The following is a 55,662-nucleotide window of genomic DNA, read 5'->3' as shown; positions in this document are numbered from 1 at the left end:
ACGCGAACATCCTGCGCGGGCGCGGCATCCCGACCGTCCGCGTCGGCATGCCGAAGGTGGCCGAGGCGCCCTTCGACATCGACTTCGCGCGCGGCATGAACACCGTCTCCGTGAAGGAGATGCAGAAGCTGACCCGCCACCTGATCCGTACGGCGGTCGACACCGTCACCCGTTCCCGCGGGGAGTGCGAGCCCGCCGCGGAGCCGGAAGGAGCAACGGCATGAGCGAGATCGTGCTAGGCGTGGGGGCCTCCCACAGCACGCTGATGAACACGCACTGGGAGGAGACCCTCCACAAAGACCGTGCCGAACGGTTCCGTGACGCGCTCGGCGCGGCCCGTGACGAACTGGCCCGGACCCGGCCCGACACCGTCGTCCTGATCGGCTCGAACCACTTCCGCGGGTTCTGGCTCGACCTGATCCCGCCGTTCACGCTCGGCGTCGGGGAGTGCATCGCGAGCGGTGAGTCCGGGACGCCGAAGGGCCCGCAGCCGGTGGACGTGCCGCTCGCGCAGCACATCGCCGACTCGCTGGTGGAGAGCGGCCGGTTCGACCCGGCGTTCTCCGCGCGACTCCAGATCGACCACGGGCAGTCGCACGCCATCCAGTACCTGCTCGACGGCCTCGGCGTCGAGATCGTGCCGCTGGTGGTGAACGTCTTCGCCCATCCGCTGCCGACCCTCGCCCGCTGCGAGGAGTTGGGGCGCGGCATCCGTGAGGCGGTGCTCGCCTTTCCCGGCGAGCGGCGGGTCGCGGTCGTCGGTTCGGGCGGCCTTTCACACCGGCTGCCGTGGCCGGACTGGCGCGAACCGCACGGCGACGACGAGGAGTTCATGGTCGGCGCCTGGCTCGACGGCCGCAACAACTGGCAGGACTACGACGCCCGCCGCCGCGAGATCATCCGGGCCGCCGAGGCGTCCCTCACCCCGGAGTTCGACAATGAGTTCCTGGGACTCCTCGAACGCGGCGAAGCACACCATCTCACCTCGTATACGAGCGAGGAGTTGGAGGAGGCCGCCGGCAACGGCGCGCAGGAGCTGCGGACTTGGTTGATGATGGCCGCCGCCTTGGATCACGCCCCCGCCCGGCGCCTCGCCTACGAGCCGATGCCCGAGTGGCTCACCGGGATGGGCGTCGCGGTCATCGACCCGGCCGCCGTGGACGTGGGGCAGTCGGCATGAAGGCGCCGGCCGACGCCACGGCGCCGCACGGGTTCGTGCTTTCCGCTCGCGGCGCCGAGCCGGAACCGGATGTCGGCTCCGACCCCATGAACTCCGTTTTGGGGAAAGTCCGTCCGATCCTGGAGGCCTTCACCTCCGACGACGCCGCCCTCTCCCTCGCGGAGCTGGTGCGGCGGTCGGGGGCGGCCAAGGCAACGGTGCACCGGCTGGCCCAAGAGCTCGTCACCTGGGGGCTGTTGGAGCGGGAGGGCTGTGACTACCGGCTCGGCCTGCGCCTGTTCGAGCTGGGGCAGCGGGTGCACCGGCAGCGGATCCTGCGCGAGGCCGTGCAGCCGTACATGGAGGATCTGCTCCTGATCACCCGGGAGACGATCCACTTCGCCATCCACGACAGCCTGGACGTCGTCTACCTCGACAAGATCTTCCCGCACCGCGGGCTGAACGCCGAGTCCCGGATCGCGGGCCGGCTTCCCCTGTACTGCACGGGCACCGGCAAGGCGATCCTCGCGCACTCCCCGCCGTCGCTCTTCGTCGACGTGGTCCGCGGCGGCCTCAAGCCGCTGACCCGGCACACCGTGGTCTCACCCGGACGGCTCCGCGCCCAGCTCGACCGGATCCGGGAGGAGGGCATCGCCCTGGAGTCCGAGGAGATCAGGCTGGGTTACGCGAGTCTGGCCGTCCCGGTGTTCACCGGGGGCACCACGCTCGTGGGCGCGCTGTCCATCACGGCGCCCACGTACCGGATGGACGCAGCAGGGCACGCGACGGCGCTGCGGACGGCGGCGCTGGGGATCGGGCGGTCACTGGCTTGAGCCGGTACGCACGCGCATACGAAGGGGTCCACCGGTCGGTGGGCCCCTCGCCGCGTTCAGGTCCGCGCATCCTCCGCGCCCCGTCCCGGTCACCGGAACGACTCCGTAGGGAGAACCGCCCCCGCGTTCCTACGCTCACGAGCATGAGCCAACTCACCGACGAAACGGGCGCCTTGAGCACCGACGACACCGGGATCCTGACCACCGACGTCCTGCTCATCGGCGCCGGTCCGGCGGGCCTCTACGGCGCGTACTACGCCGGGTTCCGCGGCCTGGGCGTCACCGTGATGGACGTCCTGCCGCAGCTCGGGGGGCAGATCAGCGCGATGTACCCCGAGAAGCCGATCTTCGACATCGCCGGGTTCCTGTCCGTGCGCGGCCGCGACCTGGTCGACGGTCTCGTCGCGCAGGCCGAGCCGTACTCCCCGTGCTACCTCCTGGGCCACCGGGCCGCCCAACTGTCGTACGACGAGGCAGGGCTGCCCGTCGTCCGCAGCGACCAGGGCGCGACGGTGCGGGCCAGGGCCGTCGTCATCACGGGCGGCGTGGGGACGTTCACGCCGCGCCCGCTGCCCGCCGGGGAGGAGTTCCTCGGGCGGGGCCTGGAGTACTTCGTGCCGGACCCTTCCGTGCACGAGGGCCGGGACGTGGTCGTGGTCGGCGGCGGTGACAGCGCCTTCGACTGGGCGGCGCTGCTCGCCCCCATCGCCCGCTCGGTCACCCTCGTCCACCGCACGGCCCGCTTCCGAGCCCACACGGCGTCCGTCGAGAAGGTCCGCACGCTCGGCGTGGAGATCGTCACCGACAGCGAGGTGAGCCGGCTCATCGGCGCCGACCGTGTGGAGCAGGCCGAACTCCGGCACCGTACGACGAAGGAGACCCGGGTCATCCCCGCTGGAACCGTCGTCGCCGCGCTCGGCTTCCTCGCCGACCTCGGCCCGCTCAAGCACTGGGGGCTGGACCTCCAGGCCCGGAAGATCACCGTCGATACCCACATGGCGACGAACCTGCCCCGGGTGTTCGCCGCGGGCGACATCACCGACTACCCCGGCAAGGTCCGCCTCATCTCGGTCGGCTTCGGTGAGGCCGCCACCGCCGTGAACAACGCGGCCACCGTCATCGACCCGGAGGCGGCCCTGTTCCCCGGGCACTCCACCGAGAAGGAGCACTGATCCCACCATGGCGTACGTCATCGGCGCGTCCTGCGTCGACATCATGGACCGGTCCTGCATGGAGGAGTGCCCGGTCGACTGCATCTACGAGGGCGAGCGCAAGCTCTACATCAACCCGATGGAGTGCATCGACTGCGGCGCCTGCGAAGTCGCGTGCCCGGAACAGGCGATCACCGTCGACCGCAAGGCGGACCCCGACTTCCGCAAGGACAACCGGCGCTTCTTCACGGAGGTCCTGCCCGGCCGCGACGCCGCGCTCGGCTCCCCCGGCGGGGCGACACCGCTCGGCCCGGTCGGCGTCGACACGGAGCTGGTGAGCGCCCGATGAGCGCCGCCGATGTCACGAAGGCGGCGGACGTACTCCTGGCCGCCGAGCGCGCGGGTGAGCCCTGCCCTTCCGTACGCTCCCTGCTCCCGGAGGGCGACCTCGACGCCGCGTACGCCGTCCAGCGCGTCAACGTAGAACGCGGACTGGCCGCCGGACGCCGTATCGCCGGACGCAAGATCGGCCTCACCTCCCCCGCCGTACAGGCCCAACTCGGTGTCAGTCAGCCGGACTTCGGCACACTCTTCGCCGACATGGCCGTCCCCGACGGCGGCACCGTGCCGGCCGGGCGGCTCATCCAGCCGAAGGTCGAGGCGGAGGTCGCGCTCGTCCTCGGCGCGGATCTGCCGCACCGCGAGTGCACCGTCGCCGACGTGATCCGGGCGAGTAACTTCGCGCTCGCCGCGCTGGAGATCGTGGACAGCCGCAACGCCGACTGGGACATCACCATCGTCGACACCGTCGCCGACAACGCCTCCAGCGGCATGTACGTCCTCGGCGGCACGCCCGTACCGCTCTCGGGCCTCGACCTACGCGCCGTACGGATGACGATGACGCGCGACGGCTCGGCCGACCCGGTGTCCGAGGGCACGGGCGCCGACTGTCTCGGCGGGCCGCTCAACGCCGCCGCCTGGCTCGCCTCCACGCTCGCCGCTGCGGGGGATCCGCTGCGCGCCGGGGACGTCGTGCTCACCGGGGCGCTCGGGCCCATGGCGGTCGCCGCACCCGGCGACCGCTTCGAGGCCCGCATCAGTCAACTGGGCCGTATCAGCGTGCAGTTCGCGCCACAGGAGGGACACACCGCATGAGTACGACACGCACCAAGGTCGCCGTCATCGGCTCCGGCAACATCGGCACCGACCTGATGATCAAGATCCTCCGGCTGTCCGAATCGCTGGAGACCGCCGTCATGGCCGGCATCGACCCGGACTCCGACGGCCTGGCCCGCGCCCGCCGTCTGAAGGTCGCCACGACCCACGAGGGCGTCGAAGGGCTCGTGCAAATGGCGGAGTTCGAGGACGTCGAGATCGTCTTCGACGCGACGTCGGCCGGTGCCCACCGCCACCACGAGGACGTCCTGCGTCCCCTCGGCCGCACCCTGATCGACCTGACCCCGGCGGCCGTCGGCCCGTACGTCGTCCCGCCGGTGAACGGCGACGCCCACCTCGCCGCCCCGAACGTCAACATGGTCACCTGCGGCGGCCAGGCCACCATTCCGATCGTCGCGGCGGTCTGCGCGGTCACCCCAGTCCACTACGGCGAGATCGTCGCCTCCATCTCCTCGCGCTCGGCGGGCCCCGGCACTCGCGCCAACATCGACGAGTTCACCGAGACGACCTCCGCCGCCATCGAGCAGGTCGGTGGCGCCGCGCGCGGCAAGGCGATCATCGTCCTCAACCCGGCCGAACCCCCGCTGATCATGCGGGACACCGTGCACTGCGTCGTCTCCGGCAGCGACGAGCAGGCGATCACCGCCTCCGTCGAGGAGATGGTCGGCCGCGTCCAGGCGTACGTGCCCGGATACCGCCTCAAGCAGAAGGTGCAGTACGAGACGGTCCGCCCCGGCGACCCACTGCACGCGCTCACCCCTTCCGGGACGGGCGAGGCGCTCAAGGTCTCCGTCTTTCTCGAAGTCGAGGGAGCCGCCCACTACTTGCCTGCCTACGCCGGGAACCTCGACATCATGACGTCGGCCGCGCTGCGCACCGCCGAGCGCATGGCCGCCCACCACGCGACTGCTTCAAAGGAGGCGGCCAAGTGACGAGCCTGTACGTCCAGGACGTGACCCTGCGGGACGGCATGCACGCCGTCCGCCACCGCTACACCACCGGCCAGGCCCGCTCCATCGCCGCCGCCCTCGACGCCGCCGGAGTCGCGGCCATCGAGATCGCGCACGGCGACGGACTCGCGGGCTCCAGCGTCAACTACGGCGTCGGCGCACACACCGACTGGGAGTGGATCGAGGCCGTCGTCGACGCCACGACCACGGCCATCCCCACCACGCTCCTGCTCCCCGGCATCGGCACCCTCCACGACCTCAAGCAGGCGCACGCGCTCGGCATCCGCTCGGTACGCATCGCCACACACTGCACCGAGGCCGACATCGCCGCTCAACACATCGCCGCTGCGCGGGAGTTGGGCGTGGACGTCGCCGGGTTCCTGATGATGTCCCACATGGCCGAGCCCGCCGAACTCGCCCGTCAGGCCAAGCTGATGGAGTCCTACGGCGCGCACTGCGTCTACGTCACCGACTCCGGCGGCCGCCTCACCATGGACGGCGTACGGAGTCGGTTCCGTGCCTACCGTGACGTCCTCGACCCCGCCACCGAACTGGGCATCCACGCCCACCACAACCTCGCGCTCGGCGTCGCCAACACGGTCGTGGCCGTCGAGGAGGGCGTCACCCGCGTCGACGCCTCACTGGCAGGACAGGGCGCGGGCGCGGGCAACTGCCCCCTCGAAGCGTTCGTCGCCGTCGCCGACCTGATGGGCTGGAATCACAACTGCGACCTGTTCCCGCTGATGGACGCCGCCGACGATCTCGTACGACCGCTCCAGGACCGCGAGGTGCGGGTCGACCGGGAGACGCTCAGCCTCGGGTACGCGGGGGTGTACTCCAGCTTCCTGCGCCACGCGGAGGCGGCAGCCGACCGCTACGGTCTGGACACCCGCACCATCCTCGTCGAGGTCGGGCGGCGCGGCATGGTCGGCGGCCAGGAGGACATGATCACGGACATCGCCCTCGACCTGGCGGGACGAGGTACCGCGTGACCCCGACCGAGACGGCCACCCCCCGCAAGGGCTATGTACCCAGCCGCTTCGGCCAGTTGCACTACGTGGAGGCCGGCGACGGCGAACCCGTGCTCCTCCTCCACCAGACGCCCCGCTCCTGGACCGAATACCTGGACGTCCTCCCCCTCGTCGGATCCCGGTACCGGGCGATCGCCATGGACACCCTCGGCTACGGCGCCTCCGCGAAGCCCGAGGGGCCGCACACCGTCGAGCGGTTCGCGGACGGCGTCGGCGACCTGGTCGATGCGCTCGGCCTCGACCGCTTCCATCTCGTCGGACACCACACCGGCGGGGTGATCGCCGTCGAGGTAGCGGCCCGTCACCAAAACCGGGTGGCGAGCCTGCTCCTGTCGGCGACGGCGTTCGTCGACGACGCGAAACGCGGCGGAGTCGGCGGTCACGGCCGCGTGGACCACGTAGAGCCGCGGCCCGACGGCTCGCACCTGCGCGAGCTGTGGGACAGACGGCGCGGTTTCTACCAGCCGGGCGAGGAGGCGGCCCTGACCCGGTACGTCATCGACGCGCTGACCGTCCTCGACCGCGTCGAGGAGGGCCACGAGTCGCTGCGCCGCTACGCCATGGAACCCCGCCTGCCGCACATCACCGCGCGCACGCTCGCCGTCTGCGCACCGGACGACCACTTCTCGCTCCCCTCCCTGGCGAAGTTCGCGGCCGCGCTCGGTTGCGAGACCAGAGTGCTGTCCCATGGGCATGTGGCGGCGCCGGAGCAGGTGCCGGAGGAGTTCGCACGTACGGTCCTCGCCTGGGTGGGGGACTCCTCCTCGGCCCAGGGTCATTTCGATGCCGATGCCCACGCCGAACACGGCTGAGATCGCCACAGGCAGCCAAGTCTCGGAGGCCACCGTCTGGAAGACCACCGCACGCTGAGATTGGCCCCGGGTGGGGACGTTCATACCGTGCCGTTTGTGTTCCCCGGAGTGGTACGGGGTGTCGACGGCGCTCAGGTCGTTCGGCAGGAGGGTGCCGTGCAGGACCACGAAGGTCTTCTTCCTGACGGTGTGGACCGTCGCGATGCCGATCCCGAACCCGGCGGCGGGCCGGGCGCAGGTGTCACCGCACCGCAGATGAGCCAGGGCGAACAGAGCCTGGCGTCCGGATGGCAGGCGTCGCCATCGAGTACCGATCTCGCCGCGCCGCGCGCCCAGTTGCCCGGTCACGTGGCACAAGGCGGGATGGTTCGGCCGTCGGGAGCGTCGGTGGCTCCGCGCCATGAACAACAAAAGACGCGTCCGCCTGGCCACGGCATCTCCGACGTCCGACGCACCAGCCGAGCAGACGACCCTCTGGCGAGCAGCCCTCGACAGGCATCCGAGACCGGCCGAATGCGGCAGGACTCGCCTCGCCGGACGTCGCGCGGCGAGGCCCGTCGCAGCGCCGACGATGAGGCGCCAAAAGCACCCCCGAGTCACAGGAAAGTCCGGCCCCGTTCGCAGATTTCACCTGGCGCCATGCACGGTCACTACTGGCCGCGCGGGGAGCGGACACCACCGACGAGGACGCCATTGCGGCGGCGGTCGAGGACCTGCTGACCCGGGCCGGTGCAGGCCCGGGTCAGCAGGATCGCCGCCCATACGTGCGAGTTCGTGAGATCGATGACGACGAAGGGCAACGGCTGCTGTGCATCGTTCCCGGGGGCACCGGGTCGGTGGTGGCCTGGCGGCGGGCGCAGATGGTGCTGCTGTCCGCGCAGGGCATGCCGGTGGAGAGGATCGCCGAGGTGTCGTTCACCAGCGCTGACGGGTCCCACACGTGATCCACAACTTCAACACCGACGGTTTCGGCTCGCAGTATCCGAAGTACTCCGGCGGCCGCCCCGGGACGTTCACGCTGCCCGGGCTCCGTGAGATCAAGAAGATCGCGAAGTTCAAACCGGCCGAGCACGACCTGCCGTTTTCCACCTGGAGTCTGACCAAGCCTGCGGACTTCCTGGTCTCGGAGGGGGTGGTCGACGGCATCAGCCACGAGGGCCTGCGCATCCTGCTCCGCGCGGAAGGCGTCTCCTTTCAACGGCTGAAGACCTGGAAGACCTCCCGCGATCCGGACTTCGACGACAGCATCGACGGCCCCGGCAGACGCCCCGAGCGCCTCCACAAGATCAAAGAAGCGGTCAGCGGCGGACTCCGCGACATCAACGGCTGCGTCCGGCTGCGCATCGAAATCGGCGCCGACTACGTGCGGATGGCGCCGTGAGAAGCCCCAGCTGACTCGGCATGCCGCTCAGCCCCATCCAGCTCTCAGCGCTCCGTCTGGCCGCGTCCGGCCACAGCACGACATCGACCTGCCGCCCGCCGAGGAGCCCGCCGCCTGACGCCTGTCATGACCGCCGTCGTCTGGGCGGCCCGGGCGTGGGCGGCTGCCGCCGTCACCGCCGCAGCCATCGCCATCCGCGGCATCCGCCGCGACCGCAAGGAGCCGTCATGACCGCCACCGTTCTGTGCTCATCCCGGTCCGACGAGGGCCTGGAGTGCATGCGCTCCGCCCGCCACAAATCGCCGCAGACAGCGGTGCGGCCGTCATCAACATCCGTACCGGGACAACGGCGCCCCATCCGCCCGGTCACGCAACCGGCCGCCCGCCCGCCCGGCCGGGCGGTATGGTCCTAGTGTCAACCTGGAATCACGACCCGTGATTTTTCCGACCGGGAGGACGGCATGACCGACCAGCCGTGGACCATCGACGCCATCGCGCACACCATTCCAAATGCGGACACCCGGCAGAACTTCCTGCGCGCGGTGAACCTCACCCCGCTGCCCGACCTGCCGAACGTGCTCGCCCGCTGGCAGCGCTTCGTCGAACAGTGGCGCGACGACGTGGTTCCCGACCTGGAAGCCGTCCTGGAGTACGCCAGGAAACACGACGGTCAGCTACCGGCCGAGTACGCCGATGACGGCGGCACCGGAGACTTCCTCAACCAGCTGCGCGCCAACGTGCAGGAGCGGCAGACTAACGCGGCGTGACCTACGAGCTCATCGTCCCGCCCAGCATCCGGCGCCAGATCACCGACCTGTCGCTGAGCGACCAGGCCGAGCTCATAGCCCTCTTTGACCGGCTCCCTGCCGAGGCCGAACAGGTCACTGATCCCTACGGTCTCGAAGTCCCGGACAGCCCGGTCCGCATGCGGACCGCCGGACTCGCCCGCCTCATCGTCGTGATCACCCTGAATGCCACCGAGGTCACCGTCACCGTCGTACGGATCTACGACCCACTCTGCGAGTGACACACAGTAAAGCCCCCGCCCGGAACGCTCCGGAGCGGGCGCTTTCGCGTGTGCGGACGTCGGCCGTGGCCCACTCCACCCCTACGGCTCCTCGCCAAGCAGCCACCGCCGGATGAATGCCGCGCACGAAGCAGTCCCCATGCCGGACACCATGGCTCCATGCGCCCCCTCATGCACCGCGCCCCGCGCATATGCCCCGCTGTCCGCCACTGAAAGGGGAAGGGGCGGAATACCCCCGCGTCCGTGGGGGTATTCCGTTCGGTGAGTGGGTCGAGCTGTGGAAGATGGCGTCCTCCCAACCAGCGTGGGGGTGTTCCGTAGCCGTCTCCGAACGCCACCTTTGCGTGAGCGTCCACCTCATCGAAGCCGCCGGAGTCATCCCGCCACAAGACTCCGTCGACGACCTGCTGGGGCCAGACGAAGAGGTTTCGACACGCGAACAGCAGCGCCGGGCACTGGCGGTCATCGGCGTCAGTTCGGGCTGTCCCTCCCGCAGACCATCGAGAGCGGGCGCCCTTCTGCCGTGGTGACCCGCACCTCGCCGCCGTCCTCGTGGTAGCAAACGTACTCCGCAAGCAGCCACGCGTCCGGAAGGGAGTGCCCGCCCCAGCGTTCCATGGCGGCACCGTGGAGGATGAGCTCTGGCCGCGATACGTACGATCCTGGCGCCCGTCCAGCCCCGACGTCCGCCCCTCGCCGAGAACTGCATCCTGATCGACGAGAGCAGTCTGGGCTTGGAAGCCGGTAGGGTTCGTCGGCAGGCGGGGCCGAGCGCGCCGGCGCAGGCGCGGGAGAGCGGCTCGCCCTCCACCACTTCGTACAGCATCACCCCGCCCGCGCACAGGTCGGCTGCGGCATCCGGCTCGGCGGGGCCCCTGGGACCGCCCGCAAGGGTCGAAGGCCCGTGCCACAGCCCCCAGGCCGCGCACAAAGGGCATGATGTCCCCTCCAATACAATCCCTGGGGGGACCATGAACCACCGCACCGCGGCCGCGCTACTCATCGCGGCCGCGCTGGCGCTCACTGCCTGCTCGGCCAGTGACGGAGACGCCGACAGCAAGCCGGAGGCCAAGCCGAGCAGTACTGCCTCGGAACCGACACAGAAGCAGAAGGAAGCGGCCGCACAATCGGCCGGCCTTCCTCCTGAGCCCGCGGCCGCCGAGCGCGCCAAGCTTTTGCGGGCCCTGGCAGCCGCGGCGCCGGACGTGGTCCGCCATGAGGACAAGGCCGTCGATGCCGCGCGTAACCAATGCGGGGCGATCAACGGCAAGGCGAAGCGTCTGGACTGGACGGCGGCGCAGCGCTTCACCTACAAGGATGTGACGACGACCGAGGCCCAAGGCGCAAAGATCAACGAGGCGTTGACGGCGTCAGGATTCTGCAAGGTCTGACCCTCCCCACCAGCGTGGGGGTATTCCGCACCCCAGGGATGTGCGGCCGGATGTTTCACTCAAACGCTGTCCAGCGCGCGCACATCAACGGCCGTACAGTGGTCGCCCGTCAGCGCAGGCTGGCGTGAAGGACACGCACGGTCGCTACGCGAACTTATGGCGGGGCAACGGGCAAAAACAGGCTGCTCCGTTGACGCGGATCAACTGGCCGATGCCCGCAGCACTCCGGTCCGCCGCTCCGCTGCCCGTGCCGCGCAGCGGAGCGGGCGCCTGGATCTGCCTACAGGAACCGTGCCGCGAGGCATTTCCTCGCCACCGGCACCAGTCTCGGGATGTTTTCAACCCGAAGGTCAGGCAGTCCCCGGTGGCCGTACTGCTCCGCGTGCAGCACCTTGAACCTGTGAATGGCGTTGGCCCGGTTGCGCAGGTGCAGGGTCGTTTGACTGATCGGCTGTCGACTCCCCTGGTCCGCGTGTTCTGACAGGCTCCCTGTCATGGATGCAGGACTTGCCGCCGTGCTCGGTGCCGTGGTCGGAGCAGCAGGAACGGGCGCTGCGGGCTTCGTCACCGGCTGGTGGAACGCCCGCACCGTGCAGCGGCAGTCCCAGGTCCAGGAAGAGCAGGCTCGTCGGCAGCTCCGTTTCGAGCACACGCGAGAGCTCCGGGAGCCGCGGCGCCGTGTGTACACGGCCTTCATCGCCCAGACGCGGCTCGTGGACCGGGAACTCGGCCGGTACAGCATCAGCGATGCGTACGACCTGAACGCGCTGCACACAGAGGTCGAGCGGCTCGATCACATCGGCATCGAAGTCATGCTCGAAGGACCCGACAGCATCGTCGCCCCAGCCCGGGAAGTCATTGACCTCGCGCACAAGAGCATCCGCCCGCTGCGACTCGCCGCCCGTGCGCAGGACGGCAACGACACCGAGGCAGTGGCCGCAGCGCGCGACAACCTCGCTTCCGTAGGCCTGGCGTTCGCCCATTCCGTGCGATCTTTCACCCACGAAGCGCGGTCGATCTTGTCCGACGACGGCCGGAATCCTGCCCCCTGCGCGGGGAGCAGCTGACGCTGCGGATGCCGTCCTTTCCGTCGATGGGCCCGCCCCGCATGAGCGGACAGGGCTGCCGGGCCGACGATTTCGACCTGGCCGGGCCGTGCGGCGGCTGCGTCGACCCGCGCCGCGCCGCATCTGACGCGGCCGGACGACGGCGCCGCACAGCGATCCAAGCGACCGGCCGCCGGACACCGCGCCACCCGGGCCGGGTCTCGTACCCGCACCCCCCGGATCACGCCCAGCACGCCCCCGGACGACGCGTGAGCGAGCGCCTCACCGCAGCCCCAACAGGGATACGACAGCCAGCAGGCCCAGGGCTACGGCCGGCCGTCCACCGCCGGCCAGTGGTCGGCCCGCAGATACAGCGACCAGCCCTCGTTCCAGACCACTCGCCGCCACCGGACGCGGGGCCGTCCACGCGCGTAAGGCCGTACTCACCGTCACCACCATGAAAACGGCGTCACGCCGGCTGCACTTCCGGGCGCCGGTGAACACCGACAACCGCCTGATGACGCCCAGGAGCCCCGCCCCGTAACTGGTCTCCCGGCTCTGTCCCTGTCGCAGATCTCTGTGCGGTGCCCGCAATGGCGCGCCGCGGCCGGTGACCCGTGCACCTCGCACAGCGGTACCAGCCCGCGCCGACCCGACGTGCGCCGCGCCGTACAGCCGCCTACGCGCAGCGATGACCACCTCACGACGGGAGCGACCCGTCATCACCGCCGCCGGCCGCCCCGCTGGTCGTGCCCGGAAGCGGACCCGCGAAGGGCCTCGCCGCATCTCACCTGCGGCGGGGCCCTTTTGACGCTTTACGCCGCTGCCACCAGCAGCGCAGGCAGCACGGCAGCGAGGCAGACCAGCAGGGCGGCGTACTGACGTTCGTTCAGATGCTCAGCAGTTGCGAGCACGACCAGGACGATGACAACGATCACTCCGCACTTCGTCGCCCCACGCCGACGGGGAGTCCGGGGTGTTTTGCATCGGGACATGCCGACCAACCTCCAAGTGCTGTGCACATCAGTGGACTTCACGCAGCAGGTCGGCCAACCGTTTTGCTATTCAGGCCGCACGGCCTGTCGTCAGAACTACAACTACACGACGCGCCCGCGCTCGTAGCTCAAACCGACGGAATTGCCCCTCCATTCTTCACAGGGAATAGAAGGTAACGAATCGCCCTATAGAGACTCCCATCTGCCTCATGCGTCGCTTGCGCATCCTGAGTCCATAGTGGGGGGGTATTGTTCCGCCCTCCCCCATTACCAATACGGATCGCCGCGAGGTCAGATCGCTGCACGCTGCGGGCCAGTCACGAAATGCCGTCGCCCGTGCCGTCAATCGCAGCCCTTCGACTGTCGCGAAGATCGCCGAACCGTTCGACCCGCCCCGATCGTGTGACCGCGCCCCGCAGGTCGACGCCGCCACCCGCGCCCGTACCGCCGACCTCGCATCCCGCCGCGCCGCCCTCGCCCTCGCCCTACAGGGCGACGCCGAGCGCCTACGCACCCAGCTATGGGCCCCCACCACTCACAGCGAGTTCGCCGACCGCGAGGGCGAGCGGCACGAGACCACCTACCGCAACCCCGGTTCGGCGACCAACGTGCGATCGTCGCCTCGGTACAGGCCGCCGTCGGCACCTCCCTACGCCCCGCACCCGTCGGCAGCGCCGCCGGCGACGATCCTCGGCGTACCGTGCACCTGATCGGCGCCGCTGATGCCCGCGCCGGGAGCCGCCTACCGGCTTGACGGTGCAGCTCGCCCACGTCGACGAGGCAACTCTCTTGCCCAAGGGGTTTCGGGTCCAGCTTCTTGCCCGTCTGTCCGTGCCCGGCGCGCGCCTGTACGCCACGCCCGACCCCGACTCACCCCGCCGCCACTGGCCCAAGACCGGGTATCTCGGCCGGACGGGCGAACTCAATCTTCATTCCTGGCACTTCAAGCTCGCCGACAACCCAGGCCTGTCGCCCGGGTACGTCGCCGACCTCGCCTCCCAGTACGTCGGTCTGTGGCGCCGCCGCATGATCGACGGAGCGTGGGTGGTCGCCGAGGGCGCCATCTACGACATGTGGGGCGAAGCCCGCCACGTCGTCGAAGAGCTGCCCGACATGCGCCGGCACTGGTGCGGGGTCGACTACGGCACCACCAACCCGTTCGCCGCGGTCCTGCTCGGCGAGGGCGCCGACGGTCGCCGGTACGTGAGCACTGAGTGGCGCCACGACTCCCGCACGGTCCACCGCAGCATGACCGACGCGCAGTACAGCGCCGCGGTCCGCGCGTGGCTCGACGCCCTCGGCATCGTCCCCGAGCGGACGTTCATCGACCCGTCGGCCGCCTCTTGCTCTACGCATATGTGGCAGGACGGGCCCCCGGCCTCGCCCGCGCCACCAACGACGTCACCGACGGCATCCGCTCCGTGTCGAGCGTGCTCGCCGCCGACCGCATCCTCGTACACGACTCACGCGAAGGCCTGCTCGCCGAACTCCCCGGCTACTCCTGGGACCCCAAAGCCACCGAGCGCGGCGCCGACGCCCCAATTTTTTCGCTACGTTGCCCACTCCACCACGCACGAGTGGCGCCACCTGCCCACATCAGTGAGAAGGGACCCCCAGTGCCTCACCGATGACAGCGATGAAGTGCGTCTCCGCGATCTGCTTAGAGTCCACAAGATGCAAATGCTTATCCCATAGCGGAGCCAGCTCACCAGCGTCGGTATCAAGTCCTCTCATCGCAACCGCAATTTGAGTTGACATCACAGCAAAGAGCTTACTGGCCGCCGTCACAGCCACATCCGGGCCAACCATGTCAACCCGTGGCCGCTGCCGGTACAGCGTCACGCACTGTTCCATCAATCGTTCGCCGACTATTTCCACGAAATCGCCGCCGCGTTTTCTCCGCGGCGCTGTCTCGAAGATTTCCACCGAAATCGCACACCTTGGAACAGCTCTCGGCTGCTTCCAGGAAATCCAGATAGGCCGCCTTGCGTTCCTCGCGAAGCACCTTGGCGTGGTCAACGCGCCCTTGGTCGCGTACCTGATGGCGGGTAGCGAGATAGGTCAGTGTCGCAGTTCCCAGGGTCCCGATGACACCGACAGCTGCCCCCAGCACCGCTGCTACTCCCTGGTCCATGAGCCAAATAGTGCCGGGGCGAGCGATCCCACGACACTGATTGGAGTACCTCGCCATGGCATTGCCCAAGAACTGCATAGCGTGGCCGCCCCCGCAGCGGGCCCCGTACTACGCGGAGAGATGCGCCTCGACGGCGCGTGGTACTCCGGTGACGCCTGCCGTCGCGCCCGCGTCCGCGGCGGGCGCGACGAGGCCCCGGTCCGCTGCGGGCCGTGGAATCGGCGCCGCGCCCCGGGAGCGCCAGCCCGAACACCAGACGGCCATCGCCACCTAGGCAGTCACCGACCCGGCTTCCATTCCATATCAAGGATGGCAGCGTGTACGGCAGCGACGATCATGGTGATGGCGAGGACGAGCCCCTCCCAATTCTTCGAGTTGCCGAGGATCGTCGCCACGATGACCGAGCCATAGATGATCACTGCGTAGATCGCAGGCACAGCCATGCTGACGACGCGCTTCTTGGCCGCGATGAAGAAAAGCGGCGGCGCCAGAAGGCCGGCTGATAGCACGACCGCGACGACCCAAAGCACCTTGTGCAAGGACTTCGAGTACATGCGGGCTTGGATAGGAGCGTTGAGGCGCGAACTGCTCATGGTCCCCCCCTGGCTTCGACCGGTCCTCAGTGTGACCTACACCACACCTTGGTGGGAAGTGGTACAGAGAAACCACGGAGCGATTGGCATCACACGCACGCACCCCAGCACCCCACTTGGAAAGCGCGCACCTACTCCTAGGGAAGTAGACGTGCCACACCCGTGCCAGACCCTGCGGGGAACCACGGGGAACACCGGGTACCAACCCGACGAGCGGTCCGGCGCTGACATCGGTTCCGCGCCAGGCCAGCCGGGCAACCGCCCGTAGATCACCTCAGCTTCCCAAGCTGAGAGGCCTGCATGGTTGTGATGCCAGAGGCGTGTCGGCACCAGCGAGTAGCCTTCGGCTATCCGTCGTCGCGTACCTGGAGGCTTTGTGAAAGCTGATGCTCTCATCACTCCCGTCCGGCTGTGGTCGGCGCAGGAGGTCTTGGTGCGCCCGAGCCCCGTTCCGGAGGCAGCCGGGGTGTACGGGTGGCACTTCGAGCAGGCGCCCCACGAGGAGCTGCCCGCCGGCCGATTGCTCTACGTGGGGATCGCCCCGCGGTATATGGCGAACCGGAGCAGTGCGCAGAACCTGCGGACGCGAGTGCGGTATCACTACCGGGGCAACGCGGCAGGTTCGACTCTGCGGCTCACGCTCGGCTGCCTTCTCGGGCTTGAACTGAGGCGCGTAGGCAGCGGCAAGCGCATGACCTTCGGTAAAGCCGGGGAGGCCGCCCTCAGCCAGTGGATGGCGCACAACGCCCGGGTCTGCTGGGTCGAGCACGGCGAACCCTGGGGCGTGGAGTCAGAGTTCATCGCTCGGCTTGATCTGCCGCTGAACCTCGACCAGAACCGCCACAACGACTTCCACGGCCGCCTCACGAAACTGCGAGCCCACGCGCGCCAGCGTGCCCGTGAGTTGCCCATCGGCACGTAGCCCGTGGGATCGCCTCTGGAGACGCACGGCCGTCGAGCCCGGTGACACGGGAGGTCCTGGCATCTGCGTGTCCTGGCGCGCGCTCGGGCGGACCTCATCCGGGAGGGGGTGTCGGCCGGCGGCTCCAGTCCGATCCCAGGCAGGAGCCCGAGGCGGGCCGCAATTGAACAAGATCAGGAGCCGGGAGAGAACTCGCGGTCGAGGATGGCGTGTACGACGGAGTCCCGCCACTTTCCCGCCTTCAGTACGTGCTCACGGATCGTGCCTTCCTCGACCATGCCGACGGCCGCCATGGTCTTCGCGGAGGCCCCGTTGAGCGGAGACCGGGCACCCCAAATACGGTGGAGGTCAAGGTCATTGAACCCGACACCGAGCAGCAGCCGCACCAGTTCAACGCCGTACCCCTGCCCCCACATGTCCGGGCGCAGCGCGAAGCCCATGGTGGCTGCGCGCTGTTGGTGGGGGTCGAGGGCCAGGCGGCCGAACCCGATGAGTTCGGCCGCCTCCCGCTCAACGACAGCCAGGGCATACTCCGTCCGGGGCGTGGCCGTGGCCGCTGCGATCGATCGGGCCACGATCTGCTCGACCTGCTCGCGCGTGCGCGGCTCGAACGAGAGGTGTTCGGTGGCCACCGGGCTGCCGTACACGGCGAGCACCGCCTCCACGTCTGCGCTGGCGAATTCCCGCAGGTTGAGACGTGCGCTGGAACGAGCGACCGGGTACATGCCCCGGACTTTACCCGCGGGGACCAGCACTTCAACTGGCAGAGGGCGCTTGTTCGGGGCAACTTCCCGAATGAGCGTCCCTTACCCGTTTCCTCGCCCTCAGGGCCAGCTCGACGACGGTTTCTTTGGCCAAGTAGCGGTGGACATCGTGGGCCTTGGCGACGCCACCGTTGTGCGCCACGACATCCGTTACCCCCACCGCAAGGTGGGACAAGCCCGCCCCCTTGTTCACGATGTCGTTGGGTGAGTGGAGGTTGGTCCATTCCACCCCGGCAGGCGCGGAAAGCGGAGCACCGGGCGTGTGGACGCCTTTGCGGACACACAGCCAACTCAGCGGAGAGCCGCAGGTGATGAGGGTAGTCACACCGGGTGCGCCAGTGTGCCGGATTGGTACCTCGCCACGGGTCAGCATGTCGTAGAAGATCACGCTTCCCAGCGAGTGGGCAATCACCATAGGGGCACCGGTGGCGGTCAGCGCTGCGCGGATCTCGGCGCGTACGGCGGCCCCAGTTTCCTCGTGCCGCAGGTAGCCATGAGCCTCGCGGACCAGCCACAGCAGACGGTCGGTCACGCCCTTGCCGACCACCCGGTCCACGGCACGTGCGCGTCGCAGGATCCGTGGCGTGAAGCGTGCTTCACCAAGAGTGTGACCCGCCAGTGGCGAGGCGTCTTCCTCGGCCAGAGCACTCGGGGCGTAGGCAGCCAATACCTCAAGGATGAAAACCTCTTCGTCCTCGTCGACGGGGGCGTCGTCGATCTGCCCCGGCCCCAGACGCATGTGCCGGGTGGCTGTCTTGGGATAGGCCTCCCGATAGGAGGGGACCGTGAGTGCGACCGGCCCCACTGCCTCTGCGTGCTTCGAAGCCGCCACGGCCGAGTCCACCGTCTTCTGCCACTTACTGCTCAGCCCCAGCATCGTGGCAGAGGAGCCTTGCCGGATCCCGTGTACACCGGCGATCTGAAGTACGTCCATTGCGCCCCCGTTTCCCCCTTGCCGAACCCGTAGGCGATGGTAGCCGCATGGGGCGCCGCGTACGTCTCCCCGCTAGGCTGGCGCATCGCGTGCTTCATCAGGCGCACGGCGCAGGGGGCGAGTGGTGAGTGCGGGAAATCTGGACGGTGTTGTCCGACGGCGTCTGGTCGTGGTTGCGATCGATGGCTACGAGGACCAGCCGGACGGCTTCGACGAGGCGATAGCCGAGCAAGTTGGCCGGATCACCGACTGGCTGGCCGACCCCGGCCTCGGCGCCGACCGGTGCTTCGAGGTAAGCCGGGCCCCGTCAGTGCGTACCGTCGACGATCTTCGCGAGTTCCTGCGGGATGAGAACCTCGCTGCCGCCCGCTACCAGGAAGCGGTCGTCGTCTACGTCACGGGCCACGGCCTGCGCCGTAATGCGCCCCGCCACTTCCTCTCGCTCCCCGAGACGGAGCCGGATCGTCTGTTGGCCACGGCGTACCCCACCAGCGAACTCATCACTGCAGTCGTCGACAGCGAGTCCGAGCACGTGATGGTGCTGGTCGACTCGTGCTTCTCCGGCACGCTGCGCGCCGAGCTGAGTGCGCTTCTCGAAGCTCTGTCCGACGATCGCCACAGCCACCACGGGATCGCCGTCGTGACTGCCGGCAACCACTACGTGCAACCCACCGTGGGCTCGTTCACCCAGCGCGTGGCTCTGGCATGCGAGCGGATGCGCGACGAAGCAGCGGGCTACACCGCCTCCCACCTGTCCTTCGCCGAGTGGGAACAGCTCCTGGACCAGGTCGGACGGGATGAGAAGGGCCAGGAAAAGGATCTGGTCAGCGCCGAGTGGATCGTGCCGCATTCCCGCAAGCACCTGCTCAGCGCCTGCCTGCCCAACCCCCGCTACAGCTCACCAGAGCACTCCGCCGACCCGGCACTGCGGCAACTGGCTCTGGCCCCTGCGACAGGACTGGCGGCGGGCACGGCGACCGACATGGCATCCGACCCTCTGACCGAATTCTGGTTGGACCGGGCGTCCGGCCGTGCTGCCGAGGATGATCCCGGCTGGTACTTCAGCGGCCGTAGCGAGCCGATGACTCGCATCACCGGTTTTTTGCAGGGTCCGGCAGGCGTCCTGATCGTCACCGGCGCGGCCGGGTCCGGAAAGTCCGCCCTGCTGGCCCGACTCGTCACCCTCAGCGATCCGGGCTTCGTCTCCGACCCGCGCCACGAAGCCATGGTGGCCAGCATCGCTCCGGAACTGCGGCCGGCACCGGGCTCGGTTGACGCAGCAGTCCTGGCCCGCAACAAGTCCGCGCACGTCGTCGTGGAGGACCTGCTCGCCGCCCTGGGGGACGAGGACGGTACGCGAGCGGAGGCTGATCCGGGGCTGCTGCCGCTCCAGGTCCTGATCCGGCTGGTGAGCGACCGGTCCGACGGGCCCTCTGGTCCCGTCTCCGTGGTGATCGACGCGCTGGACGAAGCCGAAGATCCACTCGCGCTCGTCAACGACGTCATCCTGCCGCTGGCACACCTGAAGGTGAACGGCAACGGCGCCGTTCGCCTCCTTCTGGGCGTCCGCAGCTCCCCCGCCATGTCCTATGCGACCAGCTCTCCCCTGCACGACGAGCGGGCGGATCAGCTGCTGCGGCGATTGACCGAGGCCCTGATGATCGAGGGCGTCGAGCCGCAGGAACTGCGAAGCGACGGCGTCGACAGCGTGAGCGACATCGCCTCCTACGCCGCCACGCTGCTGCTCGCACCGGAGGCCAGCCCATATCGAGGAACGCCAGAAGCCGCCGCCGAGGCTGGGCAGGCCATCGCAGCTGCGGTCGCCCCGTCCTTCCTGGACGCCCGCATCGCCGCCGACCAGCTACGGAGAGCCGAAACCTGCCAGGACCTGACCGAGGAAGGCTGGCACGACCGCCTCACCGACGGCACTACCGGGCTGCTGCGTGAGGACATCAGAGCGGTGTCCCTGTCGATCGGTGTTCCGGCCGGCCTGTTGGTCGCCGTCCTCCGCGCGACGGCATTCGCGCCAGGGGCCGGCCTGCCCTGGGCCGAGGTCTGGCCGGCGGTCACCGCCGCCCTGGTGGGAAATGACTACGGTGACGGATACGTATCTCACGACACTGCCGACCGCGCCATCCGCACACTTCGCTCCAGCCGCCTCACCGGCTACCTCGCCACCGCAGAAGAAGACGACCGTGTGGTCTACCGGCCGGTCCACCAGCGGCTGACCGACCTTCTGCTAGCCGATCACGATTGGCTGTTGGCCCCGCCCGCATCCACTACCCCTCATTGGTGGCCGCCCTCCAACGGACCGCAGGCGCTGGCCGCTGCGCACGCAGCGATCGTAGAAGCACTGGCCAACTTGGTCCGCCGTGCCCGACCACACCTGGCGCACCCATACATCCGCAGGCACTTCCTTCAGCACGCAGCCGCAGGCGAGGTTCTGACCGACCGCGGGGTCCCGCTGGAGTTGCTGGCCCAGGAGACCTCTGCGGCCCTGCGTGCCCGCCTTGGCCTGCCCCTCCCCTCGACAGATCCGCAACGACGGACCCTGACGGCCGCCGCGATCATCGAGCCCTACCTCGACGACCAGGTCGACTTCACCTCGCGGGTGGGCAGCGTGGCCTTCCACGCAGGTGCTGAGGATCCCCCGCAGGACAGAACTGACCGGCTCCCTGTTGCGACTGTCTGGAACCGGTGGACAGCGCCGACGAACGTACTGGCTCCTCCCGTCCGGCACGCGATCGCCGCCTGCCTTGTGGAGACCCTGGACGGACGCTCACTCATTGCCGTGGCGGGTGGCAGGGGTGGAACCCGGATCTGGGACGCCACGACGGGCAAGCGCGTAGCGGATCTCGGATCCCGAGGGTACGTGCGCTCCCTGCGGCCCATTCGGGCCACAGGCGGGCGGACGTTCCTGCTCGTACTCGACGCGACCACTGTGAGGGTCTGCGACCCTGCGACGGGCCAGACCATCGCCGCGGCGATGCTTCCCAACGGCATCGAAGCGCACGTCCTGGAGGACGGGTTCGCGCGTTGGAAGGTGTTCCTCCGCACCAAGGACCAGGCGTTTCTGTGGAGACCCACCCCGCGGGACGCGCGGCCCGGAAAGTTGCTCGAGGGCAGCGGGTGGCCATCCGTGGCCTCACGACTCGGCCGGCATGCAACAGCGGTCGTGCGCAGGGCGAGCGGTCATGCCCAGGTCGCGGTCGTTACTCCGCAGGGGATCCGTCTCTGGGACCCTGTGACAGGACTCAGCTCAAAGCCGCCCTTCGGGGGCGCACAGGCAGCACACCCCGTGGCCGTCGCACGACCCGAGGCAGACGACCTGCTTCTGGTGGGCAACGGGGAAACTGGCCGTCGCCTGGAAGCGTGGGATCCCTTCACCGGCAAGCAAGTGGCGGCGCCCTCGCGTGGCCATAGCCCCGTAGCCCTGCCCGGAGGCAGAGCATTTGCTTACATCATGGGCAGCCGGATCCTCCTACGGGACCTCACAACCGGCACGGGGCGATCCTTCGACGCCGACGTCCCCTCCGTCGACGTCCTCGCCATGCCGGATGACGGACCAGCGCAGCATCTTGTATCGGCGGGGCCGCAAGGCGTCAGGCTCTGGGATCTCGTCGACGCGGCCGAGTCCGAAGACAGCTTGGGGACCGCACGGTATACGGCGCCGTGGGCGTCAGGCCGACGCAGCAAATGGCCTCTGTGCAGGATCAGTTATCCGTTTCCGGATGGGAACGCAGCCAGGGCCGCCCTTGTCGTCGGCAGGCCCCGAGGCCTGGACATCCACGACGCGACGTCTGGGGAACCACTGGGGAGCCTGAACCTCGGGCGTATCAGTGCTGTTCAGCCTCTCCTGTCTGCGCCCGGTACCGCCCTGGTAGCTGTCACAGGGCGGGACTCATGGTCCGTTTGGGACCTGGTGTCCCAGCAACCTGTGGCGACCGTACCCGGCGGCCCGCTGGACCAGCGACCTTCGTGCATTGCAGTGACTTCTACGGGGTTGCCGGTGTTCGTCACCGTGGAAGCCCGCACGCGACTCCGCTGTGGCGTGTGGGATCCCGAGGAAGGCGAAGCGGTCATCTCCACCGTCGACGTCGACCCGAAGGGGGGAACGGTGCGCTGGCTTGCCGCTCTACCCTCACCCTCACCCGGCGGCCACGAGGTCGTCGTCGCCGTGGCACAACAACAGTGTGTCTCCCTCATCGACATCTCTTCCGGGGAACACATCGACACACTGCCCCTGCACGCTTCCAACACCATGGTGCAGAGTCTGTGCGCCTTCACGGCGGAAGGCAGGATCCTGCTCGCCGCGTCCACGACTTCCGACATCTACGTGTGGGACACGACGGTTGGCACTCTGCTCGCCTCGTGGGCCTTCCCGGACACCCTGACGCTGACCGCTCTTGACCTGCCGGACGGGCGCACGCTACTGGCCTCGGGCGACGCCAGTGGTGTGCGAATTTGGGACCCCCGGACCGGCAGCCTGCGGCACACTCTGCTCACCGGGGCACCGGTCCCCGCGCTGGCTACCGGAACCAGCCCCATGGGCACGGCCCTTCACCTCTACGGCGCGGCAGGCCTGGCGACGGTTGCCGTCGACGAACGGCAACTCTAACTGGCCGTGTGACACGGCAACCTGCTCGTCGGCTTACCGCGCTCGCAGGTACCGCTCCCAAGCCCCAGCGACAGCATCGGGCCCCCGCCAGGACGGCGATACGTTTAGGGCGTAGCTCCTGGCTCATACAAGATTTTCGTAGCCGTTGATCGACTCGGCCGGGCCGTGAATCCCTTTGTGTCAGCGGGATGCTGCCTGTGTGCGACGACGTGTTGAAACTGTTGCCACAGCTCAACGCTGTGGAGGTCGGTTCGGTCGAAGTGTTCGGGGATGCGGTCGTGGTCTCCGCGCGGTCCCAGGCGGAACCAGCCGCATGCACCGGCTGCGGTCAGATCTCTGACTGGGAGCACAGCCGGTATGTGCGCCACGTTGCCGACGAGGCGGTTGGTGGCCGCCCCCGGCCGGGAGGCGGTGGTGATGTGTCTGTTCACAGCACCGGCTCGATCGGAGAGAAGTCCGGCTCCGGGAACTGTCGGGCAATGGAGAACGGCTCGACGTCCGAACCGGTCAGGACGCGGCAGATGAACTCCGCAGTGCACATCTCCACATGGTGCCACGGATAGCGTGGCCCCCGTGTGACGAGTGGCCAGGTCGCCGGATCATGCTCCGCGGACGCGAGCCAGAAGTATCCGCATTTCAGCTCGCCGCACCCCCAGGGGATGAGGCCGCGCCGACCAGGGCGGTAGATCTCGTAGGGAGCGAAGACCGGGGGCCTTACCCGGGGGCTCTGGTCCAGATGCTTTTGCCAGGTGCGGGCGAGGTCGAGGTGGCGCGCGTCGTCGACGGAGATGACCTGCAGGAATTCCGAGAAATCCCAGGCCCCGAACGTCTCGGCAATTCTCTTGCAGTCCTCGGGGAGCTGCGTACCGAGCCCTTCCTCAACAGTTCTCCAGGGAAGGTTGGTGTTCAGGGGCTCCCAGTTCACGGCCGAGGCAAGTCGCTCAACCCACATGCGTCACACTGCGGACCGTCGCCTCCGCCAGGGGCCCGTGCCCGCTGCACCGGCACGGTCCCCGGAGTCTGTCAGGGCTCAGGCGACGGTGTCTGCACTGCCGGGGATGGCCCCCTGCCTCGGCAAGCGGAACCCCGCGCTGGTCTCGTCGCCGGCTTGGAGCTCCAACTCCACGATGCCTTCCTCTTCCTGGCCTGCAGCCTATGGGCCGGGAAGACGGCGCGTGAACCCCGGGAGACGCCCGGCACTGGGCGTCCCGGGGCTACTGGTGCGGCAGCTGCCTGGCTCCCGACGGCTCATCAACGTCTGTCTCGGCTGCGGTGAGGATGAGCCGTCCCTCAACCCCGGCTTCGGCGACACCGACGAACAGTGCGCCCATGTCGTCACTGCGCAGGGTGAAGCACGGATCGAGGTGCATCAGGAAGTCGAAGCCCTCCCTGCCCTCCGCAGTCAGGGGAGGTTCGAAGGTTGCCGCGCACGTCCAGTTGCCTCCGGCGGCACGGACCTCGAACCGCACACGGAAACGGCCCAGGCACGTCGATCGGTTGGCCCACCACTCAAGCGTCGCAGTGTCCTCGCAGCTGTCCATAGTTCAAGTATCGCCAGCGAGTAGGCGGCCGTGTCAGCGCGCGAGGTAGGGTCCCCAGGCCGACCCGGCACAATGAGGCCGTCAGAGCGTCGCGGAGAGCAGCCGTCAGGAAACCCGGCGACAGCAAGGATCGAGACCTTGACCGTTAGCGGACCTTATGAAGAGGCGGGCCCCGCCGATCCCTCCCCCGGCGCTGCGGCAGCCGCGCAGGACGGCGCCCCCGCCGCAGCACCGCGTCACGCGGAGCCGGTGCACGTGGACTTCCCTCCGGTGGAGAACGGTGTCGACTACCTGCGTAGCGTGGTGGACCACCTCACCGCCGCCGACCCGCCCGCCTCGCGGGACCTGAAGTACGCCGTACTGCACCTCCAGGCGGCCGCCGAGGTGCTGCTCAAGGCCCGCCTGGCGCACGAGCACTGGAGCCTGGTCTTCAAGGATCCCGGGAAAGCCACCCGCAAGAAGTTCGAGGAGGGCGACTTCATCAGCTGCACCACCGAGGCCGCCGTGGAGCGGCTGCGCAACGTCGCCGGCGTTGCCGTGAACGACAAGGGCGCCCGCGCGCTGGACGCGCTGGCCAAGACCCGCAACTCCCTTCAGCACTACGGTCTGACCATGCCGGCCCGCGCCGTGGAGGCCCGCGCCGCCGAAGTCCTCGACTTCCTGCTGGACTTCATCCACACCGAGCTGGCACTCACAGGGCCCGTCGATTTCTGCGGGGAGAGCATCACCGAGGCCGAGCAGGAACTGGCCTACGTCCGCGCACGGCTGAGCACCATCCAGTCTTTCCTCAAGCGGCGCCACGACCAGCTCCGCCCCGAGCTGGAGAAGGTCCGCGACATCACCACCCAGTGCCCCCTGTGCACGCAGTGGGCGGTCGTGCTCGGCTCCGGCACAGACCCGCTGTCCTGCCGGTTCTGCCACCACGGCTGGCTGTCCGCCGAGCTCGCGGCCGCCGACAACGGCCTGGCCCAGACCGCGCAAGGCGTTGAGGTCGCCCAGTGCCCTGACTGCTGCGAGGACGCCCTCCTGAAGGGCATCGCCACCGTCGCCTCGGCCCCAGCGCACCGCCACTCGCTGTGCTTCGCCTGCGGCACCGCCTTCGACGTGCTGAATACGTGCGATAGCTGCGAGCAGCTCTACTCCCCCAACGAGGACAACGACTTGGGGCTGTGCTCGGACTGCCTGGGCGCCCGCATCGACCGCTTCTGAGAGCCCCGTGAAAAATCCTGCTCACCTCGTACACGCGGCACCACGGTTCCGTACGCACGAGCCCAAACCGCCCGGCGCGCGCCTCCGACAAGGTCAGTTGTGCCCGGGCACCGACTCCGGCCCGTTCCGCCGAAGCTGCCAAGAGCGCTCCGCCGCCGGACAGTTGTAACGGGCCAGGACGGTCAAGAGGTCGGCCGCCGGCCAAGGAGCACCGCGCCGAAGATGACCGGTGCGAAGGCCCCGAGCAGCTTGATGATCTCCATCACGGGGAGCCAGCCGCTTCGAGGCGCGTTCGCTGGGCAAAGCCAGCGGTGAGCACGTGGACACCACGTACGAGCTGTGGCGCGACCTGGGCAACGACATCCGCGCTCTGCCACTCGACACTTACATGATCGCCGGCCGTCTGCGCTGGTGGGCGGCTTCGTAGCCCCTCGGACCTCATCCAGCCCGAGTAAGCAGGTCGGACGGCCCTCACACCACCGACACCGTTAACGACCGCCGCCACGACGTCGGCACCCGTGACCCGCTCTCGACCGGTCCCGCAGTGCGGCGGACCCGCTCCGCGCAGCCGTCGCCCAAGCCCACGGAAAGACGCCGTCACGGGTGGAGCATACGCCCTGATCAGAGGATGCCTTTCCACGTCCATGGACGCGGACCGGAGCGGCCTCGAAGGCAGTCAACCCGGTACTGCGCCTGGCCTCTCCACTCCTCGTTGCCGGCCGCGTGCTGTGCGGCGTACGTCGCCATGCGCAGTTCTCTGGCGCCCGCAAGGATGGGGTATCCCTCCCACTCCGTGACGTCGTGGCCGTAGGCCTCGCAGAACCTGCGGTACTCCCCGTCGGTGACTGCGCCTGTCGTCTTCGCGCGCACTGCCGTGGACACCAGGTCCCACTCCGGTGGGCCGAGGGAGAAGCGTTCCAGGTCCATCATCAAGGGCCCGTTGCCTGCACGGACGAAGTTGCCGGGCCAGGCGTCGCCATGCACCGCGCAGTCGGGGAGACCGGCTGGACGTTCGGCCCATGCCGCTGCGAGATCGCGGTGCAGGCCGTGCAGCCACGCTGTGTCGTCAGCGTGGAGCGTGGCGGCAGCTTGCAGCCGCTCGTCAACCCGGACGAAGGGATCGAGGTATCCCAGATCGATGTCCGGTGGCAGCAACGAGTGCAGTTGTGAGAGGAGGTGGGCCACGTCCTCCACTGATCCGTGTTCCTGTGCCGGGATTTCCCTCCAGAAGGTCACGGGCCGGCCGTCCGCCTCGATCGGCTGCTGCACGTCGATCAGACGAACGGCCGGGATGTGCTCCTGTGCCAGCCAGCGCGCGACACGCACCTCACGGGCCGCCGCAGCCTCCTGGCCGGCCCGCGCGATCCGTACGATCACCTGCCGGCCGGGCAGTCGCCATATCTGGTTCTCGGCCAGACGCAGCGGCTCGGCCCCGGTGGAGTCCAATCCGACTGCGGCACAGGCCTGCGTCACAACCTGGTGCGCGGGCGCGGCTGCCGTTGTGGTCATGTCGAGACCGTAGCGGCGATCCGCGCACGCAGGTTCGACGCCTCTGGAATCTGCTGGTGCTTGGAGGCGAAGCGGCCGAGCTGCCGCAGGTCGTCGGCCGCCCGCCGGGAGGTCAGTCGGCCGACCTCGTCCAACGCGTCGTGTCCGATGGCTGCCGCCTGCCGGGGGTCGCCCTTGGCCATGATCAGCGAGGCCAGCTTGGTGCGGGAGATCGCGCGGGACCGCCGGTAGGCGTCCGGGTGTCCCTTCACTGCCGTGTCGAATCGGCGGGCCGCCCTGCCGGGATCCTGTCCGGCAAGGATGGCGAGATCAAATAGGGCGTGAGCTGTATCGCCGTTGTGCTGAGCCTCGTCGTAGTAGGCCATCCACGGTGAGGCTTCCGAGGCACGGGCCCGGGAGAAGGCGTCGTCTGCGGCACCGACGGCCGCCATGGTCTCGCGGACGTTTCCCATCTTCCCGAAGGCCCTGGCGCGTGCGGTGTGGAGCATCGCCTGCTCCGTAGCGGTCAGCCGGTCGGAGCGCACCAGGCCCTTCTCGGCGAAGGTGAGGCCATCGTCCGGTGCATTGATCCATACGGCCTGCCGTGCGAGGAAGGAGTACGTTTTAGCCCGAAGATGCCAGTCGCCCGCTTCCTCGGCGCAGTCGGCAGCGAATTTGAACGTCTGAGTGGCGTCATCGTGGTGGTAGGAGTCGAAGGCCGAGGCGCCGACCACTATGCCGAGCCGTGAAACAGAGGCGAACAACTCGGCACGCAGATGCTCGGGGCACTGGGCTTGCAGCAGGCCGGCGGACCACTGCATCGCCCGGCCGGCCACGTCGCGGACCATGCCGCCACCGCCCAGCTCGTTGTCCATGCCGCTGATGGCGGTGGCTGCCGCCAGGACTTGATCGATGTCACTGGGGCCGACGGTCGCGGGGAGCGACAGTCCGGCCGGGGCGAAGACCTCGGTGAGGTCTATGGGGGCTATGGCGGCGAGGCCGCCGATGTGGAGGAACGAGCGTCGGTGCACGGGCTCATGGCTCCCGGGGCGAGGAATTGGGGCGTCTCCGCCCAGGATGCGGCCTGTCCGCACCTGAACGGTTCCTTCCCCCCTACCCGTCGCAGCCTTATCGGCATCAGCCCGCTTTTTATCGGCATTCCGGTTCCCGAAGGCCATCGGCCATGCCCGGTCGAACAGCCCGCCCGTGGTGAAGAAATTGTCGAGGCGCTGGGCCACATCGCGGCGGCAGCTCGGGTACTGGCCCTTTTCGATAGCCAAGATCATGTCGCCGCTGACCTGCACTGCATGACCCAGCTCCTTGGCAGACAGGTGCTCTGCCAGGCGCAGCTTGCGCAGCTCGTTGCCGAACCACTCCTGGGGGGACGCCCCTGGGTCGAGCTCTTTCATTGGCTGTGGCATTTCCTGCCCCCGAAGTCGTCGATGCCGAACTCTCCCCCTGTCGGCATCAGGCTCTCCACCTTCTCGGTGCGCTCTGCCTGAATGGTTGCTGTCCGGTTCGAGACCAGTACACACCGCAACTCACCCCTCCTGAAGGGGTTCTGGCAGAACGGAGGAAGCAAGGATGGAGCTTCTCCTCGACACCCGTGATCGGGATGCTTCAGTTCGATCCAGGTCCAGAAGCGTGGGCGGCCAGCTCGACATGAGCTTCGACGTCCGGGCCGCGGACCTGGGGACCATCAGGGACGTCCTTCAGGCGCATCTGTGCTGGTGGCGCATCGACGACGCCACCACCGACCGCATGCTGATCGTAGTCAACGAGCTCCTCACGAACGTCTTGCAGCACACGCCCGCGGATGCCGACGGCTGCCGGATGGCCAGCCTGCTTCTCCAGGAGGTCCCGGACGGTGTCACCGCCGTCGTCCGGGACCCAGACCCTCACCTGCCTGTGTACGCGACGCCGGACTCTCTGGCCGAAGCGGGGCGCGGCTTGATGATCCTTCAAGCCCTGGCTGACGACACGTCCGTGTCTGTGACCGCAGCAGGCAAGGACGTTTGGGTCTTCATGGGGAAGCGTGACGCAACGGAGCCCTTTTAGCCCTCTCCCCGCCGGCCGGCACTTTCCAGGAGTTCCGATGTCCCCCACCGCTCTGGTCCCGGAGAACAGCGTGGTCCCTCCGTGGCCCTACGAGCCCAGTGCCCCGAAATGGGCCCCTCCTTTCGACACGGATAAATTGCGGTTCGTTCTGGAGCGGCTCGTTGGCTATACGCCCCTCAGCGTCGAAGCGATCTTTGACGACCTCGACACAGCGGTCGGCAACCAGACTCCGCCGCCAGCGGCCGCAACCGCGCTGGTAGAGCGGCTTCACGGCCACCTGAGAAGGCTCAGTGACATCGCTGTCGCTCACTCGACGCATACGTCCCCCGCGGAAATCGCTCGGCTCATCGAGCGGGGGCGCCTCCTCCGGGATGAGCCACTGCCGTCCGGCCGCCAAGAGACCGTCGGCCTCGCCCGGCGCCTGGCCTTCGTGGTCGCGGATCTGGTCGAGGTCCTGATCGAGTCCCGCTCCATCAAGGACTGCGAGTGATGAGCGGCCCTCACGTCTTTCCGCCGACGGCCCTCACGGTGGCGCCCGCGCAAGAAGCGTACGACTACGAACTCTTCGTGGAACGGCTCGCGGACCCTTGGCTGCTGGAGAAGAGCATCGCCGTGCGGACCCTGCGCATGCCCTTCCTCCTGGTTCCCGTCGGGGGCTCGCGGCGGGGCGGGTACTTCTCCGTGCCCTACGTCGACCTCGGCCTCATGGTGCATGACCTGGTCCTCGGGCAGCCCGGCTTTCCCGACCCGCGCCTGCGGTGGGCGCCCTATCCAGACGCCTGCCACGTCGTCGAGTGGGGAGAGAGGCCACCGACGTACCGGGGCCCGGCCGACGACATCGCCCTGGGGCGCTTCTACGGCTACAGCGAACACGCGATCGCCCGGTTCGTGAACCGCGCCGCCAATACCTCCCGCACCCCGCAGCCGCCCTCGCCGGCGTCCCCCTTCCGCTCCCCCGCGGCTCCGTAGGACCGCCGACGGGGCCACCCCCTTTCCCAATCACACGACCGACAGGAAGAGCAACACGCATGTGCCAGCACAGGCCACCGTGCCCCGCGGCTGATCAGCCGGACCGCGACGCGGCGATACCACTCGCACGGGACGACGTCACGGGCTGGACCAGGCTCTGCAACGGTGTCATCCGCTTCGACGACACCGGTGAACTGCTCCCCGACAACAGCATCGTGGCCCCCTGCCGCCCCCTCGCCACAGCGGGAGCCGCCCCGTGAACACGACGAAGCACGGCGTGGTCCCCTATATCACCGCGCGCGAGGGCGAAGAGGCCGACAGCTTCCTGGCCCTGCGCGCCTCCTTCGACGAGGCGGGCCGCTCGCGCCTGGCCTACTGGGACGAGATCCCTGCGGACCGCGACGTGCGCGGCGTTCTGTGGGCGCGGGTCTCGCAGGCGATCGGAGCGGACCGGCTGCCGGCCGGCGTGCCGAAGTGGCGTCTGGTCCACCCCGCCCGGCAGAGAGAATGCATGCTCACGCTTCGCTGCCAGGTGTGCGTCGATGATGCCCGCACGCCCGAGGGAATCCTGTTCCTGGAGAGCAAGAGGGACGGCATCCCCGCCGCGAGCACGACCATCCGCACCGCCCAGCCACCGCTGTGCCGACGCCACGCCCGCGTGGCCGCGCAGCGCTGCCCCTACCTCGCGGCCCACGGGCACATCGCGCTGCTGGCGCAGAGCGCCCCGCTGTACGGCGTCATCGGAACGCCGCACGCGTACACGGTCAACGGCGTCAAAGTCCTGGCGGCCGACGACGTCCCTCTGCGATACGGGGACCCGGCCCTGCGGTGGTTCCTGGCCTCTCAACTCGTACGCACCCTGCGATCGTTCCGGGTCGTGGACCTGGACGACATCGCCCCGGCCGCAGGGCCGGGCAGCTCCTGAGACAGCCGCTCGGTGAGTCGGAGGAGCCATGCCCTGCTCATCGAGCGGCGTACCACCCCGCCGGCCGGCGCTGACCCGCTCGGTCTCCGCGCGTCCGGGCAACGCCCGCCTGGCCTCCTATGCGGTACTGATCCCCGCCACTCACCCTCCGGGACGGGAACCACCGCGCGGCAGCGACACAGCTTGATCAAGACCGCAGAAACCTGACGCGTCACAGCACTGTCGGAAGGAAGTCCTATGCGCTACACCGTCACCAAGAGGATCGGCCCGATCAGCGTGATGCACGCCATCTACGGACTGCCCGACCACCACCCCTGCCGCAATATGCACGGACACAACCTCTATGTGGAACTCGCCATCGGGGCTGACCAGTTGGTTCATCCCGGCTTCGTCGTCGATTTCAATGACCTCGAAGCAGTCGAGGACTACCTGAAGTCCTGGTCACGTCTGGACTCGCTGGCTGCGCTCTTTCCCTCTGGTCGAGACGCCACCGTCGAGCGCCTGGCCGAGCATGTGGCGGACTGGTACCGCGAGCAGATCCAGCCCGAGACGAGCGGACTCCTGCTGTCGGTCACCGTTCATGAGACCGACTCCTGCTCTGCCACGTTCACTGTTCCGATCGCACCGGAGGCAAATCGATGAGCGCGGTAGCAGCGAGAATTCTTCAGCAGGCCGCATCAGCCGGGGCCCTGGCTCTCCACGAGATGTTCGCGTCACTCCAGGGGGAAGGGCCCTCAGCGGGGCAGTGCGCTGTGTTCATACGTCTCGGCGGCTGCAACCTCGACTGCGGAGCCGGGCAGGACGCGCGGTGGTCGTGCGACACCCCGCACACCTGGAAGTGGGACGAGCCCGGCATTGACCCGATCAATGAACTGCAGGTCACCTCCATCGACGAGATCGCTGCGGAGGTGGACCGGCATCGGGCTCGCCGGGTAGTCATCACCGGCGGCGAGCCGTTACTCCAGCAGCGCGCGCTGATCCCCCTGATCGCCCGCCTTTGCGAGGCCGGCTACCTGGTCGAGTTTGAGACCAACGGCACGATAGCGCCCTCGCCCGAGCTCGTAGCGGTCACCGCCCAGTTCAACGTCTCTCCCAAACTCAGCAGTTCGGGCGTACGGCGCAGCAAGCGTTTGTCCCCAAGCGCACTGTCGGCCTTCACGGCGTCTGGCAAGGCGATCTTCAAGTTCGTCATCACCGAGCCCGAGCGGGATCTGCCGGAGGTCGAGGCAACCGTTGGCCTGTACGGTCTCGCCCCGGTGTGGCTGATGCCTGAGGGCACCGACGAGGCGAGCATCCTCGACGGCATGCGCACCCTTGCCGAGCACGCCATTCCTCGCGGCTGGGCAGTCAGTCCGCGCCTGCACATCCTGATGTGGGGAGACCAGTGTGGCCGCTGACCTCACGCTCGGCGCCGTGCTTTCCTGGTCGGACGCCGATCGCCTGACCGGGCAGCTCGCAGAGCGGATCGCCGGGGAGAGCAAGCCGCAGACGATCGTCGGCATCCTGCGTGGCGGCATGATCCCCGCGATCCAGCTCGCCCACCAGCTCCGGATACGCGACGTACGGGCAGTCGAGGTGACGCACACCGCCAGCGACGCGACCAACGCCGCCAAGACAGGCGCCCCCCGTTATCGCAACCCCGCCTCACTCGGCGACCTCGCCGGGAGCGACGTGCTCCTGGTCGACGACATCGCCGGCAGCGGAGCAACCCTCGAACACACCCGCCGCATGATCACCGCACTTGCTCCGCGGCGGCTGCGGACGGCCGTGGTGAGCGTCAACCTCGCGAACTGGCAGGCGGCTGCCGCCCCGGACACCGTCATCGACTACATCGCACTGCACTGCGAAGGATGGGTGATCTTCCCGTGGGAGACCCGCTGACCCCGCAGGCCGCGAAAACGCGGCCCGATCGGTGCGCGACCCGGCCGGGCACGCCGATGATCGGGCCATACAGCACCAACCAGATGGACGACTTCTACTCCGCGCTGTTCAACGGATACGCGAAGCCATCCGGGATCATGAATTTTCTGCAGCACCAGTACATCGCGGAGCGCTGTGCTCCGGGCGCCCGTGTGGTCGATGTGTGCTGCGGGCGCGGACTGCAGCTGCCGATGCTTTACAAAGCCGCCCCGTCCATCGCCTCCTACACGGGCCTGGATATCTCCTGGGGCAACATCACCCAGGCCCGGAGCATGACCGGGCGGCTCGACGAGCACTATCAGGGTCGGCCCTTCGAGATCGCCTGGGTGGAGACGGATGCCTCCGAGACGTGGCCGGAGAGCGTTCCCGGGGCCGATGTCCTGATCAACACGAGTGCGTTCGAGCATTTGCCCCGTGAGCGCGGAATTCTGTGTCTGCAGCAGATGGCAAAGAACCTGGTCGAGGACGGGCGGCTGTATCTGTCGACACCTGAATCCCCCGGCCCGGCGCCCCGTCCCCTGCAGCACCGCGTACATGTGTACGAATGGAACCGCGAGGAGCTCGAACCGGAACTGAACGCCTCCGGCCTGGAAGTCATCGACGCCGTCGGCCTGCTGCCCGCCGGGCCCCGGCAGGTCGCTGCGGCCCTGACCGAGCGGTTCGGCCAGGGGGCGGCCGCGCTCTTCGAGCGCCTGACCCACGTCGTCCCGCAAGCCTTCCTCGACCCGCTCGCCGCGGCAGCGGTCCCGGAGGCCGCCCAGGAGGTCCTCTACGTGTGCCGGAGGCGGTCATGACGTTCTGGGTCAGCCTGGAAGGTCCCAACGGTGTCGGCAAGAGCCATCTCGCCCGGTGTCTGGCACGGCGCCTTGGGCCCGGCTGCACGCTGGCCCCAGAACTCAGCGACCTGCCCCGCGACGGCCTGGCGCCCGCACTGGTGACAGCGCTCGCCGCCGGCGGGGACCCTTTCCTGCGCGGCGATGCGCCGCTGGCCCGCACACTGACGCTGCTGGCGCTCAAGGCCAGGCTCTGGGAGCAGTTCACCACCACCGGCCAGCACCCTGCGGTGGTCCTGGAGGACAGAGGCGTGGACACTGTGGCGGTCTATCAGGCGGCGATCATCGCCGGAACCGGCGCCTCTGACGCCGCACTGCACGGCGAGATGGACCGCATCTATGCGGCGGCCACCGCCATGCGCCCGCTACCGGACCTCACCCTGCTGCTCATGGACGACCTCGCCGCATGTGCGCGGCGCTACGCGTTGCGTACCGGGGGCCCGCTGCAACCGGCGGACAGGGCCCTGTCCGACTGCGCCGTGCGCCTGTACCGGCACCGGGCCGCGCAAGAGCCCGGCCGGATCAAGCTCGTCAACCGGCGGGGGCTGAGCGAGGCGGACTTCCTGGACCTGCTGGCTCAGATCATCAGCGATGCGCTCCTCGCCCGGCAGGAGGTGCCCGGATGCTCCGCGACGTAGACCTCCTGTGGGCCCTGCGCAGCCCGTGCAACCTGGGTTGCACCTACTGCTATTTCGGAACCGTCGAAGAACACCGGGAAAAGCCCGTTGCGCAGGCAGGGCAGCTCTCCCACCTGTCGCGCAACGACGTGTCCCTCGACGGCATCGCCCGCTTTGCCGCCACCCTCGCCGACTCTCCGGTGCGCCGCGTCTTCCTCGCCGGCGGCGAGCCCCTGCTGTGGCCTCCGGTCCTCGAAATCGTCGAAACGATCAAGCGCGGCGGCATCCAGGTAGTGCTGTGCACCAACGGCCTCCCCCTTGCCCGTAACGCTATCGCCCGCAGGATCGTTGAACTCGGCGTGGATGCCGTATCGGTATCACTGGACGGCGACCGTGCCGCCGTCAACGACCGCTACCGCCCTTCACGCAACGGCAAGGACGGCTTCGAGCAAGTCCTGGCCGGTGTGCGCAACCTGAGCAAGTGGCGGGCCAGGGACAACGCAACGCTGCCCCGCATCGGGCTGTACGCGGTGATCGGGCGGCACAACATCGCCTCTGTCAACACCGTGCCGCGCCTGGCTGCGGACCTGGGACTCGACTACTTCGTCCCCCAGCCCCTGCACCTTGATGCCGAGCACGCCCTGCACGACGAACTGAGCCTGCGGCAACAGGACATCGCAGCGGTCCGCGCCGAGCTGGACCGGCTGTGGCGCAGCCGCCCCGTGGACCTGCCGGACACCACCTACCCCAGTCAGTTCCTCACCGCCCTCACGCCCGGCTCCCCCCACCACGTCGAGGGCTGCTTCGGCGGAACACGGCTGCACTTCATCGAACCCGACGGATCCGTATGGGACTGCCCCTCCGGCCTCAAGATCGCCGCCACCCCGGCGGAGCAGCACCGCTCCATCCGCAACCACAGTGCCGCAGACCTCTTCACTCACGACGGCACCTGCGCCGACTGCGGACTCTTCTCCGCCGACTGCCTGCCCATGTGGCCACTGACCGGCTTCTCGTCCTTCCTCACCAAGAGGCGTCCATGAACCGCACCTCCGCTGCACCGCCCCCGACACCAGGGACACCCCACACGTCCACCCCGTTCACCACCGAGCGCGCCCGCGCCTACGAACACGACCTCACCCGGACCCTGGGCGTGACGCACGCGATCAGCGTCAGTTCCGGTACCGCAGCCCTGCACGTGGCGCTCCTGGCCGCGGGCATCGGGCCAGGCGACGAAGTCCTGGTCCCGGCCCTCACCGTACCGATGCCGATCGCCGCGGTGCACCACGCCGGAGCCACCCCCGTCTTCGTGGATTGCGACGCCGACGGCATCGACTTGGACCTGAACGACGCCGCAACCAAGCTCACCCCGCGCTCCCGCGCTCTCCTGCCCGTACACCTGTGGGGTCGCGTCCCCGACCCCGTCGACCTGCACGCCTTCGCGGGCGAGCATCGCCTCCTGGTGATCGAAGACGCCTGTCAGGCAATCGGTACGCGCACCGGCGGACAGTGGGCCGGAACCCACGGCGACATCGGCTGCTTTTCCACCAAGGACGGCAAACTCATCTGGTCCGGGGAAGGCGGCTTCCTCCTCACGAACGACGCAACGCTGGCAGGCGAGGCCCGCGCCCTGTCCAACCACTACCTCGCTCCTCCCGCCGACCGGTCCCCCCTCGCCCGCATCGGCTACAACTACCGCCTCGCCGAGTCCCTCGCCGCCCACGCTCACTCCAACCTCATTCGCCTCACCGAGCTCCTTGCGCGCCGACGCGCCCAAGCCGCCCTTCTGACCCGCCTGTTGCACGACGTCGACCAACTCGAGCCCCTGCCCGCGCCCGCCGGATGGAACGGCTACAGCGCCTTGTTCCGCATCCACCTCGACGAGCCGCGCGCCTTCTGCGCGTTGCTCGCCGCCCACGGCGTACCCAACAGTGTCGGCACCTTCCACCTCACGGCCGCTGACCGGCGCCCGGCCCTGGTCTCGCGACCCGCACCAGCCTGTCACCGGGCCGCCCGGTTCATCGACCGCACACTCGCCCTGGTCCTGCACGACGCACTGCCCGACGAGCACCTGCACACGCTGGCCACCACCATCGCCAAGGAGGCACGGGCATGGACGCCGTGACCCACCTCGCCCACGACGCGGACTTTCGCAAAACCACCTTCCACGTCATCGACTTCGAGGGCACCACCCCCACCGGCTACCCGCCCGAGCCGATCGAAGTCGCCGTAGTCTCCCTACAGCACCACCCCCAGCAGGGCCCCCAACCCACCGGGTTCCGCCGTGAATCCCTGATGCGCCCTCCCGCGCACGCTCCGGTCACCCCGTCCGTCACCATGCACACGGGTATCAACGCCCAGGACATCGAAAACAGCGCTCCGGCCTCCGAGGTCCTGGCCCACCTGGACGCCGCCCTTCCCGGCGCGCCCGCAGTGCTCGTGGCTCACAGCGCATCCGTCGAGGCCGGCTTCCTCTACCGCTATCGCACCCACTGCCCTGGTATGGCGATGCTGCCAGTACTGGACACCATCCGCATGGCCAAACTCGCACACCCCGACCTGCCCGCCTACAACCTCGACGCGCTGATCGGCCACTTCTCTCTCCCCTACCCCGCGGCCCGTCACCGTGCCATGGCCGACGTCGAAGTCACCGCCCTGCTCTTCCAACGCCTGCTGAGCCACCTCGCCGGGTCGCGCAAGGTCACCACACTCGGTGACCTGCTCAAGCGGTGCGCCAAGCCGCCCAGAGCCGCCGAGCCCGAACAGCTCGCCTTTGGCTGAGACGCGAAGGGATCCGTCACCGTGCACAAGCCCAGGCCCCACGCCGGACTGCTCGTCAGCATCGAAGGGATCAACGGAGTCGGCAAGGACTACCTCCTTGAAAGATTCCGCCCCCACCTGGACGCGCCCAGCCATACGATCGCCGAGTTCTCCGCACGGATACGGCCCGACGGGCCCCCGGCCTGCCCGCACAAATCCTCACAGCGATGCAGCAGGCCAGCCACGGCGATCACTTCCTGCGTGGCGGCAGCCCCCGCAGCGAAACCCTGCTACTCCTCGCGGTGAAAACCCACGACTACGAACACAGCCGACCCCTTCTTGATGCCGGCGACATCGTCCTCGAAGGCCGCAGCCTGCACTCCACCGCCGTCTACCAAGCGCTGATCCTCCAACCCCAGCGCCCCCTGGAGACCGCGCACCGCCTGCTCGCCCTGGGCGCCCGATGGCGCCCGATCCCCGACCTCACCATCTTCGTCACCGACGACGTGGACACCGCCCTGCAGCGCGCGCAGCAGCGCGATCACAAGGAATTCACCGCCGAGGAGCGGAGACTGCACCACCGGGCCGACGAGCTGTTCCGCACCCTGGTCACCCACGGGGAGCGCAACCGCGTCCTCGACCGGCGGACCACACCCCCAGACGCCGCGGCCACCCGCATCGCCGCATGGATCAACGAGGCATGGCGCACCGCGCACGTCTGCAGCCTGCCCGAGCAACGCTCCGGCTCACCGGCCAGCGGCGATGTCAGACGGTGAGCGACCCGAGCTCGGCGATCCGGCCAAAGAGCTCCTTGCCGATGACCTTGGTGTCATCCGGGGAGTGCAGCTCACCGAGTTGCGCCTGGGACACCCACTTGAAGGGGTGGGCCGCCACGGCCACCGGCTCCAGCGGCGCGTCGACGACCGCGACGTACAGATGGTCGATGTGCACATGCTCTTCGGGGTGGTGGTTGTCCCGCCCGGCCTTGATCGCGACCGTCCACCACGGTGCCACCACCGCCGGGTGCGGGTATCCGTCCGGAAGTTCCAACACCGGCGCGGGCAACAGCCTCCCCTCGAACCCGGACTCCTCGACCAGCTCCCGCAAAGCCCCCTGGGCCGGAGTCTCATCCCCCTCCACGTGACCGCCGGGAACCATCCACCACGACAGCCGAGGATGCTCGATCATGCCGATGTGCCACTCACCGTCCACGACGGCGAAGGTAAACACGGAAGCGGTGGCGTGCTTGATGGTCATATCCCAGTCCCCGGCCTACCTGCAGCAAGCGGCCGCGGACACGGCCGGATCCCTCGACCCTCCCACAGCGCCTCCACCCACATCCGTCAATCCGGCCCCCCTTTGCCGTTCTGTCACCCGCGCGCGTGACAGCGCCCTGCCGTTGCGACCCGGCCGCATCCAGGGCCTCGCCCTGGACTGGGACGGCACCCTGGCTGACACGCACCAGGCCCGCCACCACGCCCAGGCCCGCTCCCCCTACCACGTCGAACTCCCCGCGCCCCGGGACCGGCATGCGGGCCTCCCGATCCCCGACCTGATCGCCCTGCTGCCCAAGCCCGTGCCCGCGGCGCAGGTTCGCACCCCCAGCAGCCAACTGCTGCTGCGTCACCTGCAGTCCGGCCGTCTACGGCCCATCCCCATCACCCTCGCGCTCCCGCGACAGGCCCGAACCGCCAGCCTCCCCTGCGCCATTGCCTCCCGTGCCCGACGCCCGCTGGCCACCGCAGGTCTGAGCGCCCTTGGCCTGCTCAACGCCTTCCAGGCCATCGTGACCGCCGAAGACGTCGCCCCGGGAAAACCGGCGCCCGAGGTCTATCTGCAGGCCGCACACCGCATCGGCGTACCCGCCCCGCATTGCCCTTCCGTGGACGACGCGCCCGCCGGGATCGACGCCGCCCGCGCCGCCCGCATGGACGTCCCCACCCTCACCAGGGACCAGAGCGCTCTGATCCGCCCCGAAACAGGGGCCGGCACACCATGACCGCAGCGACCACCCCTCAGCGCTGCCGCCACCACCGCGTACTGTTCCCCGCCTTCATCAGGCAACAACTCGCCACCGCGCGTGCTAGCTCCTTGCGCCGCCACCTCGACCGCTGCCCCGACTGCTGGACGGCGTGGAACGTCTACCGCTGGCACCGAGCCCGGGGCTCCGCACTCCTTGGTGATCTACGCGAATTCCTCGCGGACGACTTCATCCCCTACTACGACTCCTCGCATGCCCTGGCCGCCGCTTGGGACACGGCTCGACCGACCACGCCAGCCGCCCGCGCAGAGTTCTTCCGTTCCAGTACGGACTACCTCTACAACTCGACCATCTGGACCGCGAGCGGAAACCGCCCGCCCTACCTCCGCCAAGCCCGCCCGATCCTCGAACAGCTGGGCGTACACACCCTCATCGACTACGGCTGCGGCATCGGCCAGGACACTCTCCGGCTGCGCTCCCTCGGCTACACCGTGACCCCGTGCGACTACCACTCGCCCTCGACCCGCTTCCTGGAATGGCGCGCCGCGCGCAGCAACCGGCCCATCCAAGCCGTCGAGCCCGACCGACTCGACGCAGCCACCGGCACCGACGCGCTATGGATCATCGACACCCTGGACCACCTGCCCCATCCCCACCGGGAACTGGCACAGCCCCTCTCAACCGTGACCACCGTCATCACCGAGAACATCAGTATCCACAAAGCCCACGGTGCACAGAGGTTCCACAACCGTCGAACCGCCGACGAACTCATCAACTTCTTCGCCGACCACGACTTCAGCCCACAAAGACCGAGCCCTCTCACCTCACATCTGACCGTGTGGCTCCGCACCCCGTCGGCGTCGGATACCCCGACGGCCCCGAGATGACAGAGGATCCACAGACGCCCCCCGGATGAGGTCCAGTACCGCTACCACGGCAGCTGCACCGCAGGGGCAACCCTTGTATGCCCGGGACCTCGCCCGACCTCAGTACGGCCGGCCATCCCACCGGACCCAACACCGCAGGGATCATGAAGCCGCAACCCGCGCAACCCGTCATCGATACCCACGTCATCCTGCGCGACGCCGACACGCTGCTGCTCTCCCAGCGCGGCGGATCCTACGGCAGAGGCCGCCGGCACCTGCCCACGGGCAAGCTCGACCGGGCGGAAGCCCTCAGCATCGGCGGAGCCCGCGAACTGCTGGAAGAAACCGGTGTCGAGGTCGATCCGGACCATCTGCGCCTGGACCATGTCGTGCACCACCGGCAGAACGAGGCCATGGAACGCATCGGGTTCTTCTTCGTGGCCACCTTGTGGAGCGGGCACCCCGTCAACCGGGAGCCTGCGAAGTGTCTGGGCCTTCAATGGTTCAACATCCACGATCTGCCCGACGACATCATCGAGTACCCGAAGGAAGGCCTGCTCGGGTATCTCCACGACCACGGCGTACTCACCGAGCACGGCTGGGCATAGCTCCGGGCGGCTCTCCCTCGCAGCCCGGCTGCGGCTCGGCAGCGGCGAGCGGGAACGGAGCCAGCCGGTCGCCTGCCGCCAGGGCGGCACGCTGCACCCGGTAACGACGCCTCCACGGCAGATGAGGCGTTGACGCTCCACGATCCGATGTCTCGCCGCCGGGCGGCCCCGCACGGTGTCGACCCCGCACCCGGTAGTCGGCGATCAACTGGGACACACGCAGGCTTCGCCCATCTCATCGGCTCACCGCAGGGCTCCCCCAGCCGGCCGCCGCCGTCGAAGAGCGCTTTGCGCCAACTTTCGCGACCATCCCGGAGCAGGTGCCGCCACGTCTACGGGACTGCAATGCCAAGGCACCGGGCCAGTCGGCACACCAACAAGCCTCCCCCGGCCCATCGAAGGGCACGGCGCAGAAGCCGTAAGCAGAGCGTTGCGGGATTCCGCTTTCCTTCTTCCGAGCTTGCTCACTGCCCCGCCAGATGAGCAAGCGCGCCCCGCCTCTGCGGCACAGAGGCCCGATCCCACGGCGCGGGAGGTAGTGCACCGCGCTTCCGTTCCAGGGTGACGTCGAGGGCCAGCACGTGTAGCACGGCTGGCATCGCATCGCACCCTTCGCCCGCGAAAACCCCAGGGCACCCACCCCTGAACAGGTGGCTTCTGGCCTTGGAGGGGCAATTGCTCGCTACCTCCCCCGCCCGCGCGCTTCAAAGCGTCCCCGGCACTCGAGTAGGGCTGGCGCAGCCGCCTTCGATTCGTTGATCTTTCGGTGGCTTGTACCCCCTGTGTGAGAGCACCCGGCGGCACCGAGCTTGACCTTCGGACGTGACCAACCAGGAGTACCAACTCCGGATTCGCTCTCCGTTTCAACGTTCGCCTTTGCACCGGACCAGATGTTCAATCCTGCACCATCTGCCTCCAGCGCAGGGCGCCGAATCGTCCGCTCTGGTGCTGCGTCGTGGCTGGATCCCCGCCAACTACCCCACAGGGCAGGAGAGAACAGGGTGACCGGTGGGCGCCCTGCGCCATAGTGTGACCGGCACCAAGCACATCACCGCAGCTCGGACCAGCCGCGTTCTCCCCTTATCGCTTTGCTCCATGCCCCGGGAGTTCGACGGCGCAGTATTACGGCGTACGGGGAGAGACAGTGACTCGAGCAGGTAATCAGCAGGCATATTTCGGTGTTCGCACCAGGAAAAGGCAGCAGGCAGCGGCCCTGCTTCTCACCTTGTGCACCGCAGGCGCACTCACCGCCTGCAGCGGCAGCGGCGACAAGAGCGAGGATTCCAAGCCGCCCGCCACTCCGTCAGCTTCAAATCCCGAGACTTCACCGACGCCGTCCAAGAGCGACGACCCTGAGGCCAAGGACAAGCAGGCAGTCCTGAAGGTGTACGAGCGGATGTGGGAGGAGCAGGTCAAGGCGTACGCCAAGGGCTCGATCGATGGCACGAACCTGAAGGATTACTCGACCAAGGACGCACTCGGACGCGTCATGGGTGACCTGTTGGGGATGAAGCAGGCTGACACCGTGACCAAGGGTGCTCCCTCGCATGACACCGAGGTCACGTCCCTGGACCTGCGGAAAGAGATCCCCAAGGCTCGCTTGTCCGACTGCCTGGACATCAGCGAGTGGAAGACCGTCAAGCGCGGATCGGGCGAGGTGCAGCCACTCCCGTCGGAACAGCCTTCGCGCTTCGAGACCACCATCGACGCGGAAAAGTGGGGGAAGAAGTGGATGATCACGGGATTCAAGCCGAGCGCCGACCCCTGCAAGCCGTCGTCCTGACATTCGTGGCGGCTGCGGTAGCAGGAGCGGGGCTACTACCCGGAGTGGCCCATGCCGACGACGGCGGTAAATCCGGTGTGGGCAAGCCGTGCGGGCCCGCGTCGTGGATCTACGTATGCCGTAAGGAGCCCGGTGGCGGTGGAGGGCAGACCCAGCAGCCCGGAAGCGGAAGCCAGACGGCGGGGAAGGGGGAGAAGGGCAAGCCACGCCCACAGCTGTGCGCCGTGCAGCGTCTTGAACCTCAGCCGCCCAAGAGCGCCCCCATTTGGAAGGGCCGCAAAGGCGAGGGTGCCATCTACACCCGGGTCTGCCTCGGGCAGCAAGCCGGAATGGCCATGGGCGCGGGCGCTTTGGGCGCAATCCCCCAAACCTTCTGGGCCGCCGAAGCCCCGGCTGTAGACGTCGACCCGGAGCAGTTGGCACGGGAGGCCGTGGACAGGATGCTGCTGATCGGGCCGAAGATCGCCAGCCCGCGTGCGGCGGGCAAGTACACGGTCGGGGTGCCGATGTGGATGTGGGTGGAGCCCTCCCCAACCACGTTCGGCCCCAACTCCGCTTCCGCGTCGCTGGCGGGGGTGACGGTGTCGGCGACCGCGAAGGTGTCCTCGATCCGCTGGGCGATGGGCGACGGGAAATCCGTCACCTGCCAGGGCGCGGGGACCAAGTACAAGGCCTCCTACGGCATGGCCAAGTCTCCCGACTGCGGGCACTTCTACCGCACTGCGTCCACGGACCGCGCGGGCGGGCGTTTCAAGGGCACCGCGACCGCGACGTGGGCGGTGGAGTGGCAGGTCACCGGGGGCGGTGGAGAGACAGGCGCGTTCACCGAGGTGCGTGAGAGCGACTTCGAGGTGTCCGTGGGCGAGATGAGAGTCCTCGACTAGGCGGGATGGCAGGCACGTGTTGAAGAGCAGTACGAAAAACAGGGCGGCACCGGTGCCCGCCCCGCCGGCCGGGGACGTGATGCGCCCCGATCTCGACATCATCGACCCGGAACCGCCGCGTCGTCGGCGCCGCTCGTTCATGGTGATCGGCGCGGTGATGGTACTGGCCGGCGCGATCGGTTTCGCCGGGCTGTTGAACGCTTCGGGTGAGCGCACGGACGTCCTGGCACTGGCCCGTGATGTGCCCGCCGGGTCGAAGATCACGGCTGGGGATCTGCGGGTGGTCGCCTTGCCGGAGGACCCCGGGCTCAAGCCGGTGGCAGCCACCAAGAAGACCACAATCATCGGTCAGCGGGCTGCATCCGCCCTGTCGCAGGGTTCGCTGCTCACCTCCCGGCAGCTCACCGGCAAGGGCGGGCTCAAGCCGGGTGAGGCGCTGGTGGCGGTCGAGGTGAAGCGGGGCATGGCGCCGGTCGACGCGTTGCGGCCCGGCGCCACGGTCAGCCTGGTGACCCGGCCGAAGGAGGGCGAGGTTGCCGGCAAGGAGCAGCCCGAGCTCGCCGAAGTCGCAGGCCGTGTTGTCAAGGTGGGTGCGCCGTCCAGCAGCGGTGACGTCGTGGTGCAGACCGCCGTGCGGGATGCCGACAGCGGTGTGGTGGCATCGGATGCGAGCGCGGGCCGGGTGGCGATCGTGCTCAAGACCGCGGCCGGGGGCTGAGGCGCGATGTCTGTGATGGTGCTGGCCGGCGGCCACGGGTGCGGTGTCACCGTGTCCTGCCTGGCTCTCGCTCTTTCCAGCGCCCGCCCTTCTTTGTTGGTGGAGGCGGCGGCGAAGCAGGCCTCGATCCGCTCCGGCTACCGGCAGGGTGCGTGGGGCGGGGAGGTGGGGTTGTGGCATCTGGCCCAGGCCCACCTGCAAAACCAGCTGGCCGAGGGTTTCGAGGCGCACCTGCGCCCGCTGGACGCGGACGGCAATCGGCTGCTGCTGCCGGGGCTGACCGACCCGACGCAGGCCTCCGCGCTGGCCGGGACGTGGGAGCCGTTGTCGCTGCTGTTGCAGGCGATGGACCAGCACGCCGGCTATGACGTGGTGGTCGATGCAGGTCAGGTGGTCGTCGATGGCGGCGGGCTGCACCCGGCGCTGTTTCCTGCGGTGCTCGCGCACCGGGCCGATGTGGTGCTGCTGGTGGTGCGCAACACGCTGACCTCGGTGGCGCAGACTCTGCCGGTGGCGCGGCTGCTGCAGGCGGAGTTGGAGCAGCGGGGCAGCGGCGCGGATGCGCTGCGGCTGCTGGTCATCCAGGAACTGCCTGCCTCTGCGGGCGGGTTGCGTACGGATGCGATCGCGCGGCGCTTCGCGGTCCCGGTGGTGGACATGCTGCCGTGGGATACGACGGCGGGCACGCTGTTCACGCACGGCTCGCAGCGCCCGCCGAAACTGATGAAGCTCGGCCTGCTCAAGCAGGCCCGCAAAACGGTGCAGGCCATCGGAGTGGAGGTCCATACCCGCCGCCGTGCCCTGGACATGCCTACACCTCCGGTGAGTTCGCCCGTGGTGGCCGGAGTGCTGCAGCGGCTGTCCTCGAGCCGGCAGGCCCCGCCCCCGACGAGCCGGGACCCGCGTCTGGGAGTGAGCGCCCATGGCTGACCTCCGCATCGAGCCGCCCCTGGTGAACGGGACACCCGCGCCGGCACCGGCACGGTTGCAGGATGTGCTCAGCCAGGCCCTGCGACCCGCCGCCCCAGCCGCCCCGGGGGCCGGATCGCACACGCTGCGCCCGGCCGCGGCGCTCCCCTCACCGTCGGCCGTGGAGGTCACCGGGCAGGGGGCGTTGCCCGCCTCGCCGCAGGACATCGCCGCACTGCGCGATGCGGTCAGCGACGACATCGTGGCGGCCGACGACCAGGACCCGCTGCCCAACGAGAGCGCGCGCCGGGAACGGGCCCGCTCGCTGGTCGCCGAGCGCGTCTCACGGTGGGCCGTCAATCAGGCCCGCCGGACGGCGGCACTGACCCCAGCACAGGTCGACACGCTCGCGCAGGCCGTCTACGACGCCTTGTTCCACGCCGGTCCGCTGCAGAAGTACCTGGATGACCCGGACGTGGAGAACGTCGTCGTGCTGGGCGACGACGTGCAGGTCGACTACTTCAACCGGCCCACCGCGAGGGTCCCGCCCATCGCGCAGAGCGACGACGAACTGATCGCGTTGATCAACCGGCTGGCGTCCAACTCCGGGCACCGCGAGCGGCGGCTGTCCGCGTCCTCGCCGATGGTCAGCTTCCGGCTGCCGGACGGCTCGCGCGCCGAGGCCACCACGCTGACCCCAGTGCCGTTTTTGGGCGTGCGCCGCCACCGCGTGCTGACCTCCAGCCTGGAACAACTCAAGGAGTGGGGCACCCTCTCCCCCGCCCTGTCCGCGTTCTTGCACGCGCTGGTCCTGGCGAAGAAGAACATCCTGCTCGCCGGGGACATGGGCACCGGCAAGACGTCCCTGCTGCGCGCCCTGGCCCACAAGATCCCCCCGGAAGAACGGGTGGTCACCCTGGAGTCCGACCGCGAACTGTTCCTGGACCAGCATCAGGGCGGTGCCCAGTTCCTGGCGATGGAGTCCCGCGAGTCCAACGGCGAGGTCGTCGACGGGCATCAGGTCGGCCAGATCAGCGTGGAGGACATGTTCCCGCATGCCCTGCGCATGCTGTCCACCCGCGTCATCGTCGATGAGGTCCGTGACCGTGAGGCGATCGCGATGCTGCAGGCGATGAGCGCGGGCGGCGCCGGCTCCATGTGCACCCTGCACGCCGCCTACCCCGACCTCGTACTGCCCCGGCTGGTGACCCTGTGCCGGGGCATGCACCGCGACGACGTCCACGAACTCGTCGGCACCAGCATCAACTTCATCGTCTACCTCAAGCAGATCAACCAGACGCGGATCGGCGGGCGCCGCCACCGGTTCGTCTCGCACGTCCTGGAAGTGCAGCCCGGCGAGGGCGGCCACCCCTCCATCCAGGAGATCTTCGCGCCGAACGGGTCGGATCCGCGCGGGGTGCCGCAGCTGGCACCCTCCTGCATCACGGAGCTGGAGGCTCTGGCCGGACTCGACCGGCGCTGGCTGACCGTGCCCCAGTACGGCACCTGGCCCGCACCCCTGGGTCTTGTGGGCGGATCGGAGCGTGCCACGTGAGCAGTGATCAATGGAGTCTGCTCGCCGCGCTGTGCGGCGCGCTGATCGTGGGCGGGCTGCTGGTCGCCGTACGCGGTGCCATCCCGGTCCCGGCGGCCGCGGCTGCGGGCCGGCCGCCGTCGCGGTGGCTGGTGCGCTGGCAGGCCGCGCAGGCGGCGCTGCCCGAGGCGTGGGCGCGGCGCTACCGCTACATCGTCATCGCCGCGGCCCTGGCCACGGTCGGCGCCTGGCTCATCTGGGCCCGCCCGGTGCACGGACTGCTGGCGGGGGTGGCGGTGCTGGGGATCCCGTGGATCTGGAATCCGGCCGGGACCAGCAGCCGGCAGATCGTGCGTCTGGAAGCCCTGGCCGAGTGGATGCAGCAGCTGGCCGGGGTGCACGAGACCGGCGGCACCCTGGACAGCGCGATCACCGCATCGGCGACCCGCGCCCCGCAGGTGATCCGGCCGCAGGTGCGGCTGCTGGCCGCCCGCCTGCGGGTGGGCGCCAACCCCTCGCTGGCCTACCGCCAGTTCGCCGACGCGTTCTCGGACGGTGCCGTGGACAACGCGGTGATGCTCTTCCTCACCCACGCCCAGGACCACGGGCCCGGCCTGAGCCGGGCCCTGCAGTCCATGGCCACGCTCACCGAGCAGGAAGCAATCTCGCTGCGCAGTCTGGATGCCAAGCGTGCCCAGGTGCGCACCGGCACCCGCTGGGTGTCGGTCATCTCCCTGGCCATCGCCGCGTACATCCTGACCAACCCCTCCTGGGGCGAGATCTACCGCACCGCTTCGGGCCAGCTGGTGATGCTGCTCCTCGGAGCGATGTTCACCGGCGCGCTGGCCGGGATGCGCAAGCTTGCCCAGTCCAAGCCCGCACCGCGACTGCTGGCCCCGCTGGCCACCACGGCCGGGCTCGGCGACGGCACGCCCAGTGCCGTGGTCGGGGCGGCTGCGCCCGGGAAGCAGAAGACGAAGGGGGCCCTGCTGTGATCTCTCCCGGAGCACTCGCCTGCGGCGCCGTCGTCGGCGGGGGTCTGTTCCTGCTGGTACGCGAACTGCTGCCGTCCCGGCCGGACATGGACGCGGTCCTGGACCGGCTGGAGAACACCACCCCGCGACCGGGCCGCGCAGCCCCGCCCGCCGCCGCACCGGCCGGCGCGCGACGTCGCGGACAGGAGGGATCGCTGCGGGAGCGGGCCGGGGAGCAGATCCTGGCCACCCACGGGCACCGGCTGAGCGTGCCGAGCGCCGACCTGGAACTGCTGGGAAGGTCGGCGGCCTACCACGTCGGGACCAAGGTCCTCGGGTCGCTGCTGGCGCTGGTGATGGTGCAAGTGGCCGGGCTGTTGTTGACCCTGGCGGGCTTCGGCCTGTCGTGGGCACCGCCGCTGCTGGCCTCGCTGGTCTTCGCGGCCTACATCTGGTTCGACGCGGATGCCACGGTGCGCCGCAAGGCGAAGGCCGCCCGTCTGGAGGTCCGCTACGCCATTGCCTCCTTCCTGGAGCGCGCCCAGCTGGAGCGCGGTGCGAACGTGGGGCCGGAGGCGGCGGTGCAGCGCACCGCGGAGGTCGGCGATCACTGGATCCTGACCCGGATCAGCGCCGCCCTCAAACGCGCCGAACTCGCCGGGATCCCGCAGTGGGCAGCCCTCAAGCAGCTCGGCGAGCAGCTGGACATTCCCGAACTGGCCGCCCCCGCCGAGAGCTTCAGTCTGGCCGGTGCGGGCGCCTCCATCCAGAAGACCCTGGCGACCCAGGCGCTGCTGCTGCGCCAGCGGCTGCTGACCGACCGCGAGGCCGAGGCCAACTCAGCCTCGGAGCGCCTGGTGGTGCCCGGCACGGTGCTGTTCACCGTCGTGCTGATCATGTTCGCGTATCCGGCGTTCAGCGCCCTGACCAACATCTGACAGCCAACACCCGCGCTACGCAGACGCGGTGGAAACGAGGGGAACGAAGATCATGCGGTTAACCAAGCTCGACCACGCGGCGATACGGCTGCACACTGTCTGGCTGACCCGGGTGGAGAAGATGTCCGGTGCGCGCCGGGATGCCGGGATGGAGACCCTGGAGAAGCTGATCCTGGGGGCCGTCGTGCTCGGGGTGGCCGTGGCGTTCGGCACGGTGTTCAAATCCACGTCGACCACGCTGATCGACCGTTTCAAGGCCGCTGTCGGCGCATGAGACAGCGGATCCGCCAGTGGTGGCAGCGCCGCCTGGCCGCCGGGCGCGGACCCCGCGGGGACAACGGCATCGCCACCCTGGAGTTTTTGATCATCGCGCCCGTCCTGTTGTTCATCTCCTGCCTCGTCCTGCAGTTGGGGGTGTTCTTCCTGGCCAGTACCGCCGCCCACACCGCGGCCCGCAAGGGCGCGCAGACCGGCGCCGAGTTCCAGTCGAACCCCGGGCAGGGGGCGCAGCGTGCGCAGTCCTGGCTGAGCCAGGTCGGTGTGGTCCAGCAGGCCGGGGTCAGTACCGCGGGTTCGACGGGCGAGCGGGTGCGGGTGACGGTGACGGGGCGCGTCATGAACTTCCTGCCGTGGGACCTGCGGATCGAGCGCAGCGCCGAGGACGCCGTGGAGAAGAACGGGTGAGCGCGCATCAGATTCCGAGGCTGGTTGGAGGGGCCGCCGTTGCCGCGCCGGCCAACGGCCTGCGCGCCGCACTGGCGCGAGCAGTGTGTGCGCGCGGTGGCGGGGAGCGGGGGTCCTACACCCTGGAGGCGCTGCTGTGCCTGACAGTGCTGGTGCCGATCCTGGGCATCCTGGCCGCGTTCGGGCTGGCCGGTCTGGGCGACAGCACTGCCGCGAACGCGGCGGCGGCCGCCGCCCGCGCGGCCAGCGCATCGGATGACCCCGACACGGCCCGGGCCCGCGGCCGACAAGCGGCGCTGCAGTCTTTGGGGCAGGCGCAGCGCACCTGCGCGAGCTCGGACATCGTCGTCGACACCAGCGGTTTTCCCTCCCAGCCCGGCCAGCCGGGCACCGTCACCGTGCGGGTGGACTGCACCATCCCCCTGGCCGAGCTGGCAGTTCCGGGGCTTCCCGGGTCCAAGACGCTCACCGCGACGCGGCACAGCGCAGTAGACCGGTACGTCGCCCGGGCCGCCAGCGAGGGGAAAGCTCAGTGAGTATCAAGGAGCAGCACATCAGGGCACGGCGTCGCGGCCGTCGGGAGAGCGAGCGGGGTTCGGTGACGCTGTATTTCCTCGGCTTCGCCCTCGTCATGATCGGCCTGCTGGCGCTGCTCGTGGACGGCGGCCGGCTCCTGATGGCCTCCGCCGACGCCGAAGACATCGCCGCCGAAGCAGCGCGCAGCGCGGGCCAGGAGATCAACGGCCCCGATGCGATCACCGGCGAGGGCACCCGCGCCGACCCGCAAAAGGCCGCCGCCACCGCGCAGGCCTTCCTGGCCGATGCCGGAGTACAGGGCACCGTGACCATCGCCGAGGACGGGCAGAGCATCACCATCACCGTCCAGGACACCTACCAGACGCTGCTGCTGGGCGGATTCGGCTACTCCAGCATGCAGGTCACCGCGCACGCCGATGTCACGCTCGAACGCACCGACCCCGGAGCCTGAGAATGCCCCAGCCCTCCCCCGGCCACCCGGCTCTCGCCCTGCGCCTGCTGCGCGCGGCGGGCAGCCTCGCCGCTCTCGCACTGCTGCTGGCAGGGGTGCCCTGGACCCTGGCCGCCGCGGGGACCCTGCCCGGCGGTGTCCCCAGCGGCGGAGACATCGGTGATGCGCTGATGTCGCCCGACGACGGGCACGTGCTGATGACGGTGCTGACCCTGGTGGCGTGGGCGCTGTGGGCGTGGTTCGCCCTGGGAGTTGCCGCCGAACTCGCGCACTTGCTGTACCGCCGTCCGGCACGGCGCCGCCGACGGGCGCACCGGCGCCCAGTGCTGGGCGCGCCGCAGCGGCTGGCCGGATTCCTCCTGGGCGGACTGCTGATACTGCCCGCCGGCAGTGCGATGGCTGCCCCCGCCCCGGCGACCGCTGCCACCGCACCCCTACAGCCCGCCGCGCCCACCGGCGACGCCGGCCGTTCGGCACCCGCGGCTCCGGCGGCCGCCGAGGGGCCGGTGCATGTGGTGGGCGAGACCGGCGAAACCGTCTGGGACCTGGCCGTTGAGTATCTCGGCTCCGGTTCCCGCGCCCACGAGATCCGCACCCTGAATCCCACTCTGCCCGACACGACGCTGCTGCCCGCCGGCTTGGCGGTGCAACTGCCCGCCGACGCCCGCACCCCTCCCCCGCCCACGCCGGCCGAGGTGCCCGAGGTGTCTGCGCCGCAGGTCCAACTGGCCGCCGACGAACAACCGAGCAGCACCACCGCCGAGCACAAAAAGCCGGACGTTGACGAGCGGCAGCGGACGCACACAGTCAAGGCCGGGGAATCGCTCTCCAGCATCGCCGAGGACGAGACCGGCGACGCCGCACGCTGGCCACAACTGTATGCAGCCAGCAAGGACACCGACCAGCCCGGCCGGACACCGCGCCTTAGCGATCCCGACCTGATCTACCCCGGCCAGCAGATCACCATCCCGGCCGCCTATGCACCCAAGGCGCCACACGGGGAACGCAACGAGCAGCCCGAACGGCCGGGTGACGCACCCGGCGACAAGGAGAAGGACACGCCGCCCCGCCAGGACACCGGCCAGGGCCAGGGCACCGGCAACGGCCGGGACGGGAGGAAGGACCGCGGCGGCCCGGTGGGCGGCGCGGACAAGCCCGCCCAATCGGCCAAGCCCACGCCTTCCCCCAAGCCGACGCCTCCGCCCGCACCGGACCGCACGGACCGGCACCCGACGGCCCCGCCCTCCGACCGCGATACCTCTGCGGCCACTCCCAGCACACCCGCCAGCCCTGCGCCGTCCACCCCTGCCCCTGCCCCAGACCCCGGCGCCGGGGAATCCTCGAGCCTGCTGAACACCCGCACCATCGGCGTCCTGGCCTCGCTGGCGGCCGCGGTCACCCTGGCCCTGTCGGTGCGCCGCATCCTGCAGCGCCGCCGCGCCAAGCCCGGCGAACTCATCGCCATGCCCGAGGAAACCTCCCCGACCGAGGCACGGATGGCGCAGGCAGCCGAGCCCGACGGCCCGTTGCGGCTGGACCGGGCCCTGCGCACCCTGGCCGCACACACCACCCGCGCGGGAGAACCGCTGCCCGAGCTGCGCGGCGCGCGCCTCACCGACCACGGGGTACAGGTCCTGCCCGAGGACCTGCACGCAAACCCCGTACCCCCGTTCACCACCGCGGCCGGGGGCTGGTGGGTGTGCGAGGAGACCGCCGAACTCCTCGACGAGCAGGATGCGGCGCAGGTCGACGCCCCCTATCCGGAGATGGTCACGATCGGTGCGGACGCGTCGGGGCGCCTGGTGCTGCTGAACCTGCCGCAGGCCGGCGTCCTGCTGCTGAACGGCGAGCGGCACCAGGTCGAGGAGGTCCTCACCTCCCTGGCCCTGGAAGCCGGCATGAGCCCGTGGGCCACCCAGACCGAAGTCGTCGTGGTCGGCTTCGGCGAAGGCCTGAACCATCTCCTGCCGACCTCGGCGCTCGCCTACATGCGCGAAAGCAGCCACGCCGCCCGCGACTTCGCCGAGCGGCTCCTGGAAGCCCACCAGGAACGGGAAGAGGCCCGGCCCCCCTACCTCATCCTGTGTGCGGCCGAGCTCACCGCGGACAGCGCCTGGCAGATCGCCGAGACCTTCGACAAGGCCACCGACGTGATGCAGGTTGCGCTGATCGCCCCGGCCTCCTCCGCGGAGTTGCTGTTCGAGCAGCACGAGGTGCTCGACGCCGGCAGCAGCCGGCCCCAGCGCCTCGACATCCTGGGGACCGACATCATCCTGCAGCGCCTGGAACGCGAAAGTGTGGAGGAGATCACCGCCGCGCTGGCCGTCTCCGGACAGGACGCCCACCCGGCCGAGGGCGCCTGGCAGCACGTGCCCTCCGAATCCCAGACCGCCCACGCGGCCCGCACCACGGCCGCCTCCCGACAGCCGGAACCGGACGAGGCACCCCAGGCCGTCCGCATCCCCGCTTCCGCCTCCGGTGCCCCGGCAGCGGCGCCCGCCGCCGGCCGGGAGGAGGGCGCGAGCGCTGCGGCAAGCGGCGAGGAACTGGGCGTCTTCCCGGCCCTGCTGACCGCCTCGCCCTCCCCCGCCGCCATCAGCCTGCCCATCCCCCCGGCCGCGCCCCCAGCAGCAGACCCCGGGCCCGCACCCGACGCCGAAGAGGAAGCCGCCGCCCCAAGCCCGCGTCCCGGGCCGAAGGCCGCCCCCGCACAGCCCGGCACCCCCGGGCTGACTCCTGATGCGGCGCCGCGCGTCCCCGGCGCAGATGGCGAGCCGGGCGTTCCCTTCATCCGGGTACTGGGGCCGGTCACCATCGCCGGTGTCTCCGCCTCCCGCCACGGCACCCGCGAGGCACAGTTGGCCGCGCTGCTGCATCTCAAGCCCGGACGCAGCGCGGACAGCCTGTGCACGGACATGGACCCGGCCACCCCCTGGACGATCGATACCCTCAACGCCCGCATGGGCGGACTGCGCCGCAGCCTCGGCCAGGACAACGACGGCAACTCCTACGTGCCACGCCGCGCCGTCAAGTCCGATCCGTACGAGCTTTCTCCCAAAATCTGCTGCGACTGGCACGATTTCCTGAAATTCGTCGAAGCCGCCCTGCCCCACGGGCCCGACGGACTCACCGAGCTGGAGACGGCCCTGGAGCAGGTCCGCGGACGCCCTTTCGGTACGCAGCCGCTGCCCTGGAGCCAGCCGCTGCAACAGGAAATGGCGATGCGCATCGTCAGCGTGGCACACACCGTCGCCACCTACCGCCTGTCCCCCGGCCCCCACCACGACCTCACCCTGGCCCGCCGCGCCACCGCCACCGGACTCGAAGCAGACGAAACGTCCGAAATCCTGTATCGCGACTGGATGATCATCGAAAATGCTGCCGGCAACCGCAGCGGGCTGAACGCGGCCATCTCACGCCTGGAACAGGCCAACCGGACACTGGGACTCCCGATGGACATCGAGACCGAACAACTCATGCACCAACTCCAATCAGACGAGTAGCACCATGCGGAGCTGAAGCTGTCGGCCTGGGGTCCGCCACTGCGCAACGAGCGCGGTGGTCGGCAGCGCAGTCCGCGACCGGCAGACGCGGCAGCGTCCGCAGCCATCGGTCATCGGTCGACGCCGTCGTCATCGGTCATCGCGTCGTCGTCGGTCATCGTCATCGGCGCCGATAGGAGCATCGCTGCGCATTCGCACAGAAGACCCCTGCGCAATGCGCAGACCTCCCCGGGACGACTCATCGCGCGATCAGACCGACGACACGTCGTGCTGTACATAGGCGAGTACATGGGCCAGTGCCGCCTCGTCAGAGGCGGGCGGCCGGTTGCGCCAGGAGGTCATCATCTCGCGGACCGTGATCGCCGCGGCGCGCGTCTGCGCAGCGAACTTCTCTGGCGGCGCACGAGCTGCCCACCCTCGACGAGCTCCGCGGCTTCGTGAAGGCCGCTGAGCGCGCTGGCGTCTCTGGTGACAGCGCCATCCACGCGGAGCTGTCGACTCACGGCAAGATCAATCAGGTTGAGATACCGCTCGAATAGGAAGCGGGTCGACCGCCACTGCCACACTGACAGCTACGCGCCGGGTCGCGCCCGGCATGAGGCCGCACCGCGCACTCCCTTAGCGACAGGGCCTCATAATTGCTTAATTGGTTTTCGCGATGTAATTTGCCCACGATTGAATGGGCTGTCGCGCATCCATAGATCGCATGTCTGCCGGGCGGTTGCCTGCGATGCAACGAAGGGCCCTCGGCTGGCGGCTACCAGCCTCAGGCCCTTCGCGGTGCGGCAGTCAGTGAGCCCGGCCGTCTTGGATTCGGTCGGGCTCACTCATGAGCATCGACCTTGCGGCAGGACCACGTACCACGGGGTTAACCCCAGAGAGACTGCACCACGCTGGCAATGACCAGGCCGATCACTGGAACCCAGTCGACCACTGCCTGCCGTACGGACAGGCGGCGCTGGCAGGCTGGGCAGTTCTCGATTGGATCGATCACCGGCTCCTCCAAGTGGCCCCGTTGGCCCGGGGGTCGGGCCTTCACCGCATGAATGCGGCGAAGTTCCGGAGGGGCACCTTGGCGAAACGCGGTCAGCATATGGCAAACCGTGGGGACGGTGGCTATGCACTTACCAATCTCGATGTTCAAATACGGTGTACCGAGGCCGTGTTCACTCACATCGGTGAACATTCATGGTCACGTCCGGTGCGACCAACCCGCAACAGGCCGCGTATCCGGCATGCCTGAAGACAACGGCCCCGCCAGGCGTGAGACTTCAACACGCCTAAGGATCACGCGCCGGATCGCGCCCGGGAGAGGCCCCGCCGCGCCATCCCCCGACGCGGCGTGCCTCCCGCATTCTCGCCCGCAGCCCCCGCCGGCCCGGCTACGCTCCACGCCACACAACGCCTGGGGGGAACCATGCGCCGCACCACCATCGCCGCACTCGCCGCTGCTGCGCTGCTGACGCTCACAGCCTGCGGAGGAGACAGCGGCAGCAAGGCCGAACCGCAGACCAGCAAGAGCACCGCGTACAAGCTGCGTCCGGAGGACCAGTGGGTGCAGTCGATCAACTCGGCAGGGATCACGTCGTGGGCGGACAAGAGCCCTTCACGTGAGGAGCTGACGGCGATGCCGGAGGGGTGGTGCGCCGCGCTGAAGGCTGGCCACTCCGTCGAGTGGCTGTTGGGCGAGGGCGATCTGTACCCGATCGGTGAGGACTGGGGAACGGAGAAGGGCGAGGCGCAGGAGTTGGTGGTGTTGGGGTCGGCGGCGTACTGCCCGAAGTTCGAGAAGCGGGTGAAGGCCGAGCTGCGGGAGTCGGGGGCGTACTGAGGAAACGGCCGAAACAGGCCTTCAGGCGGCGGGCCTGATAGATGAGGCGGTCCTGCTCCAGCTTGATGACCTGCTCGTTGGAGCGCAGCTCCCACAGCTTCATGCGGCGCCACAGCTTGAACGTCGGTACGGGAGAGAGCAGCCAGCGGGTGAGGCGTACGCCCTCCATGTGCTTGTCGGCCGTGATGTCCGCGATCCGGCCCACCGCGTGCCGCGCCGCCTCGACG

At 69.1% G+C, this 55,662-nt stretch carries 59 protein-coding genes and 3 pseudogenes (1 of these 62 only partly in view); 49 read left to right on the top strand and 13 right to left on the bottom strand.

Annotation, left to right across the window (positions count from 1 at the left end; genetic code table 11):
- From IE226_RS34220 to IE226_RS34180, 9 genes are all read left to right on the top strand, one after another.
- Window positions 1–224 carry the 3' end of a M20 family metallopeptidase gene (locus tag IE226_RS34220; protein ID WP_190085346.1) on the top strand. 1,132 nt of this gene lie to the left of the window's left edge, so only the last 224 of its 1,356 coding nucleotides appear in the window; its start codon lies off the left edge, out of view; the stop codon is at window positions 222–224.
- Window positions 221–1,180: a DODA-type extradiol aromatic ring-opening family dioxygenase gene (locus tag IE226_RS34215; RefSeq protein WP_190085345.1), complete on the top strand. Its 960-nt coding sequence runs from the start codon at window positions 221–223 to the stop codon at window positions 1,178–1,180. Before IE226_RS34220 ends, IE226_RS34215 begins: the two co-directional genes overlap by 4 nt.
- A complete protein-coding gene (locus tag IE226_RS34210; RefSeq protein ID WP_190085344.1) occupies window positions 1,177–1,992 on the top strand; it encodes an IclR family transcriptional regulator in 816 nt (271 codons plus the stop codon). Before IE226_RS34215 ends, IE226_RS34210 begins: the two co-directional genes overlap by 4 nt.
- Before the next feature lie 143 nt (window positions 1,993–2,135).
- On the top strand, window positions 2,136–3,164 hold the full coding sequence (locus tag IE226_RS34205; RefSeq protein WP_190085343.1) for an NAD(P)/FAD-dependent oxidoreductase: 1,029 nt from the start codon (window positions 2,136–2,138) through the stop codon (window positions 3,162–3,164).
- Between the two features lie 7 nt (window positions 3,165–3,171).
- Entirely contained in the window at window positions 3,172–3,492 is a 321-nt protein-coding gene (fdxA, locus tag IE226_RS34200) for a ferredoxin (RefSeq protein WP_190085342.1), read from the top strand.
- Window positions 3,489–4,298 carry a 2-keto-4-pentenoate hydratase gene (locus tag IE226_RS34195; RefSeq protein WP_190085341.1) on the top strand — a complete coding sequence of 270 codons (810 nt, stop codon included), beginning with the start codon at window positions 3,489–3,491 and terminating at the stop codon, window positions 4,296–4,298. Before fdxA ends, IE226_RS34195 begins: the two co-directional genes overlap by 4 nt.
- On the top strand, window positions 4,295–5,251 hold the full coding sequence (locus IE226_RS34190) for an acetaldehyde dehydrogenase (acetylating) (RefSeq protein ID WP_190085340.1): 957 nt from the start codon (window positions 4,295–4,297) through the stop codon (window positions 5,249–5,251). Before IE226_RS34195 ends, IE226_RS34190 begins: the two co-directional genes overlap by 4 nt.
- Complete coding sequence (dmpG, locus tag IE226_RS34185) at window positions 5,248–6,261, top strand: 4-hydroxy-2-oxovalerate aldolase (protein WP_190085339.1); 1,014 nt, start codon at window positions 5,248–5,250, stop codon at window positions 6,259–6,261. Before IE226_RS34190 ends, dmpG begins: the two co-directional genes overlap by 4 nt.
- Window positions 6,258–7,112: an alpha/beta fold hydrolase gene (locus IE226_RS34180; protein WP_190085338.1), complete on the top strand. Its 855-nt coding sequence runs from the start codon at window positions 6,258–6,260 to the stop codon at window positions 7,110–7,112. Before dmpG ends, IE226_RS34180 begins: the two co-directional genes overlap by 4 nt.
- Before the next feature lie 78 nt (window positions 7,113–7,190).
- Here IE226_RS34180 and IE226_RS44320 read toward each other — a convergent pair.
- Window positions 7,191–7,514, bottom strand: a pseudogene (locus tag IE226_RS44320) (transposase family protein); the annotation flags it as partial.
- A 362-nt stretch (window positions 7,515–7,876) separates the two neighbouring features.
- Here IE226_RS44320 and IE226_RS44310 point away from each other — a divergent pair.
- From IE226_RS44310 to IE226_RS34165, 3 genes and pseudogenes are all read left to right on the top strand, one after another.
- Window positions 7,877–8,349, top strand: a pseudogene (locus tag IE226_RS44310) (helix-turn-helix domain-containing protein); the annotation flags it as partial.
- Window positions 8,350–8,954: 605 nt separating this feature from the next.
- Window positions 8,955–9,260, top strand: a complete 306-nt coding sequence (locus IE226_RS34170) for a hypothetical protein (RefSeq protein WP_190085337.1) — start codon at window positions 8,955–8,957, stop codon at window positions 9,258–9,260.
- A complete protein-coding gene (locus IE226_RS34165; RefSeq protein WP_190085336.1) occupies window positions 9,257–9,520 on the top strand; it encodes a hypothetical protein in 264 nt (87 codons plus the stop codon). Before IE226_RS34170 ends, IE226_RS34165 begins: the two co-directional genes overlap by 4 nt.
- A gap of 471 nt (window positions 9,521–9,991) precedes the next feature.
- Here IE226_RS34165 and IE226_RS34160 read toward each other — a convergent pair whose 3' ends face one another.
- Entirely contained in the window at window positions 9,992–10,138 is a 147-nt protein-coding gene (locus tag IE226_RS34160) for a hypothetical protein (RefSeq protein ID WP_190085335.1), read from the bottom strand.
- 353 nt (window positions 10,139–10,491) lie between these two features.
- Here IE226_RS34160 and IE226_RS34155 point away from each other — a divergent pair, with 353 nt between their 5' ends.
- Window positions 10,492–10,911, top strand: a complete 420-nt coding sequence (locus tag IE226_RS34155) for a hypothetical protein (protein ID WP_190085334.1) — start codon at window positions 10,492–10,494, stop codon at window positions 10,909–10,911.
- Window positions 10,912–11,405: 494 nt separating this feature from the next.
- Window positions 11,406–11,978: a hypothetical protein gene (locus IE226_RS34150; protein ID WP_190085333.1), complete on the top strand. Its 573-nt coding sequence runs from the start codon at window positions 11,406–11,408 to the stop codon at window positions 11,976–11,978.
- A gap of 794 nt (window positions 11,979–12,772) precedes the next feature.
- On the opposite strand, the gene IE226_RS44935 is transcribed toward IE226_RS34150, so the two are convergent.
- Window positions 12,773–12,895, bottom strand: coding sequence for a hypothetical protein (locus IE226_RS44935; protein ID WP_268251302.1), 123 nt, complete (start codon window positions 12,893–12,895; stop codon window positions 12,773–12,775).
- 305 nt (window positions 12,896–13,200) lie between these two features.
- On the opposite strand from IE226_RS44935, the gene IE226_RS45290 reads away from it, so the two are divergent.
- On the top strand, window positions 13,201–13,662 hold the full coding sequence (locus IE226_RS45290; protein ID WP_190085392.1) for a helix-turn-helix domain-containing protein: 462 nt from the start codon (window positions 13,201–13,203) through the stop codon (window positions 13,660–13,662).
- 40 nt (window positions 13,663–13,702) lie between these two features.
- Window positions 13,703–14,647: a terminase large subunit domain-containing protein gene (locus IE226_RS34140; RefSeq protein ID WP_229871704.1), complete on the top strand. Its 945-nt coding sequence runs from the start codon at window positions 13,703–13,705 to the stop codon at window positions 14,645–14,647.
- A 115-nt stretch (window positions 14,648–14,762) separates the two neighbouring features.
- Here the strand turns inward: IE226_RS34140 and IE226_RS34135 are convergent, their stop codons facing one another.
- Window positions 14,763–15,086 carry a hypothetical protein gene (locus IE226_RS34135; RefSeq protein WP_190085332.1) on the bottom strand — a complete coding sequence of 108 codons (324 nt, stop codon included), beginning with the start codon at window positions 15,084–15,086 and terminating at the stop codon, window positions 14,763–14,765.
- 278 nt (window positions 15,087–15,364) lie between these two features.
- Window positions 15,365–15,679: a hypothetical protein gene (locus tag IE226_RS34130; protein WP_190085331.1), complete on the bottom strand. Its 315-nt coding sequence runs from the start codon at window positions 15,677–15,679 to the stop codon at window positions 15,365–15,367.
- 376 nt (window positions 15,680–16,055) lie between these two features.
- Between IE226_RS34130 and IE226_RS34125 the strand changes: the two genes are divergently transcribed.
- Window positions 16,056–16,601, top strand: coding sequence for a GIY-YIG nuclease family protein (locus tag IE226_RS34125; protein ID WP_190085330.1), 546 nt, complete (start codon window positions 16,056–16,058; stop codon window positions 16,599–16,601).
- Window positions 16,602–16,774: 173 nt separating this feature from the next.
- On the opposite strand, the gene IE226_RS34120 is transcribed toward IE226_RS34125, so the two are convergent.
- Both IE226_RS34120 and IE226_RS34115 read right to left on the bottom strand, forming a co-directional pair.
- Window positions 16,775–17,326 (bottom strand): GNAT family N-acetyltransferase, encoded by a 552-nt coding sequence (locus tag IE226_RS34120; protein WP_190085329.1) that lies wholly within the window; start codon window positions 17,324–17,326, stop codon window positions 16,775–16,777.
- A gap of 31 nt (window positions 17,327–17,357) precedes the next feature.
- Entirely contained in the window at window positions 17,358–18,299 is a 942-nt protein-coding gene (locus IE226_RS34115) for a hypothetical protein (protein ID WP_190085328.1), read from the bottom strand.
- Between the two features lie 169 nt (window positions 18,300–18,468).
- Here IE226_RS34115 and IE226_RS34110 point away from each other — a divergent pair, with 169 nt between their 5' ends.
- A complete protein-coding gene (locus IE226_RS34110) occupies window positions 18,469–22,917 on the top strand; it encodes a WD40 repeat domain-containing protein (protein ID WP_190085327.1) in 4,449 nt (1,482 codons plus the stop codon).
- A gap of 427 nt (window positions 22,918–23,344) precedes the next feature.
- On the opposite strand, the gene IE226_RS34105 is transcribed toward IE226_RS34110, so the two are convergent.
- Both IE226_RS34105 and IE226_RS34100 read right to left on the bottom strand, forming a co-directional pair.
- Window positions 23,345–23,869, bottom strand: a complete 525-nt coding sequence (locus IE226_RS34105) for a hypothetical protein (RefSeq protein ID WP_190085326.1) — start codon at window positions 23,867–23,869, stop codon at window positions 23,345–23,347.
- A gap of 262 nt (window positions 23,870–24,131) precedes the next feature.
- Complete coding sequence (locus IE226_RS34100) at window positions 24,132–24,458, bottom strand: hypothetical protein (RefSeq protein ID WP_190085325.1); 327 nt, start codon at window positions 24,456–24,458, stop codon at window positions 24,132–24,134.
- A gap of 138 nt (window positions 24,459–24,596) precedes the next feature.
- Between IE226_RS34100 and IE226_RS34095 the strand changes: the two genes are divergently transcribed.
- The gene (locus IE226_RS34095) at window positions 24,597–25,667 is read left to right on the top strand and encodes a hypothetical protein (protein ID WP_190085324.1); all 1,071 of its coding nucleotides are present in this window, start codon (window positions 24,597–24,599) and stop codon (window positions 25,665–25,667) included.
- A gap of 621 nt (window positions 25,668–26,288) precedes the next feature.
- Here the strand turns inward: IE226_RS34095 and IE226_RS34090 are convergent.
- Both IE226_RS34090 and IE226_RS34085 read right to left on the bottom strand, forming a co-directional pair.
- Complete coding sequence (locus tag IE226_RS34090) at window positions 26,289–27,176, bottom strand: phosphotransferase family protein (protein ID WP_190085323.1); 888 nt, start codon at window positions 27,174–27,176, stop codon at window positions 26,289–26,291.
- Entirely contained in the window at window positions 27,173–28,564 is a 1,392-nt protein-coding gene (locus tag IE226_RS34085; protein WP_229871703.1) for a helix-turn-helix transcriptional regulator, read from the bottom strand. The genes IE226_RS34090 and IE226_RS34085 overlap by 4 nt, the downstream gene beginning before the upstream one ends.
- Before the next feature lie 175 nt (window positions 28,565–28,739).
- Between IE226_RS34085 and IE226_RS34080 the strand changes: the two genes are divergently transcribed.
- From IE226_RS34080 to IE226_RS34015, 14 genes are all read left to right on the top strand, one after another.
- The gene (locus IE226_RS34080; RefSeq protein WP_190085322.1) at window positions 28,740–29,213 is read left to right on the top strand and encodes an ATP-binding protein; all 474 of its coding nucleotides are present in this window, start codon (window positions 28,740–28,742) and stop codon (window positions 29,211–29,213) included.
- 37 nt (window positions 29,214–29,250) lie between these two features.
- Window positions 29,251–29,703, top strand: coding sequence for a DUF6415 family natural product biosynthesis protein (locus IE226_RS34075; protein WP_190085321.1), 453 nt, complete (start codon window positions 29,251–29,253; stop codon window positions 29,701–29,703).
- The gene (locus IE226_RS34070; protein WP_190085320.1) at window positions 29,703–30,182 is read left to right on the top strand and encodes a DUF6302 family protein; all 480 of its coding nucleotides are present in this window, start codon (window positions 29,703–29,705) and stop codon (window positions 30,180–30,182) included. Before IE226_RS34075 ends, IE226_RS34070 begins: the two co-directional genes overlap by 1 nt.
- A 59-nt stretch (window positions 30,183–30,241) precedes the next feature.
- Window positions 30,242–30,442, top strand: coding sequence for a DUF5999 family protein (locus tag IE226_RS34065; RefSeq protein WP_190085319.1), 201 nt, complete (start codon window positions 30,242–30,244; stop codon window positions 30,440–30,442).
- A complete protein-coding gene (locus tag IE226_RS34060; RefSeq protein WP_190085318.1) occupies window positions 30,439–31,107 on the top strand; it encodes a hypothetical protein in 669 nt (222 codons plus the stop codon). The genes IE226_RS34065 and IE226_RS34060 overlap by 4 nt, the downstream gene beginning before the upstream one ends.
- Window positions 31,108–31,344: 237 nt before the next feature.
- Window positions 31,345–31,749, top strand: a complete 405-nt coding sequence (locus IE226_RS34055) for a 6-pyruvoyl trahydropterin synthase family protein (RefSeq protein ID WP_190085317.1) — start codon at window positions 31,345–31,347, stop codon at window positions 31,747–31,749.
- Window positions 31,746–32,504 (top strand): 7-carboxy-7-deazaguanine synthase QueE, encoded by a 759-nt coding sequence (locus IE226_RS34050; protein ID WP_190085316.1) that lies wholly within the window; start codon window positions 31,746–31,748, stop codon window positions 32,502–32,504. Before IE226_RS34055 ends, IE226_RS34050 begins: the two co-directional genes overlap by 4 nt.
- Complete coding sequence (locus tag IE226_RS34045; protein ID WP_190085315.1) at window positions 32,494–32,988, top strand: phosphoribosyltransferase; 495 nt, start codon at window positions 32,494–32,496, stop codon at window positions 32,986–32,988. The genes IE226_RS34050 and IE226_RS34045 overlap by 11 nt, the downstream gene beginning before the upstream one ends.
- A complete protein-coding gene (locus IE226_RS34040; RefSeq protein WP_190085314.1) occupies window positions 32,958–33,821 on the top strand; it encodes a class I SAM-dependent methyltransferase in 864 nt (287 codons plus the stop codon). Before IE226_RS34045 ends, IE226_RS34040 begins: the two co-directional genes overlap by 31 nt.
- Window positions 33,818–34,498, top strand: coding sequence for an ATP-binding protein (locus IE226_RS34035; protein WP_190085313.1), 681 nt, complete (start codon window positions 33,818–33,820; stop codon window positions 34,496–34,498). The genes IE226_RS34040 and IE226_RS34035 overlap by 4 nt, the downstream gene beginning before the upstream one ends.
- Entirely contained in the window at window positions 34,483–35,517 is a 1,035-nt protein-coding gene (locus tag IE226_RS34030; RefSeq protein ID WP_190085312.1) for a radical SAM protein, read from the top strand. The genes IE226_RS34035 and IE226_RS34030 overlap by 16 nt, the downstream gene beginning before the upstream one ends.
- Window positions 35,514–36,599 carry a DegT/DnrJ/EryC1/StrS family aminotransferase gene (locus IE226_RS34025; protein WP_190085311.1) on the top strand — a complete coding sequence of 362 codons (1,086 nt, stop codon included), beginning with the start codon at window positions 35,514–35,516 and terminating at the stop codon, window positions 36,597–36,599. Before IE226_RS34030 ends, IE226_RS34025 begins: the two co-directional genes overlap by 4 nt.
- Window positions 36,587–37,255, top strand: a complete 669-nt coding sequence (locus IE226_RS34020; protein ID WP_190085310.1) for a 3'-5' exonuclease — start codon at window positions 36,587–36,589, stop codon at window positions 37,253–37,255. The genes IE226_RS34025 and IE226_RS34020 overlap by 13 nt, the downstream gene beginning before the upstream one ends.
- 206 nt (window positions 37,256–37,461) lie before the next feature.
- The gene (locus tag IE226_RS34015) at window positions 37,462–38,010 is read left to right on the top strand and encodes a dTMP kinase (RefSeq protein ID WP_190085309.1); all 549 of its coding nucleotides are present in this window, start codon (window positions 37,462–37,464) and stop codon (window positions 38,008–38,010) included.
- On the opposite strand, the gene IE226_RS34010 is transcribed toward IE226_RS34015, so the two are convergent.
- The gene (locus IE226_RS34010) at window positions 38,000–38,491 is read right to left on the bottom strand and encodes an NUDIX domain-containing protein (RefSeq protein WP_190085308.1); all 492 of its coding nucleotides are present in this window, start codon (window positions 38,489–38,491) and stop codon (window positions 38,000–38,002) included. The two genes, IE226_RS34015 and IE226_RS34010, sit on opposite strands and share 11 nt — an antisense overlap.
- 142 nt (window positions 38,492–38,633) lie before the next feature.
- Between IE226_RS34010 and IE226_RS34005 the strand changes: the two genes are divergently transcribed.
- From IE226_RS34005 to IE226_RS33930, 16 genes are all read left to right on the top strand, one after another.
- Window positions 38,634–39,233, top strand: a complete 600-nt coding sequence (locus IE226_RS34005) for an HAD family hydrolase (RefSeq protein ID WP_190085307.1) — start codon at window positions 38,634–38,636, stop codon at window positions 39,231–39,233.
- Window positions 39,230–40,102 (top strand): class I SAM-dependent methyltransferase, encoded by an 873-nt coding sequence (locus tag IE226_RS34000; protein WP_190085306.1) that lies wholly within the window; start codon window positions 39,230–39,232, stop codon window positions 40,100–40,102. Before IE226_RS34005 ends, IE226_RS34000 begins: the two co-directional genes overlap by 4 nt.
- Window positions 40,103–40,245: 143 nt before the next feature.
- Entirely contained in the window at window positions 40,246–40,689 is a 444-nt protein-coding gene (locus tag IE226_RS33995) for an NUDIX domain-containing protein (RefSeq protein WP_190085305.1), read from the top strand.
- 1,225 nt (window positions 40,690–41,914) lie between these two features.
- Window positions 41,915–42,472: a hypothetical protein gene (locus IE226_RS33990; RefSeq protein WP_229871701.1), complete on the top strand. Its 558-nt coding sequence runs from the start codon at window positions 41,915–41,917 to the stop codon at window positions 42,470–42,472.
- A gap of 431 nt (window positions 42,473–42,903) precedes the next feature.
- The gene (locus tag IE226_RS33985) at window positions 42,904–43,356 is read left to right on the top strand and encodes an ATP/GTP-binding protein (protein WP_229871700.1); all 453 of its coding nucleotides are present in this window, start codon (window positions 42,904–42,906) and stop codon (window positions 43,354–43,356) included.
- Window positions 43,357–43,435: 79 nt separating this feature from the next.
- Window positions 43,436–44,074 (top strand): SAF domain-containing protein, encoded by a 639-nt coding sequence (locus IE226_RS33980; RefSeq protein ID WP_190085303.1) that lies wholly within the window; start codon window positions 43,436–43,438, stop codon window positions 44,072–44,074.
- A 6-nt stretch (window positions 44,075–44,080) separates the two neighbouring features.
- The gene (locus IE226_RS33975) at window positions 44,081–45,004 is read left to right on the top strand and encodes a hypothetical protein (protein ID WP_229871699.1); all 924 of its coding nucleotides are present in this window, start codon (window positions 44,081–44,083) and stop codon (window positions 45,002–45,004) included.
- A complete protein-coding gene (locus IE226_RS33970) occupies window positions 44,997–46,538 on the top strand; it encodes a TadA family conjugal transfer-associated ATPase (protein ID WP_190085302.1) in 1,542 nt (513 codons plus the stop codon). The genes IE226_RS33975 and IE226_RS33970 overlap by 8 nt, the downstream gene beginning before the upstream one ends.
- Window positions 46,535–47,512, top strand: coding sequence for a type II secretion system F family protein (locus tag IE226_RS33965; protein WP_229871698.1), 978 nt, complete (start codon window positions 46,535–46,537; stop codon window positions 47,510–47,512). Before IE226_RS33970 ends, IE226_RS33965 begins: the two co-directional genes overlap by 4 nt.
- Window positions 47,509–48,429, top strand: a complete 921-nt coding sequence (locus IE226_RS33960) for a type II secretion system F family protein (RefSeq protein ID WP_190085301.1) — start codon at window positions 47,509–47,511, stop codon at window positions 48,427–48,429. The genes IE226_RS33965 and IE226_RS33960 overlap by 4 nt, the downstream gene beginning before the upstream one ends.
- A 52-nt stretch (window positions 48,430–48,481) precedes the next feature.
- Window positions 48,482–48,703, top strand: a complete 222-nt coding sequence (locus tag IE226_RS33955) for a hypothetical protein (RefSeq protein ID WP_190085300.1) — start codon at window positions 48,482–48,484, stop codon at window positions 48,701–48,703.
- Entirely contained in the window at window positions 48,700–49,113 is a 414-nt protein-coding gene (locus IE226_RS33950) for a TadE/TadG family type IV pilus assembly protein (RefSeq protein ID WP_190085299.1), read from the top strand. Before IE226_RS33955 ends, IE226_RS33950 begins: the two co-directional genes overlap by 4 nt.
- Entirely contained in the window at window positions 49,110–49,649 is a 540-nt protein-coding gene (locus IE226_RS33945) for a hypothetical protein (RefSeq protein WP_229871697.1), read from the top strand. The genes IE226_RS33950 and IE226_RS33945 overlap by 4 nt, the downstream gene beginning before the upstream one ends.
- Entirely contained in the window at window positions 49,646–50,101 is a 456-nt protein-coding gene (locus IE226_RS33940; RefSeq protein ID WP_190085298.1) for a pilus assembly protein TadG-related protein, read from the top strand. Before IE226_RS33945 ends, IE226_RS33940 begins: the two co-directional genes overlap by 4 nt.
- Window positions 50,102–50,103: 2 nt before the next feature.
- Entirely contained in the window at window positions 50,104–53,604 is a 3,501-nt protein-coding gene (locus tag IE226_RS33935) for a LysM peptidoglycan-binding domain-containing protein (RefSeq protein ID WP_190085297.1), read from the top strand.
- A gap of 1,417 nt (window positions 53,605–55,021) precedes the next feature.
- The gene (locus tag IE226_RS33930) at window positions 55,022–55,435 is read left to right on the top strand and encodes a hypothetical protein (RefSeq protein ID WP_190085399.1); all 414 of its coding nucleotides are present in this window, start codon (window positions 55,022–55,024) and stop codon (window positions 55,433–55,435) included.
- Window positions 55,436–55,439: 4 nt separating this feature from the next.
- On the opposite strand, the pseudogene IE226_RS33925 reads toward IE226_RS33930, so the two are convergent.
- Window positions 55,440–55,662: pseudogene (locus IE226_RS33925) on the bottom strand (DUF2637 domain-containing protein); the annotation flags it as partial.

Source organism: Streptomyces longisporoflavus, from assembly GCF_014649775.1.
In the GTDB taxonomy this organism is placed as follows: Bacteria; Actinomycetota; Actinomycetes; order Streptomycetales; family Streptomycetaceae; genus Streptomyces; species Streptomyces longisporoflavus.
Note: the sequence above shows the minus strand (reverse complement) of the source record. Positions and strands in the feature narration are given on the sequence as shown.

Coding starts and splice junctions, on each gene's coding strand:
- IE226_RS34000 (WP_190085306.1), top strand. CDS start 39,230: ATGACCGCAGCGACCACCCCTCAGCGCTGCCGCCACCACCGCGTACTG.
- IE226_RS33935 (WP_190085297.1), top strand. CDS start 50,104: ATGCCCCAGCCCTCCCCCGGCCACCCGGCTCTCGCCCTGCGCCTGCTG.
- IE226_RS34040 (WP_190085314.1), top strand. CDS start 32,958: ATGGGTGATCTTCCCGTGGGAGACCCGCTGACCCCGCAGGCCGCGAAA.
- IE226_RS33955 (WP_190085300.1), top strand. CDS start 48,482: ATGCGGTTAACCAAGCTCGACCACGCGGCGATACGGCTGCACACTGTC.
- IE226_RS34010 (WP_190085308.1), bottom strand. CDS start 38,491: ATGACCATCAAGCACGCCACCGCTTCCGTGTTTACCTTCGCCGTCGTG.
- IE226_RS33980 (WP_190085303.1), top strand. CDS start 43,436: ATGCGCCCCGATCTCGACATCATCGACCCGGAACCGCCGCGTCGTCGG.
- IE226_RS34115 (WP_190085328.1), bottom strand. CDS start 18,299: ATGGACGTACTTCAGATCGCCGGTGTACACGGGATCCGGCAAGGCTCC.
- IE226_RS34030 (WP_190085312.1), top strand. CDS start 34,483: ATGCTCCGCGACGTAGACCTCCTGTGGGCCCTGCGCAGCCCGTGCAAC.
- IE226_RS34190 (WP_190085340.1), top strand. CDS start 4,295: ATGAGTACGACACGCACCAAGGTCGCCGTCATCGGCTCCGGCAACATC.
- IE226_RS34100 (WP_190085325.1), bottom strand. CDS start 24,458: ATGGACAGCTGCGAGGACACTGCGACGCTTGAGTGGTGGGCCAACCGA.
- IE226_RS33975 (WP_229871699.1), top strand. CDS start 44,081: ATGTCTGTGATGGTGCTGGCCGGCGGCCACGGGTGCGGTGTCACCGTG.
- fdxA (WP_190085342.1), top strand. CDS start 3,172: ATGGCGTACGTCATCGGCGCGTCCTGCGTCGACATCATGGACCGGTCC.
- IE226_RS34025 (WP_190085311.1), top strand. CDS start 35,514: ATGAACCGCACCTCCGCTGCACCGCCCCCGACACCAGGGACACCCCAC.
- IE226_RS34130 (WP_190085331.1), bottom strand. CDS start 15,679: ATGAGCAGTTCGCGCCTCAACGCTCCTATCCAAGCCCGCATGTACTCG.
- IE226_RS33970 (WP_190085302.1), top strand. CDS start 44,997: ATGGCTGACCTCCGCATCGAGCCGCCCCTGGTGAACGGGACACCCGCG.
- IE226_RS34170 (WP_190085337.1), top strand. CDS start 8,955: ATGACCGACCAGCCGTGGACCATCGACGCCATCGCGCACACCATTCCA.
- IE226_RS34035 (WP_190085313.1), top strand. CDS start 33,818: ATGACGTTCTGGGTCAGCCTGGAAGGTCCCAACGGTGTCGGCAAGAGC.
- IE226_RS34160 (WP_190085335.1), bottom strand. CDS start 10,138: ATGGAACGCTGGGGCGGGCACTCCCTTCCGGACGCGTGGCTGCTTGCG.
- IE226_RS34205 (WP_190085343.1), top strand. CDS start 2,136: ATGAGCCAACTCACCGACGAAACGGGCGCCTTGAGCACCGACGACACC.
- IE226_RS34120 (WP_190085329.1), bottom strand. CDS start 17,326: ATGTACCCGGTCGCTCGTTCCAGCGCACGTCTCAACCTGCGGGAATTC.
- IE226_RS34090 (WP_190085323.1), bottom strand. CDS start 27,176: ATGACCACAACGGCAGCCGCGCCCGCGCACCAGGTTGTGACGCAGGCC.
- IE226_RS34070 (WP_190085320.1), top strand. CDS start 29,703: ATGAGCGGCCCTCACGTCTTTCCGCCGACGGCCCTCACGGTGGCGCCC.
- IE226_RS34080 (WP_190085322.1), top strand. CDS start 28,740: ATGGAGCTTCTCCTCGACACCCGTGATCGGGATGCTTCAGTTCGATCC.
- IE226_RS34135 (WP_190085332.1), bottom strand. CDS start 15,086: ATGGACCAGGGAGTAGCAGCGGTGCTGGGGGCAGCTGTCGGTGTCATC.
- IE226_RS34155 (WP_190085334.1), top strand. CDS start 10,492: ATGAACCACCGCACCGCGGCCGCGCTACTCATCGCGGCCGCGCTGGCG.
- IE226_RS34015 (WP_190085309.1), top strand. CDS start 37,462: ATGCAGCAGGCCAGCCACGGCGATCACTTCCTGCGTGGCGGCAGCCCC.
- IE226_RS34075 (WP_190085321.1), top strand. CDS start 29,251: ATGTCCCCCACCGCTCTGGTCCCGGAGAACAGCGTGGTCCCTCCGTGG.
- IE226_RS33950 (WP_190085299.1), top strand. CDS start 48,700: ATGAGACAGCGGATCCGCCAGTGGTGGCAGCGCCGCCTGGCCGCCGGG.
- IE226_RS34065 (WP_190085319.1), top strand. CDS start 30,242: ATGTGCCAGCACAGGCCACCGTGCCCCGCGGCTGATCAGCCGGACCGC.
- IE226_RS34195 (WP_190085341.1), top strand. CDS start 3,489: ATGAGCGCCGCCGATGTCACGAAGGCGGCGGACGTACTCCTGGCCGCC.
- IE226_RS33930 (WP_190085399.1), top strand. CDS start 55,022: ATGCGCCGCACCACCATCGCCGCACTCGCCGCTGCTGCGCTGCTGACG.
- IE226_RS34215 (WP_190085345.1), top strand. CDS start 221: ATGAGCGAGATCGTGCTAGGCGTGGGGGCCTCCCACAGCACGCTGATG.
- IE226_RS34105 (WP_190085326.1), bottom strand. CDS start 23,869: ATGTGGGTTGAGCGACTTGCCTCGGCCGTGAACTGGGAGCCCCTGAAC.
- IE226_RS34210 (WP_190085344.1), top strand. CDS start 1,177: ATGAAGGCGCCGGCCGACGCCACGGCGCCGCACGGGTTCGTGCTTTCC.
- IE226_RS33995 (WP_190085305.1), top strand. CDS start 40,246: ATGAAGCCGCAACCCGCGCAACCCGTCATCGATACCCACGTCATCCTG.
- IE226_RS34055 (WP_190085317.1), top strand. CDS start 31,345: ATGCGCTACACCGTCACCAAGAGGATCGGCCCGATCAGCGTGATGCAC.
- IE226_RS34150 (WP_190085333.1), top strand. CDS start 11,406: ATGGATGCAGGACTTGCCGCCGTGCTCGGTGCCGTGGTCGGAGCAGCA.
- IE226_RS34020 (WP_190085310.1), top strand. CDS start 36,587: ATGGACGCCGTGACCCACCTCGCCCACGACGCGGACTTTCGCAAAACC.
- IE226_RS34050 (WP_190085316.1), top strand. CDS start 31,746: ATGAGCGCGGTAGCAGCGAGAATTCTTCAGCAGGCCGCATCAGCCGGG.
- IE226_RS34085 (WP_229871703.1), bottom strand. CDS start 28,564: ATGAAAGAGCTCGACCCAGGGGCGTCCCCCCAGGAGTGGTTCGGCAAC.